The organism is Pseudotabrizicola sp. 4114 (assembly GCF_031457365.1).
GTDB lineage: Bacteria > Pseudomonadota > Alphaproteobacteria > Rhodobacterales > Rhodobacteraceae > Pseudotabrizicola.
In genome coordinates this window covers 1-55,313 of the sequence record NZ_JAVDWP010000011.1, presented here as the reverse complement: position 1 = coordinate 55,313, position 55,313 = coordinate 1, and the positions used below count along the sequence as shown (strand labels likewise).

Annotated in this window: 55 protein-coding genes, 2 tRNA genes and 1 other RNA gene (1 of these 58 running past the window's edge); 47 read left to right on the top strand and 11 right to left on the bottom strand. The window is 64.4% G+C overall.

What is annotated here, in order from left to right:
* From J2X53_RS18725 to J2X53_RS18695, 7 genes are all read left to right on the top strand, one after another.
* Nucleotides 1-47 carry the final stretch of a cytochrome c oxidase subunit 3 gene (locus J2X53_RS18725; protein WP_349039022.1) on the top strand. It extends 754 nt beyond the left edge of the window, so the window shows 47 of its 801 coding nt (coding positions 755-801); its start codon lies beyond the left edge, outside the window; the stop codon is at nucleotides 45-47.
* A gap of 86 nt (nucleotides 48-133) precedes the next feature.
* Complete coding sequence (locus tag J2X53_RS18720; RefSeq protein WP_349039021.1) at nucleotides 134-811, top strand: SURF1 family protein; 678 nt, start codon at nucleotides 134-136, stop codon at nucleotides 809-811.
* 13 nt (nucleotides 812-824) lie between these two features.
* On the top strand, nucleotides 825-2,210 hold the full coding sequence (gene thrC, locus J2X53_RS18715; RefSeq protein WP_349039020.1) for a threonine synthase: 1,386 nt from the start codon (nucleotides 825-827) through the stop codon (nucleotides 2,208-2,210).
* On the top strand, nucleotides 2,207-3,466 hold the full coding sequence (locus J2X53_RS18710; protein ID WP_349039019.1) for a pitrilysin family protein: 1,260 nt from the start codon (nucleotides 2,207-2,209) through the stop codon (nucleotides 3,464-3,466). Before thrC ends, J2X53_RS18710 begins: the two co-directional genes overlap by 4 nt.
* The gene (locus J2X53_RS18705; protein ID WP_349039018.1) at nucleotides 3,466-4,050 is read left to right on the top strand and encodes a GNAT family protein; all 585 of its coding nucleotides are present in this window, start codon (nucleotides 3,466-3,468) and stop codon (nucleotides 4,048-4,050) included. Before J2X53_RS18710 ends, J2X53_RS18705 begins: the two co-directional genes overlap by 1 nt.
* Before the next feature lie 83 nt (nucleotides 4,051-4,133).
* Nucleotides 4,134-4,964 carry an MBL fold metallo-hydrolase gene (locus tag J2X53_RS18700; RefSeq protein ID WP_349039017.1) on the top strand — a complete coding sequence of 277 codons (831 nt, stop codon included), beginning with the start codon at nucleotides 4,134-4,136 and terminating at the stop codon, nucleotides 4,962-4,964.
* A 111-nt stretch (nucleotides 4,965-5,075) separates the two neighbouring features.
* A complete protein-coding gene (locus J2X53_RS18695) occupies nucleotides 5,076-6,485 on the top strand; it encodes an FAD-binding oxidoreductase (protein WP_349039016.1) in 1,410 nt (469 codons plus the stop codon).
* Nucleotides 6,486-6,552: 67 nt separating this feature from the next.
* Here J2X53_RS18695 and J2X53_RS18690 read toward each other — a convergent pair whose 3' ends face one another.
* The 3 genes from J2X53_RS18690 to J2X53_RS18680 all read right to left on the bottom strand — a co-directional run bounded on the left by J2X53_RS18690 (nucleotide 6,553) and on the right by J2X53_RS18680 (nucleotide 8,833).
* Nucleotides 6,553-7,203: a DUF1194 domain-containing protein gene (locus J2X53_RS18690; protein ID WP_349039015.1), complete on the bottom strand. Its 651-nt coding sequence runs from the start codon at nucleotides 7,201-7,203 to the stop codon at nucleotides 6,553-6,555.
* A 71-nt stretch (nucleotides 7,204-7,274) separates the two neighbouring features.
* Nucleotides 7,275-7,629: a transfer-messenger RNA gene (ssrA, locus tag J2X53_RS18685) on the bottom strand.
* 151 nt (nucleotides 7,630-7,780) lie between these two features.
* Nucleotides 7,781-8,833 (bottom strand): extracellular solute-binding protein, encoded by a 1,053-nt coding sequence (locus J2X53_RS18680; protein WP_349039014.1) that lies wholly within the window; start codon nucleotides 8,831-8,833, stop codon nucleotides 7,781-7,783.
* A gap of 244 nt (nucleotides 8,834-9,077) precedes the next feature.
* Between J2X53_RS18680 and J2X53_RS18675 the strand changes: the two genes are divergently transcribed.
* The 6 genes from J2X53_RS18675 to J2X53_RS18650 all read left to right on the top strand — a co-directional run bounded on the left by J2X53_RS18675 (nucleotide 9,078) and on the right by J2X53_RS18650 (nucleotide 15,889).
* Nucleotides 9,078-10,067, top strand: coding sequence for an MDR family oxidoreductase (locus J2X53_RS18675; RefSeq protein WP_349039013.1), 990 nt, complete (start codon nucleotides 9,078-9,080; stop codon nucleotides 10,065-10,067).
* A 167-nt stretch (nucleotides 10,068-10,234) separates the two neighbouring features.
* The gene (locus J2X53_RS18670) at nucleotides 10,235-11,461 is read left to right on the top strand and encodes an aminotransferase class V-fold PLP-dependent enzyme (RefSeq protein WP_349039046.1); all 1,227 of its coding nucleotides are present in this window, start codon (nucleotides 10,235-10,237) and stop codon (nucleotides 11,459-11,461) included.
* Between the two features lie 141 nt (nucleotides 11,462-11,602).
* Nucleotides 11,603-13,015, top strand: coding sequence for a deoxyribodipyrimidine photo-lyase (locus J2X53_RS18665; protein ID WP_349039012.1), 1,413 nt, complete (start codon nucleotides 11,603-11,605; stop codon nucleotides 13,013-13,015).
* A 57-nt stretch (nucleotides 13,016-13,072) separates the two neighbouring features.
* On the top strand, nucleotides 13,073-14,287 hold the full coding sequence (locus J2X53_RS18660; RefSeq protein WP_349039011.1) for a cyclopropane-fatty-acyl-phospholipid synthase family protein: 1,215 nt from the start codon (nucleotides 13,073-13,075) through the stop codon (nucleotides 14,285-14,287).
* Between the two features lie 26 nt (nucleotides 14,288-14,313).
* Entirely contained in the window at nucleotides 14,314-14,760 is a 447-nt protein-coding gene (locus J2X53_RS18655) for a TrgA family protein (RefSeq protein ID WP_349039010.1), read from the top strand.
* Between the two features lie 22 nt (nucleotides 14,761-14,782).
* Nucleotides 14,783-15,889, top strand: coding sequence for an NUDIX domain-containing protein (locus J2X53_RS18650; protein WP_349039009.1), 1,107 nt, complete (start codon nucleotides 14,783-14,785; stop codon nucleotides 15,887-15,889).
* Nucleotides 15,890-15,954: 65 nt separating this feature from the next.
* Here the strand turns inward: J2X53_RS18650 and J2X53_RS18645 are convergent, their stop codons facing one another.
* The 3 genes from J2X53_RS18645 to J2X53_RS18635 form a co-directional block, all read right to left on the bottom strand.
* Complete coding sequence (locus J2X53_RS18645) at nucleotides 15,955-17,124, bottom strand: Gfo/Idh/MocA family oxidoreductase (RefSeq protein WP_349039008.1); 1,170 nt, start codon at nucleotides 17,122-17,124, stop codon at nucleotides 15,955-15,957.
* A gap of 77 nt (nucleotides 17,125-17,201) precedes the next feature.
* Nucleotides 17,202-18,257, bottom strand: a complete 1,056-nt coding sequence (locus J2X53_RS18640) for a sugar phosphate isomerase/epimerase (RefSeq protein ID WP_349039007.1) — start codon at nucleotides 18,255-18,257, stop codon at nucleotides 17,202-17,204.
* Nucleotides 18,254-19,327, bottom strand: a complete 1,074-nt coding sequence (locus tag J2X53_RS18635; protein ID WP_349039006.1) for a LacI family transcriptional regulator — start codon at nucleotides 19,325-19,327, stop codon at nucleotides 18,254-18,256. Before J2X53_RS18635 ends, J2X53_RS18640 begins: the two co-directional genes overlap by 4 nt.
* A gap of 310 nt (nucleotides 19,328-19,637) precedes the next feature.
* On the opposite strand from J2X53_RS18635, the gene J2X53_RS18630 reads away from it, so the two are divergent.
* From J2X53_RS18630 to J2X53_RS18575, 12 genes are all read left to right on the top strand, one after another.
* A complete protein-coding gene (locus J2X53_RS18630; protein ID WP_349039005.1) occupies nucleotides 19,638-20,867 on the top strand; it encodes an ABC transporter substrate-binding protein in 1,230 nt (409 codons plus the stop codon).
* A 73-nt stretch (nucleotides 20,868-20,940) separates the two neighbouring features.
* Complete coding sequence (locus J2X53_RS18625; protein ID WP_349039004.1) at nucleotides 20,941-21,834, top strand: sugar ABC transporter permease; 894 nt, start codon at nucleotides 20,941-20,943, stop codon at nucleotides 21,832-21,834.
* On the top strand, nucleotides 21,827-22,744 hold the full coding sequence (locus J2X53_RS18620) for a carbohydrate ABC transporter permease (protein ID WP_349039003.1): 918 nt from the start codon (nucleotides 21,827-21,829) through the stop codon (nucleotides 22,742-22,744). Before J2X53_RS18625 ends, J2X53_RS18620 begins: the two co-directional genes overlap by 8 nt.
* A gap of 3 nt (nucleotides 22,745-22,747) precedes the next feature.
* Nucleotides 22,748-23,857, top strand: coding sequence for an ABC transporter ATP-binding protein (locus tag J2X53_RS18615; protein WP_349039002.1), 1,110 nt, complete (start codon nucleotides 22,748-22,750; stop codon nucleotides 23,855-23,857).
* Between the two features lie 124 nt (nucleotides 23,858-23,981).
* Nucleotides 23,982-24,731, top strand: coding sequence for a sugar phosphate isomerase/epimerase (locus tag J2X53_RS18610; RefSeq protein WP_349039001.1), 750 nt, complete (start codon nucleotides 23,982-23,984; stop codon nucleotides 24,729-24,731).
* A gap of 3 nt (nucleotides 24,732-24,734) precedes the next feature.
* Nucleotides 24,735-25,868, top strand: a complete 1,134-nt coding sequence (locus J2X53_RS18605; RefSeq protein WP_349039000.1) for a Gfo/Idh/MocA family oxidoreductase — start codon at nucleotides 24,735-24,737, stop codon at nucleotides 25,866-25,868.
* Nucleotides 25,869-26,022: 154 nt separating this feature from the next.
* Nucleotides 26,023-27,597: a glycoside hydrolase family 43 protein gene (locus J2X53_RS18600; protein ID WP_349038999.1), complete on the top strand. Its 1,575-nt coding sequence runs from the start codon at nucleotides 26,023-26,025 to the stop codon at nucleotides 27,595-27,597.
* Nucleotides 27,598-27,685: 88 nt separating this feature from the next.
* Complete coding sequence (locus tag J2X53_RS18595) at nucleotides 27,686-28,345, top strand: GntR family transcriptional regulator (protein ID WP_349038998.1); 660 nt, start codon at nucleotides 27,686-27,688, stop codon at nucleotides 28,343-28,345.
* Nucleotides 28,346-28,530: 185 nt separating this feature from the next.
* The gene (locus J2X53_RS18590) at nucleotides 28,531-29,916 is read left to right on the top strand and encodes an aspartate aminotransferase family protein (RefSeq protein ID WP_349038997.1); all 1,386 of its coding nucleotides are present in this window, start codon (nucleotides 28,531-28,533) and stop codon (nucleotides 29,914-29,916) included.
* A 198-nt stretch (nucleotides 29,917-30,114) separates the two neighbouring features.
* Nucleotides 30,115-31,149: a cysteine synthase A gene (locus J2X53_RS18585; RefSeq protein WP_349038996.1), complete on the top strand. Its 1,035-nt coding sequence runs from the start codon at nucleotides 30,115-30,117 to the stop codon at nucleotides 31,147-31,149.
* Entirely contained in the window at nucleotides 31,146-33,680 is a 2,535-nt protein-coding gene (locus tag J2X53_RS18580) for a DUF3772 domain-containing protein (protein WP_349038995.1), read from the top strand. Before J2X53_RS18585 ends, J2X53_RS18580 begins: the two co-directional genes overlap by 4 nt.
* A gap of 3 nt (nucleotides 33,681-33,683) precedes the next feature.
* On the top strand, nucleotides 33,684-34,403 hold the full coding sequence (locus J2X53_RS18575; RefSeq protein ID WP_349038994.1) for an alanyl-tRNA editing protein: 720 nt from the start codon (nucleotides 33,684-33,686) through the stop codon (nucleotides 34,401-34,403).
* 48 nt (nucleotides 34,404-34,451) lie between these two features.
* On the opposite strand, the gene J2X53_RS18570 is transcribed toward J2X53_RS18575, so the two are convergent.
* Nucleotides 34,452-35,204 (bottom strand): helix-turn-helix transcriptional regulator, encoded by a 753-nt coding sequence (locus tag J2X53_RS18570; RefSeq protein WP_349038993.1) that lies wholly within the window; start codon nucleotides 35,202-35,204, stop codon nucleotides 34,452-34,454.
* Nucleotides 35,205-35,450: 246 nt separating this feature from the next.
* Here J2X53_RS18570 and J2X53_RS18565 point away from each other — a divergent pair, with 246 nt between their 5' ends.
* From J2X53_RS18565 to J2X53_RS18555, 3 genes are all read left to right on the top strand, one after another.
* Nucleotides 35,451-35,759 (top strand): hypothetical protein, encoded by a 309-nt coding sequence (locus J2X53_RS18565; RefSeq protein ID WP_349038992.1) that lies wholly within the window; start codon nucleotides 35,451-35,453, stop codon nucleotides 35,757-35,759.
* A gap of 11 nt (nucleotides 35,760-35,770) precedes the next feature.
* Nucleotides 35,771-35,860 (top strand) — tRNA-Ser (locus tag J2X53_RS18560).
* 388 nt (nucleotides 35,861-36,248) lie between these two features.
* A complete protein-coding gene (locus tag J2X53_RS18555) occupies nucleotides 36,249-36,635 on the top strand; it encodes a Rap1a/Tai family immunity protein (protein ID WP_349038991.1) in 387 nt (128 codons plus the stop codon).
* Between the two features lie 161 nt (nucleotides 36,636-36,796).
* Here the strand turns inward: J2X53_RS18555 and J2X53_RS18550 are convergent.
* Nucleotides 36,797-36,886, bottom strand: a tRNA-Ser gene (locus J2X53_RS18550).
* Between the two features lie 184 nt (nucleotides 36,887-37,070).
* Here J2X53_RS18550 and J2X53_RS18545 point away from each other — a divergent pair.
* From J2X53_RS18545 to J2X53_RS18505, 9 genes are all read left to right on the top strand, one after another.
* Nucleotides 37,071-37,973 carry a hypothetical protein gene (locus J2X53_RS18545; protein ID WP_349038990.1) on the top strand — a complete coding sequence of 301 codons (903 nt, stop codon included), beginning with the start codon at nucleotides 37,071-37,073 and terminating at the stop codon, nucleotides 37,971-37,973.
* Nucleotides 37,970-38,302 carry a hypothetical protein gene (locus J2X53_RS18540; protein WP_349038989.1) on the top strand — a complete coding sequence of 111 codons (333 nt, stop codon included), beginning with the start codon at nucleotides 37,970-37,972 and terminating at the stop codon, nucleotides 38,300-38,302. Before J2X53_RS18545 ends, J2X53_RS18540 begins: the two co-directional genes overlap by 4 nt.
* Nucleotides 38,303-38,510: 208 nt before the next feature.
* Entirely contained in the window at nucleotides 38,511-38,966 is a 456-nt protein-coding gene (rplU, locus tag J2X53_RS18535; protein ID WP_118149965.1) for a 50S ribosomal protein L21, read from the top strand.
* A gap of 12 nt (nucleotides 38,967-38,978) precedes the next feature.
* Nucleotides 38,979-39,248 (top strand): 50S ribosomal protein L27, encoded by a 270-nt coding sequence (gene rpmA, locus J2X53_RS18530; protein ID WP_118149966.1) that lies wholly within the window; start codon nucleotides 38,979-38,981, stop codon nucleotides 39,246-39,248.
* Between the two features lie 228 nt (nucleotides 39,249-39,476).
* The gene (locus J2X53_RS18525; protein WP_349038988.1) at nucleotides 39,477-40,040 is read left to right on the top strand and encodes a GNAT family N-acetyltransferase; all 564 of its coding nucleotides are present in this window, start codon (nucleotides 39,477-39,479) and stop codon (nucleotides 40,038-40,040) included.
* A gap of 4 nt (nucleotides 40,041-40,044) precedes the next feature.
* The gene (locus J2X53_RS18520; RefSeq protein ID WP_349038987.1) at nucleotides 40,045-40,578 is read left to right on the top strand and encodes a GNAT family N-acetyltransferase; all 534 of its coding nucleotides are present in this window, start codon (nucleotides 40,045-40,047) and stop codon (nucleotides 40,576-40,578) included.
* A 122-nt stretch (nucleotides 40,579-40,700) separates the two neighbouring features.
* Nucleotides 40,701-41,723, top strand: a complete 1,023-nt coding sequence (obgE, locus tag J2X53_RS18515) for a GTPase ObgE (protein WP_349038986.1) — start codon at nucleotides 40,701-40,703, stop codon at nucleotides 41,721-41,723.
* Nucleotides 41,711-42,838: a glutamate 5-kinase gene (gene proB / locus J2X53_RS18510; RefSeq protein WP_349038985.1), complete on the top strand. Its 1,128-nt coding sequence runs from the start codon at nucleotides 41,711-41,713 to the stop codon at nucleotides 42,836-42,838. The genes obgE and proB overlap by 13 nt, the downstream gene beginning before the upstream one ends.
* Nucleotides 42,839-42,908: 70 nt before the next feature.
* Nucleotides 42,909-44,168, top strand: coding sequence for a glutamate-5-semialdehyde dehydrogenase (locus J2X53_RS18505; RefSeq protein WP_349038984.1), 1,260 nt, complete (start codon nucleotides 42,909-42,911; stop codon nucleotides 44,166-44,168).
* Between the two features lie 7 nt (nucleotides 44,169-44,175).
* Here the strand turns inward: J2X53_RS18505 and J2X53_RS18500 are convergent, their stop codons facing one another.
* Entirely contained in the window at nucleotides 44,176-44,775 is a 600-nt protein-coding gene (locus tag J2X53_RS18500) for a histidine phosphotransferase family protein (RefSeq protein ID WP_349038983.1), read from the bottom strand.
* 33 nt (nucleotides 44,776-44,808) lie between these two features.
* Between J2X53_RS18500 and J2X53_RS18495 the strand changes: the two genes are divergently transcribed.
* From J2X53_RS18495 to J2X53_RS18485, 3 genes are all read left to right on the top strand, one after another.
* On the top strand, nucleotides 44,809-44,982 hold the full coding sequence (locus J2X53_RS18495; RefSeq protein WP_349038982.1) for a DUF3553 domain-containing protein: 174 nt from the start codon (nucleotides 44,809-44,811) through the stop codon (nucleotides 44,980-44,982).
* Between the two features lie 169 nt (nucleotides 44,983-45,151).
* Nucleotides 45,152-45,931 carry a GNAT family N-acyltransferase gene (locus J2X53_RS18490; RefSeq protein ID WP_349039045.1) on the top strand — a complete coding sequence of 260 codons (780 nt, stop codon included), beginning with the start codon at nucleotides 45,152-45,154 and terminating at the stop codon, nucleotides 45,929-45,931.
* Nucleotides 45,928-46,758 (top strand): lysophospholipid acyltransferase family protein, encoded by an 831-nt coding sequence (locus tag J2X53_RS18485; protein ID WP_349038981.1) that lies wholly within the window; start codon nucleotides 45,928-45,930, stop codon nucleotides 46,756-46,758. Before J2X53_RS18490 ends, J2X53_RS18485 begins: the two co-directional genes overlap by 4 nt.
* 9 nt (nucleotides 46,759-46,767) lie before the next feature.
* Here the strand turns inward: J2X53_RS18485 and J2X53_RS18480 are convergent, their stop codons facing one another.
* Entirely contained in the window at nucleotides 46,768-47,388 is a 621-nt protein-coding gene (locus J2X53_RS18480; RefSeq protein ID WP_349038980.1) for a thiamine phosphate synthase, read from the bottom strand.
* 114 nt (nucleotides 47,389-47,502) lie between these two features.
* Here J2X53_RS18480 and J2X53_RS18475 point away from each other — a divergent pair, with 114 nt between their 5' ends.
* The 6 genes from J2X53_RS18475 to J2X53_RS18450 all read left to right on the top strand — a co-directional run bounded on the left by J2X53_RS18475 (nucleotide 47,503) and on the right by J2X53_RS18450 (nucleotide 53,450).
* Entirely contained in the window at nucleotides 47,503-48,240 is a 738-nt protein-coding gene (locus tag J2X53_RS18475; protein ID WP_349038979.1) for an RNA methyltransferase, read from the top strand.
* Nucleotides 48,241-48,353: 113 nt separating this feature from the next.
* Nucleotides 48,354-48,827, top strand: a complete 474-nt coding sequence (locus J2X53_RS18470; RefSeq protein WP_349038978.1) for a hypothetical protein — start codon at nucleotides 48,354-48,356, stop codon at nucleotides 48,825-48,827.
* A 198-nt stretch (nucleotides 48,828-49,025) separates the two neighbouring features.
* The gene (locus J2X53_RS18465) at nucleotides 49,026-49,571 is read left to right on the top strand and encodes a GNAT family protein (RefSeq protein WP_349038977.1); all 546 of its coding nucleotides are present in this window, start codon (nucleotides 49,026-49,028) and stop codon (nucleotides 49,569-49,571) included.
* A gap of 419 nt (nucleotides 49,572-49,990) precedes the next feature.
* Complete coding sequence (ctaA, locus tag J2X53_RS18460) at nucleotides 49,991-51,157, top strand: heme A synthase (protein ID WP_349038976.1); 1,167 nt, start codon at nucleotides 49,991-49,993, stop codon at nucleotides 51,155-51,157.
* Nucleotides 51,154-52,650, top strand: coding sequence for a carboxypeptidase M32 (locus J2X53_RS18455; protein ID WP_349038975.1), 1,497 nt, complete (start codon nucleotides 51,154-51,156; stop codon nucleotides 52,648-52,650). Before ctaA ends, J2X53_RS18455 begins: the two co-directional genes overlap by 4 nt.
* A gap of 380 nt (nucleotides 52,651-53,030) precedes the next feature.
* Nucleotides 53,031-53,450 carry a PaaI family thioesterase gene (locus J2X53_RS18450; RefSeq protein ID WP_349038974.1) on the top strand — a complete coding sequence of 140 codons (420 nt, stop codon included), beginning with the start codon at nucleotides 53,031-53,033 and terminating at the stop codon, nucleotides 53,448-53,450.
* Nucleotides 53,451-53,520: 70 nt separating this feature from the next.
* Here the strand turns inward: J2X53_RS18450 and J2X53_RS18445 are convergent, their stop codons facing one another.
* On the bottom strand, nucleotides 53,521-53,895 hold the full coding sequence (locus J2X53_RS18445) for a polymer-forming cytoskeletal protein (protein ID WP_118149980.1): 375 nt from the start codon (nucleotides 53,893-53,895) through the stop codon (nucleotides 53,521-53,523).
* Between the two features lie 181 nt (nucleotides 53,896-54,076).
* Between J2X53_RS18445 and J2X53_RS18440 the strand changes: the two genes are divergently transcribed.
* Nucleotides 54,077-55,063 (top strand): agmatinase, encoded by a 987-nt coding sequence (locus J2X53_RS18440; RefSeq protein ID WP_349038973.1) that lies wholly within the window; start codon nucleotides 54,077-54,079, stop codon nucleotides 55,061-55,063.
* Nucleotides 55,064-55,313: the final 250 nt, after the last annotated feature.

Genomic DNA, 55,313 nt, shown 5'->3' with positions numbered 1-55,313 from the left:
TGGTCTGGCTGTTCCTGTTCGCCGCGATCTACGTCTGGGGTCAGTAACCGCCTTTTGGGGCCATCCGCCCCCTTGACGGCACCATCAGGCGCGGGCCAAAGGGTCCGCGCCTTTCGTTTGGAGACTGCCCCCGATGAACGCCACCACCCGCCGCATGATCATTCCCCTGCTGTTCGGCCTGATCGGGGCGGCGGTGTTGGCGGGTCTTGGCCTGTGGCAGCTGGACCGGCTGGCGTGGAAAGAGGCGGCGCTGGCCGATATCGCGGCGCGGATCGTGGCCGATCCGGTGGCGCTGCCGGTGTCGCCCGATCCGGTGGCGGACCGCTATCTGCCGGTGACTGTCGACGGCCGCTTTACCGGCGACTGGCTGGATGTGCTGGTCAGCCGCCGCGAGATCGGGGCGGGCGTGCGGGTGATCGAGGTGTTTGAAACCGAGGGGCGGCGGGTTCTGGTGGATCGGGGCTTTGTCGCCGAAGCAGATCGCGCCCTGCTGCGCGGCGCGGATGCGACCACAGTGATCGGCAACCTGCACTGGCCGGATGAGGTGGACAGCTTCACCCCGCCACCCGATCCGAAAACCGGGCTGTGGTTTGCCCGCGACGTGCCAGCGATGGCCGAGCAGTTGAACGCCGAGCCGCTGCTGATCGTCGCCCGCAGCCCGACTGACGCGAGAATCGAGCCGATGCCGGTCGACACCGCCGGCATTCCGAACAACCATCTGGGCTATGCGGTGCAATGGTTTGGCCTCGCGGCGGTGTGGTTGGGGATGACAGCGTATCTTCTGTGGCGTATCAGGCGCAGAACGGTCTGAAAGCGAGACTCCGATGAAATACATATCTACCCGTGGTGCCGCCCCGATCCTGAGCTTTGGCGAGGCGATGATGACCGGCCTTGCCCGCGACGGCGGGCTCTATGTGCCCGAAACCATCCCCACGATGACGCATGAAGAGATCGCGGCCCTTGCGGGGCTGAGCTATGAAGAGATCGCCTATCGGGTGATGCGGCCCTATCTGGGCGATACCTTTGGTGACGATGAGTTCCGTGGCTTGCTGACGGCGGCCTACAAACCCTTTGGCCACCTCGCCCGCGCGCCCTTGGTGCAGCTTGCCCCCAACCATTTCCTGCTGGAGCTGTTCCACGGCCCGACGCTTGCGTTCAAGGATTTCGCCATGCAGCTCATCGGTCAGATGATGCAGGCGGCGCTGGCCAAGACCGGTGAGCGGATCACCATTGTCGGCGCGACCAGTGGCGATACCGGATCGGCGGCGATGGAGGCGTTCCGGGGGCTGGCCAATGTGGACCTGTTCATCCTGTACCCGCATGGCCGGGTGTCCGATGTGCAGCGCCGCCAGATGACCACGGCGACCGAAGCCAATGTGCATGCCCTCGCCATGGACGGCGATTTTGATGACTGTCAGGCGCGCGTCAAGGATATGTTCAACGATTTCGCCTTCCGCGATGGCGTGCGGCTGGCGGGCGTGAACAGCATCAACTGGGCGCGGGTTCTGGCGCAGGTGGTGTATTACTTCTCCTCCGCCGTGTCCTTGGGCGCGCCGCACCGCGCGGTCAGCTTTACCGTGCCCACCGGCAATTTTGGCGACATTTTCGCGGGCTACATCGCGCGCAAGATGGGGCTGCCGATCGAGCAACTGGTGATCGCCACCAACCACAACGACATTCTGCACCGCGCGCTGACCTCGGGCGATTACACCAAGGATGGGGTGAAACCGTCGATGAGCCCGTCGATGGATATTCAGGTCAGTTCAAACTTTGAACGCGCCCTGTTTGATGCCTATGGCCGTGATGGCAGGGCCGTGGCGCAGCTGATGGACGAGCTGAAGGCTGGCGGGTTCCACATTTCCCAAGGCGCGCTGGAAAGCCTGCGCGCGACCTTTGCCTCGGGCCGCTGTTCCGAGGAAGAGACCACCGCCACCATCAACCGCGAATATGTGCGCACCGGCGAAGTGCTTTGCCCGCATTCTGCCGTTGGCGTAAAGGTTGCGAATGACTATCTGGGCAGCACGCCCATGATCACATTGGCCACCGCGCATCCGGCAAAGTTCCCCGACGCCGTGCTCGATGCCATCGGCCAGCGTCCCGAACTGCCCGCCCGCATGGCCGATCTGTTCGACCGGCGTGAACGGCTGACCCGTGTGCCCAATGATCTTGGCCGCCTTCAATCCCTGATCCGCGAAAGGATCGCATCTTGAGCCTGCAAATCTCGACCTTGCCCAACGGTCTGCGGATCGTCACCGAACATATGCCGGGGCTGCAATCGGCCTCGGTCGGGGTCTGGGTCATGGCGGGGGGGCGGCATGAGGCTGCCGCCCAGAACGGCATCGCGCATTTTCTGGAGCATATGGCGTTCAAGGGCACGGCCAAGCGTACGTCCCTGCAGATCGCCGAAGAGATCGAAGATGTCGGCGGCTATATCAACGCCTATACGTCGAAGGAAATGACGGCCTACTACGCCCGCTGCCTCGTGGCCGATGTGCCGCTGGCGCTCGATGTGATTTCCGACATCGTGCTGAACCCGGTGTTCGATCCGAAAGAGATCGAGACCGAACGTCATGTGATCCTGCAGGAAATCGGGCAGGCGCTGGACACGCCCGATGACATCATCTTCGACTGGTTGCAGGAGGTGAGCTACCCCGATCAGCCGTTTGGCCGCACGATTCTGGGCCCGACTGAACGCGTCAGCAGCTTTTCCGCCGATGACCTGCGCGGCTTTGTCGGCCAGCATTATGCGCCCGATCAGATGATCCTGTCGGCCTCGGGCGGGGTGGATCACGAATCCATCGTGCGTCAGGCGCGCGAGATCTTCGGCGATCTGCCCGCGCGGGGCCTGTCGGTGGTGGAGCCCGCTTCGTTTATCGGCGGCGAGCGGCGCGAGGTGAAAAAGCTCGAACAGGTGCATTTCGCCCTGTCGCTGGAAGCCCCCGGCTATCGCCACCCCGATGTCTACATCGCGCAGGTCTATGCGATGACGATGGGCGGCGGCATGTCCTCGCGCCTGTTCCAGAAAATCCGTGAGGAACGGGGCCTGTGCTATTCGATCTTTGCCCAATCCGGGGCCTATGAAGATACCGGCTCGATCACGATCTATGCCGGCACCTCGAAAGAGGAAATCGCCGCGCTGACCCAGCTGACCGTGGATGAGATGAAACGCGCCGCCGAGGACATGACCGAAGCCGAGGTTGCCCGCGCCCGCGCGCAGCTGAAGGCCGGCCTGCTGATGGGGCTGGAAAGCCCGTCGAACCGGGCCGAGCGCAACGCGCGGCTGCTGGCGGTCTGGGGCCGGGTGCCAACGCCCGAGGAAGCGGTGGCCAAGATTGACGGCGTGTCCATGCAGGATGTGCGCCGCTTTGCCGGGGATCTGGCGGGGGCCAAGACCGCACTGGCAATGTATGGCCCGGTGGCAAAAGCCCCCGGTCTGGGGGCGATCCGTGACAGGCTCGCCGCCTGATGCTGCCCTTTCGCCGCCGCCCCAAGCTGGAGACAGAGCGCATGACCCTGCGCCTGCCGGTGCATGGCGACTGGCGGGCCTGGGCCGAGCTGCGTGAGGGCAGCGCCGGGTTTTTGACTCCATGGGAGCCGGTCTGGTCCGCCGACCATCTGTCGCGCCGGTCGTTCACCAACCGTGTGTACTGGGCGCAGCGCGCCGAGGCGCAGGGCACGGCGGTGCCGTTCCTGCTGATCCGGCGGCAGGATCAGCAGCTGTTGGGCGCGATCACGCTGGACAACATCCGGCGCGGCCCGGCGCAATGCGGCACCATCGGCTATTGGGTGGGCGAACAGTTCAGCCGCCGGGGCTATATGCGCGAGGCGATCCTGTCGGTGGTGCATCACGCCTTTAACACACTGGACCTGAGCCGGGTGGAAGCAGCCTGTCTGCCGGAAAACGCCGCGAGTCGCGGGGTGCTGGAAAAGACCGGCTTCAAATACGAAGGCGTCGCGCAAAGCTATCTGCAGATCAACGGGCGCTGGCGCAATCATGTGCTGTATGCCTCTTTGCGCGCCGACCGGCGCGGCCGCACCGATGTGGGCTAAGGGCTGACGCAAGCGTGATCATCCGGGACGGCTGACGCGGGGGCAAGCCGTGCTACCTTTCGGGTTCAACCCGGAGGTGCCCGATGCGTTTCACGATCCTGCCCGCCCTGTTGCTGTCCCTGCTCGCCGCGCCTGTACTGGCGCAAGAGCGCATTCCGAATGCGCAAGAGCGCATTCCTTCGCATTGCTTTGCGGTAGCACAAGGCATCGCGCGGGTGATGCCCGCCAGTTTCGGCACCGATGTGGCGCAGGATCAGGTCCGCATCCACTACATCGACCATGCCAGCTTTGCCATCGCCACCGGCGGCAAGACGGCGGTGACCGATTTCACCGGCTATACCGGGATGGCAGACTGGGTGCCCGATGTGGTGACCATGAACAACGCCCATTCCACGCATTGGACCGCCAACCCCGACCCGCGCATCCCCAATGTGTTGCAGGGCTGGGCAACCGAGGCAGGCCCCGCGCAGCATGAGCTGGATCTGGGTGCGATGCTGGTGCGCAATGTGCCCACCGATGTGCGCTCACGTTGGGGCGATGGGGCGCGCGAAAATGGCAATTCGATCTTTGTGTTCGAGGCGGGAGGCCTCTGCATCGGCCATCTGGGCCATCTGCACCACGCCCCGGATGAGGCGCAATATGCCAGCATCGGGCGGCTGGATGTGGTGATGGTGCCGGTGGACGGCGGCTATACCATGGCGGTTTCAGAAATGTCCGAAGTGGTCAGGCGATTCCGGTCGTCGATCGTGATTCCGATGCACTGGTTTTCGGGGTCATCGCTGCGGGTGTTTCTGGACACCATGAGCGCCGAGTTCGAGGTGGTGGGAACCGGCATGCCCTCGCTCGACGTGTCGCTGCGCAATCTGCCGGGGCGACCGACGATCATGGTGCTGATGCCGGAGGGGATCAACTGACGGGGCGCTCGTCGGCCCTGACGGGCCTCATCGCTGATGACGGCGGAAACGCCGCAACAGCGGTTTTCTTGGGCCGTGCCTTGGCGTAAAGCGGGGGCAAAGGAGCCGCCCATGCTGAATGCCTGCACCCCCGATTTTCTGTCTACGCTGGAGGCCGCCCATCCCGGCCTGCTGCGCGCGGTGGCACCAGCGGATGTCGAAGAGCCGCGCGGGCGCTGGCACGGGCAGGCGGCGGCGGTGGCCTGCCCCCGCGCGACCGCCGATGTGGCGGCCCTGGTGGCGGCCTGTGCGCAGGCGGGCGTCGGGATCGTGCCGCTGGGCGGGGGCACCGGGCTGGTGGGTGGGCAGGTGATGCCCGAGGGGCCGGTGCCGCTTTTGCTGTCGCTGGAGCGGATGACCGCCTTGCGCGGTGGCTATCCATCGGAAAATGTGCTGGTGGTCGAGGCCGGGATGGTGCTGGCCGATGTGCAGGCCGAGGCCGACCGGCTGGACCGGCTGTTCCCGCTGTCGCTGGCCTCGCAAGGCTCGGCCCGGATCGGTGGCACGCTGGCGACCAATGCCGGCGGGGTGAATGTGCTGCGCTACGGCAACACCCGCGATCTGTGTCTGGGGCTGGAGGCGGTGCTGCCCGATGGCAGCATTTTCAACGGCTTGAAGCGGCTGCGCAAGGACAACACCGGCTATGACCTGCGTCATCTGCTGATCGGGGCCGAGGGCAGCCTGGGCATCATCACCGCCGCCAGCCTGCGGCTGTTTCCCAAACCCGCCGCCACGGTGGTGGCGCTGCTGGCGGTGCCCTCACCGCTGGCCGCGCTGGAGCTGCTGGCCCTGGCAGAGGGGCAGTTGGCCGGGCTGATCTCGGCCTTCGAGCTGATCCACCGGATGGGCTATGACTTTCTGGCCGAAACCATGCCCGAGGTGACGGTGCCGCTGTCGCCCATTCCCGACTGGTCGGTGCTGATCGAGCTGGGCCTGCCGCAGGGCGTGGCCCCCGAAGAGGCGATGGCGGGACTGTATGCGCAGGCCGATGAGGCCGGGCTGGTGCTGGACGGGGTGATTGCCACGTCAGAGGCGCAGGCCGCCAGCCTGTGGCGCATCCGCGAAAGCATTCCCGAAGGCAACCGCCGCATTGGCGCTGTGTCGAGCCATGACATCAGCCTGCCGCTGTCGGAGATCCCCGGCTTCATCCCGCGGGCGGGCGCTGCTTTGGCGCGTCTGGGCGACTGGCGGATCAACTGTTTCGGCCATCTGGGCGATGGCAACCTGCATTACAACGTGTTTCCGGTGCGGGGCCGCAGCCGCAAGGATCACGACCATCAGCGTGACGCGGTCAAGGCCTGCGTGCATGATATTGTTCATGAATTGGGCGGATCGGTCAGTGCCGAACATGGCATCGGGCGGCTGAAGGTCGGGGATCTGGAACGCTATGGCGATCCGGCCAAGCTGGCAGCGATGCGGGCGATCAAGGCGGCGCTGGACCCGAAGGGGATCATGAACCCCGGTGCTGTGCTGCGCGGCTGAGGGCGGAGGGGGGCGCTGCCCCCCGCGCTTCGCGCCCCCCGGAGTATTTTTGCCAAGATGAATGGCCTCAGGAGGCGGGTTTTTCCAGCTCGCGCAGAAGTTTTGCGCGGATGGCTTGCGGATAGGCGGCGAGGCCGCGCGAGGGGATCACGAAGCCGCCGGGGGTGATGACCCAGGTCTGGTAAAAGCGTGTGATTGCGGTGGACTGGCCGACATCTTCGATGGCGATGGCGTTGATGGCCACACCCGCAGCTGTGGCGCGGCTGCGGGCGGCGCGGGCGGTGTTGCCGCTGTTTTCCGGGCCGTCGCCGGAGATGTCGATGATGTTCCGGGTGCAGGCGGGGGCGGTGGCGAAGAGGGTGAGGCTGGCGTCGATGGCCTGACCGACTGCGGTGTCGGAGCCGGAAAAGGCGCGGGGGACTGTGCGGATATGCTGGGCGGCGCGGGTAATTGCGGCGGTGTTGTCCATTTGGGTCCAGGGCAGGACCACGGCCTGCTGGCCGGAGCCGGACCAGTGCAGCACGGTCAGGGCGACCTGACCTGCAATCAGCGCCTCGGTGACGGCGGGGTCTTGCAGCGCGTTGGCGGTGCCGGTGGACTGGATGCGGTATTCGCCGGCGTCGATGGAGCCGGAGACATCAATCGCCAGCACCAGCGCCACCTCGCAGGCGGGGGCGGGGCCGGGCAGCAGGGACAGGCAGAGGGCCAATGTGCGCATCGGCAAAGCGTGGCGCGGGCGGCACTTTTGCGCAAGTCACGAAGCGGCGACGGGGCCCAAGGGGATGAAAAGGTGCAGGTTTCTGTTGCCAGGTACCTGCGAACCCCGCCTTACGCGGCTAAGCGCAAGGACTTAAGTTTCGATGTTCGAACTGCTTACGCAGCCAGAGCCATCGGAGCACGGTTGTCGTTTGCAACTGTACTTTTGGACCGATAACGGTGGTACCTCACCGAGTAAAAGCTGGCCTCTTTGAACGTTCGTCGATCCTATTTCGACCCCGAACCCCCGAAACGAACGGGTGTAATGGTGGAGTCGCCGGGTACCGCCCCCGGGTCCGAGCCGTCTATTACAGGTGCGTTTATCACCATAGTCCGGGTTGCCCCGAACACATCCAATATAGGGGGGCGGATCGCGGCTCACAAGACGGTATCGGCAGCGTTTTGGGTATGACCTGCGTATGGCTTAGGTATGGCAAGCGTAGGGCCGCTTGTGCGCAGCTTGTCCGACGGTCCGGGGCCCACGCGCAAAGATGCGCCCGGCCGGAGGGTCCGGCCGGGCGCGGGTCAGATGGGCCGGATCAGAAGCCCGATTTGATCAGTTCGAATTCGTTGATCATCCGCTCACGAAACTCGGCAGTGGTCGGGGTCTGCGCCAGCAAAGTGGTTGTGACCGGATCGACAAAAGCGGCTTTCAGATCGTCTGCCGAAATGGTGGCCATGGCGGCGTCACTTGAATGGGCATAGCCCAGCTCGGCCAGCAGCGGCGCTGCAGAGGTCGGTGCCAGCAGCGAATTGATGAAATCATAGGCCTTGTCTTCTGACCCCGGCTGGTCCTTGAGGTTCACATAGCCGCAGAACCAGGTGGCGACGCCTTCGGCCGGGCTGCGCTGAAAGCCGATCGGAAAGCCTTCGGCTGCCAGCAGCGCCACGCCATCATTCCACGACCAGGCGACCTGCACCTCTCCGGTGGCCATCAGTTGCGACATTTCCGACGGGTCGGACCAGTAGGCGCGCACATTCTTGTGGGCCTCACGCAGCCAGTTGGCGGCCTCGGTGAATTTTTCGTCGCTTACATTGTCCCAGTCGGTGGTGCCGGTCGCGAGAAAGGCCAGGGACCAGACATCATCGGAACTGTCGGGCAGCGAGATGCGCCCGGCATATTTCGGATCGGTGAACACCGAAAGCGAGGCCACATCTTCGGCCGGAACGCTGTCTGTGTTGTAGGCGATGGCGGTATAGGCGTAATCGGTCGGAATGAACCAGAGGCCCTGATCATCCCGGATCAGCTCGGAATCGAGCAGGCGTGGCGAAATATTGGCAAATTCCGGGATCCTGGACACATCCCACGGCTCGATCAGACCGGCGTCGCGGTAGCGCGGCAGCGAGGCGACGCAGGGGTGAGCCACATCGGCGCGAAAGCCGGAGGATACTTTCTGAAACGCCTCGTCATCGTCGCCAAAAAAGCTGTAGGTCGGCTTTTCCCCATGTTTGGCAACGTAATCGGTCAGAACCCCATCAATTTCCCAACCGGCCCAGTCGAACACCAGAAGTTCGGCATCGGCGGCGCGGGCGGCGGAAGACAGGGCGATCACGGAAGCGGCACAGGCGAGCAGAAGTCTGGTCTGGTTCATTATGGTTCCTCTGTGTTGGACATGGCCGGACCTTTCCCCGGGTCGCAGGCCTTGGTGAAAGCGTAATAAAGGATTCCGGTGCTCACAAGCAAAGATCGAAGGATCAGCCGAATGTGGCGGCGGTGCGGGCCAATTCAAGGGCTTGAAAGCGGGGTTGACCTTGGGCGGCGGCTGTTGCCTCGTGGCGGGCAGACGGGCGGCGTTTCGGCGCGGCCTTGGGCAAATCAGGGATGGAGGAACGGTCATGCGGGCAGTGCTGATGGAAAAGGGCGAAGACGGGCAGGCGGTGGCACGGCTGGCGGATTTGCCGGACGATGCGCTGCCAGCGGGCGATGTCACGGTGCGGGTGGAGTTTTCCACGCTGAACTACAAGGACGGGCTGTGTCTGTCGGCCACGGGCGGCGGGCTGGTGCGGAGCTGGCCGCATGTGCCGGGCATCGACTTTGCCGGGGTGGTGGAGGCGTCTGATGACGCGCGCTATGCCCCCGGTGACAGGGTGGTGCTGACCGGCTGGCGGGTGGGTGAGGCGCATTGGGGCGGCTATGCCACAAAGGCCCGCGTCAAGGCCGACTGGCTGGTGCCGCTGCCCGAGGGGTTGAGCGCGCGGCAGGCGATGGCGGTGGGCACGGCGGGGTTTACCGCGATGCTGGCGGTGATGGCGCTGGAGGAACACGGGCTGACGCCCTCGGGCGGTGAGGTGCTGGTGACCGGGGCGGCGGGCGGTGTCGGCTCGGTCGCGGTGGCTGTGCTGGCGCGGCTGGGCTACGCTGTGGCGGCGGTGACGGGGCGGCCCGAGACCGAGGCCTATCTGCGCGACCTTGGCGCGGCGCGGCTGGTGCCGCGCGGTGATCTGGCCGAGGCGGTCAAGCGGCCGATGGAGTCGGAAACCTGGGCCGGGTGCGTTGATGCGGTCGGCGGGCAGATGCTGGCCCGGGTGCTGGGGCAGATGAAATCGGGGGCCAGTGTGGCGGCGGTGGGCAATGCCGGCGGGCTGGCGGTGCCGGCCAATATCATCCCCTTCCTGCTGCGCGGCATCAACCTGTTGGGCATCAACTCGGTGACCGTGCCCTATGCCCGTCGGGTGCAGGCATGGGACCGGATCACCACCGATCTGCCGATGGACAAGCTGGAGGCGATGATCCGCCCCGCCACGCTGGCCGAGGTGCCCGCTTTAGGCGCTGCGATCCTGCGCGGCGAGGTGCAGGGCCGGGTGGTGGTGGATGTGCAGCGCTAGGGCGTCGGGCAGGCCACAGGCGGCGCCGTCGCAGGGGGGGCAGCCCCCCCGTCGCTTTGCGCCTCCCGCCGGGATATTCAGGAAGAAATCAGAGGGGGCGGGTGGGGGCGGCTTGTCTTTCCGCCTTTGCCCCGTCAACCATGACGGCAGCACAGCGGAGGGGTGGCATGGCGCTTGATCTGGAGTTTGTTCGGTCGCAGTTTCCGGGTTTTGACAGCCCGGTGCTGTCAACCCATGCGTTTTTCGAGAATGCAGGCGGCAGCTATCCCTGTCGTCAGGTGATCGACCGGCTGACGCGGTTTTATACGGATCGCAAGGTGCAGCCCTATGCGCCCTATCCGGCCTCGGAGCTGGGCGGGGCCGAGATGGACGAGGCGCGCAGCCGGCTGGCCGCGATGATGAATGTGGCGCGGGCGGAGGTGTCGTTCGGGCCGTCGACCAGTGCCAACACCTATGTGCTGGCGCAGGCGGTGCGGGGGTGGCTGAAGGGGCAGAACGCGGCGATCGTGGTGACCAATCAGGATCATGAGGCCAATTCCGGCGTCTGGCGGCGGCTGGCGGAGGAGGGGGTCGAGGTGCGGGAGTGGCAGATCGACCCGCAGACCGGCAGTCTTGATCCCACGGATCTGGCGGGGCTGCTGGCGGATGGCCGGGTGCGGCTGGTGGCGTTTCCGCATTGCTCGAACGTGGTGGCAGAGATCAACGATGTGGCGGCGATTTCTGCCATGGCGCGGGCGGCGGGGGCGCGGACGGTGGTGGATGGCGTGAGCTATGCGCCGCATGGCTTTCCCGATGTGGCGGGCTTAGGTTGCGATGCCTATCTGTTTTCGGCCTACAAGACCTATGGCCCGCATCAGGGGATCATGGTGCTGCGGGAGGCCTTTGGCATGGAACTGCCGGGGCAGGCGCATTTCTTCAACCAGTCGGTGCTTTACAAGCGGCACACTCCGGCGGGCCCTGATCATGCGCAGGTCGCGGCCTGTGCCGGGATGGCGGACTACGTCGATGCCTTGGCCATGCAGCATGGCATCAGCGGCGATGCGGCGGCGCGGGGGCGGGGGGTGCATGATCTGATGCGCAGCGCCGAGGTGGCGGTGATCGCGCCGTTGCTGGACTATCTGGCCGGGCGCAATGACCTGCGCCTGATCGGGCCGCGCCGCGCCGAAGACCGTGCGCCGACCGTGGCGGTGGCGCTGGACCGGGCCGCCCTGCCGGTGGCCGAGGCGCTGGGGCGCGATGGCATCGCCTGCGGTGGCGGCGATTTTTACGCGGTGCGGCCACTGGCGGCGATGGGGGTGGATGCGGAAAAGGGCGTGCTGCGGATGAGTGCGACGCATTACACCAGCCCGGACGAGATTGCCCGGCTGATCGCGGCACTGGACCGGGCGCTGTAGCGGGGCGGCACGTCTTTGCCGGGGGGGCCATTGCCGGACGCGGTTTGGCCGCTAAATGTTAACAAAGACTATACGGTCGGGTGATCCGAAACGGGTGTCCCGCCGTATCTTTGTGACGGAACCAGAAAGCGCGCCCGACTTATGACCGATGCCCCCCTGATCCTTTGGCTGCGCCGGGATTTGCGACTGCTGGATGCGCCGATGCTGGCCGAGGCGGCGGGCACGGGGCGTCCGCTGATCCCGCTGTTCATTCTGGACCCCGAGACTGAGGCGCTGGGCGCTGCGCCGAAATGGCGGCTGGGGCTGGGGATTGCGGAATTCGCCAAGGCGCTGGAGGCGGCGGGGTCGCGTCTGACCCTGCGGCGTGGCCCGGCGCTGGCGGTGTTGCAGCAGATGCTGGCGGAGACCGGGGCCGATGCGGTCTGGTGGCAGCGCCTTTATGATCCGGCGGCGGTTGCCCGCGATACGGGCGTGAAAGCTGCGCTGAAGGCGCAGGGCGTGGGTGCGCGCAGCTTTGCCGGGCATCTGCTGTTCGAACCGTGGGAGGTCGAGACCGGCACCGGTGGGTTTTACCGTGTCTTCACCCCGTTCTGGAAAGCGGTGCGTGACCGGCCCATAGCCGCGCCGCTGCCAGCGCCAAAGGCACTCGCCGCCCCTGCCACATGGCCCGAAAGCGACACGCTGACCGACTGGCAACTGGGCGCTGCCATGCGGCGCGGGGCCGATGTGGTGGCCCGGCATGTGCAGGTTGGCGCAGCGGCAGCGCTGGACCGGCTGGACCATTTCATCGCCACCGCCATCGACGCCTATGCGCAAGACAGGGATCTGCCCGATGTCGATGGCACATCCGGCCTGTCGGAAAACCTGACCTATGGCGAGATCAGCCCACGGGTGATCTGGTCTGCGGGCTGGCGGGCGCTGCATGCGGGCGCAAAGGGGGCCGAGACCTTTCTGAAAGAACTGGTCTGGCGCGAGTTTGCCTATCACCTGATGCATCACACGCCCCATATCACCCATGCCAACTGGAAGCCGGAGTGGGATGATTTTGCCTGGCGCGCCGATAACAAGGATGCCGAGCTCTGGCGGCGCGGCCTGACCGGCGAGCCGTTTGTCGATGCCGCCATGCGCGAGATGTATGTGACCGGGCGCATGCACAACCGCGCCCGGATGATCGTGGCCAGCTACCTGACCAAGCATCTGATGACGCATTGGAAAGTCGGCCTTGACTGGTTTGCCGACTGTCTGGTGGACTGGGACCCGGCGTCGAATGCGATGGGTTGGCAATGGGCGTCTGGTTCCGGCCCCGATTCCGCGCCGTTTTTCCGCATCTTCAACCCGGCGACGCAGGTGGAGAAATTCGACCCGAAGGCCGGATACCGCCACCGCTTCATCGCCGAACTCAGCCGCAGCCCCGGACCGGAGGCGCTGTCGTATTTCGACGCGGTGCCCAGATCTTGGGCACTTGACCCGACCCGGCCCTACCCGAAACCACTGGTCGATCTGGCCGAAGGGCGCAAACGTGCGCTTGCGGCCTATGCGGACCGAAACTCTTGAGCGCTTGGCGCGTATCTGAAACTGTAAACCAAAGACGACATTCCCCGGGGAGGGAAGATGGAAGTTCTGACAACGACCAAGGGCCAGACCGGCCTGCCGCGCTATTTCTCTACCGCGTTTGCGGTGGCCAGCAGGCTGGGCGAGGGGCGGCTGGATTTCGTGATGCCCGACGGGCGGCGATTCCGGCTGGAGGGCGCAAAGCCCGGCCCGGTGGCGGAAATCGCGATCCATAACAATGATCTGTTTGCCCGCATGATCCGCGAGGGTGATCTGGGGTTCTGCGACAGCTACCTTGATGGCTGGTGGTCCAGCCCGGATCTGCAGGCGTTTCTGGATCTGGTGCAGATGCCAAACAACAACCCGGTGCAGGATGGCTTTCCCGGCATGAGGCTGGTGCGCAGCTTTGAGCGGTTCCGGTTCTGGTTGCAGTCGAATTCGAAACGGCAGGCGAAAAAGAACATCCACGCCCATTACGATCTGGGCAATGACTTTTACCGGCTGTGGCTGGATGACAGCATGACCTATTCCAGCGCGCTGTTTCACACCGGTCAGGAGAGTCTGGAAAAGGCGCAAGAGCAGAAATACGCCTCGATGGTCGATCAGATGGGCGCGGAACCCGGCGATCATGTGCTGGAAATCGGCTGCGGCTGGGGCGGCTTTGCCGAATATGCCGCCGCCAAGCGGGGCTTGCGGGTGACCGCGCTGACCATTTCTCAGGCACAGTATGACTTTGCGGTGGACCGCATGTCGCGCGCGGGCCTGTCGGACCGGGTGGAAATCAAGCTCTTGGACTACCGCGACGAGCGCGGGCTCTATGACGGCATCGCCAGCATCGAGATGTTCGAGGCGGTGGGGGAGCGTTATTGGCCGACCTATTTCAACACCCTGCGCGCCCGGCTGAAACCGGGGCGGCATGCGACGTTGCAGATTATCACCGTGCCCGATCACCGCTGGCCGGTCTATAAGCGGGGCGTTGATTTCATTCAGAAATACATCTTTCCCGGCGGCATGCTGCCCGCGCCCTTCCGCCTGCAGGAAGAGGTGGAGCGGGCGGGGCTGCGGCTGAAAACCTCGATCGAGTTCGGCGAAAGCTACAGCCAGACCCTGCGCCGCTGGCACGAGGTGTTCAACGAGCGCTGGGACGAGGTGGCGCGGCAGGGCTTTGACGAGCGCTTTCGCCGGATGTGGAACTTTTACCTTGCCTCTTGCGCCGGAGCGTTTCGCGGCGGAAACTGTGATGTGACGCAGATCACGGTGACGCGCCCCGCCTGAACCGGTGGGGCAACAAGGGGAGCAGGATGCCAACCGCCGCCAAGCTTTTTGCCGCGATTATCTTTGCCCTTGTTGCCGCCCTTGCCGCCCATCTTTACGCCCTTGCCCTGCCACCCGGCCGCCCGCCCGGGGTGCTGCGCGAGGTGAGTGCCGGGGTCGGCGTGATCTGCGGCTGGTGGATCATGGGGCCCGCAGCGACCCGGGCACGGGGCCGGGTCGAGGCGATGGGCGGCGGCATCCGCACCGCGCTGACCATCGTGGTTCTGGTGGTGCTCATCTTCGCCTGCGCCGAGATGATGGACCGGGCGATCAAGGGCCGGTACAAAACCCCGCTTGACGCGGTTCTGGGAATCTTTGAACAAGCGCTGGCGCTGATCCCGCCTCTGGCGCAGCCCGATGTGTTGGGGGTGCTGCTGCTGGGCGGGCTGATGGGCGGTGCCGTGGCGCATTGGGCGGGCCAGCGGTGGAATTGAACCGCCCGGAAAGTTCTTGCTGATGTCTGTCGTGTTTCTTTGTGGCCCGCTGTGCCATCGCCCGCTGCTGGATGTCATCCTTGGCGACAGCGTGGCGCTGTCCCCGGCCTTTGTTGCTGAACGTGAGGGCTGGTTGGTGGACCGGCCCGGCCATTTCGCGCTTGGGCCGCGCCGGGGCGGCATGGTCGAAGGGGTGGTGCCTGACGCGCTGCTGCCGCAGGCTGCGGCCCGGCTGGCGTTTTACGCCAAAGTCCTCGGGCTGGCTGCGCGCAAGGTGAGGGTGACCACGGCGCAGGGCACCGGGCAGGGCGTTACCTATGCGCTGAAATCCACCTCCGGTGAGGGCGAGTTCTGGGATGCCGCGCTCTGGCTGGCCGATCACGCAGCGCTGGCGGTGGAAACCGCCGTCGAGGTGATGGCGTGCTATGGTCAGACCCCGTCCGCGCGCCTGCACGCCCGGCTTGGCCCGGTCATGGTGCGCGCCGCCAGCCGGTTGCGGGCGCAGGCCGGGCAGGGCCCGGCGGCGCTGCGCCGTGCGCCGGGCGAGATTGCGGTGCAGCAAACCCGCCAGCCCTATGCCTATTTCTTCTCGGTCGAGGAGTATGATCTGTCGTTCCGCCGCTTTGACGGCACGATGAGCCCGGTGATCACCCGCGCGGTGTTCATTTCCGGCGATGCCGTCACCGTGCTGCCCTATGATCCGGTGCGCGACCGGGTGCTCCTGGTCGAACAGGTCCGCGCCGGTCCCTTTGGCCGGGGCGACGGCAACCCCTGGCAGCTGGAGGCCATCGCCGGGCGGATCGACCCCGGCGAGACGCCTGAAGACTGCGCCCGCCGTGAAGCGGTCGAAGAGGCCGCGCTGACGCTAGGCGACTTGCTGCCGGTGGCAAACTATTACCCCTCGCCGGGGGCCAAGACCGAATTTCTGTATTCCTATGTCGCGCTCACCGACCTGCCCGATGGCGCGGCGGGGGTGTTCGGCGTCGAGGACGAGGCCGAAGACATCCGCGGCCATCTGTTGAGCTTTGATCAGGCGATGGCGCTGGTGGAGACGGGCGAGATCCAGAACGCGCCCTTGCTGCTGACGCTGTTCTGGCTGCAGCGCGAGCGGGGGCGGTTGCGGGCCTGACCCGGGATCGCCGGGGGCATGGGTGGGACGCCTCCGGCGGGAGTATTTGGCAAAGGTGCAAAGCCTCAGAGGTTCAGTTTGACCCATGCCGCGTTGCGGGCGGATGAGCGCACGCAGGCATCGACAAAGGCCACGCCCTCCAGCCCCTCTTTCAGGCCGGGGAAGGTAACTGCCGGGTCAAGGGCGCTGCCGTCGCGCCGGGCGATGATGGCGCGGGCGGCTTCCGCGTAGATATTGGCGAACCCCTCCAGATAGCCCTCCGGGTGGCCTGAGGGGATGCGGCTGACGCGGGCCGCCTCGGGGCCTGCCCCCGCGCCGTTGCGGGTCAGCCGGTATTTCGGCTGGCCCAGCGGCCCGACCCAGAGGGTATTCGGGTTCTCCTGCTCCCATTCGAGTCCTGCCTTGGTGCCGTAGATCCGCAGCCGCAGCCCGTTTTCCTGCCCCGCCGCGACTTGGGAACACCACAGCATCCCGCGCGCACCGCCCTGATAGCGCAGAAGCACGTGGGCATTGTCATCCACGCGGCGCCCCGGCACAAAGGCCTGCAGATCGGCGGCCAGTTCCTCGACGCTCAGCCCGCTCACGAAATTGGCCAGGTTGAACGCATGGGTGCCGATGTCGCCGGTGCTGCCCCCCGCGCCGGAGCGCGCCGGGTCGGTGCGCCAGCCTGCCTGCTTCTGGCCCGAGTGCTCGATCGGCTCCGCCAGCCAGTCCTGCGCATATTCCACCTGTACCAGCCGGATCTCGCCCAGCTCGCCCGCTGCCACCATCGCGGCGGCCTGCCGGATCATCGGATAGCCGGTGTAATTGTGCGTCAGCGCAAACACCACGCCCGACGCCTCTGCCGCGCGTGCCAGCTTTTTCGCCTCGGGCAGGGTATGGGTCAGCGGCTTGTCGCAGATCACATGGATGCCGCGTTTGAGAAACTGCAGCGCCACCGGCGCGTGCATGTGGTTTGGCGTCACGATGGCGACGGCCTCGATCCCGTCTTTGCGCCGCGCCTCTTTGGCCGCCATTTCGGCAAAGCTGGCATAGGCCCGCGCCACGCCCAGATCGGCGGCCGAGGCCAGCGACTTTTCGGCATCGGAGGAAAAACACCCCGCCACAAGTTCGTACTGATCATCAATCCGCGCCGCGATCCGGTGGACTGCGCCGATGAATGCATCGCGCCCGCCGCCCACCATGCCCAACCGGATGCGCGGTGCCCGCGCCACATGTGCCGCTGTGATGGCCATATCAAAGCCCTCCTGATTTCATCTTGGCAAAAATACTCCACGGGGGTCCGGGGGTGTGAAACCCCCGGTCCGCCCTCTCAGTCAAGCCCCAGCATCCGCCGGTTCGCGGCGTGGTCCGTCCCGGCCCCTGCAAAATCGTCGAACGCCTTTTCCGTCACCCGGATCATATGCGCACGCACGAACTCCGCCCCTTCGCGGGCGCCGTCTTCGGGGTGCTTCAGGCAGCATTCCCATTCCACCACCGCCCAGCCGTCAAAGCCGTATTGGGTGAGCTTGGAGAAGATGCCGCCGAAATCGACCTGACCATCGCCAAGCGACCGGAACCGCCCGGCGCGGTTGATCCAGGACTGGAAGCCGCCATACACGCCTTGCCGCCCGGTGGGGTTCAGCTCGGCATCCTTGACGTGGAACATACGGATGCGGTCGTGGTAGATGTCGATATGGTCCAGATAATCAAGGTGTTGCAGCACGTAATGGCTGGGATCATACAGCATGTTGGCGCGGGGGTGGTTGTTTACCCGTTCCAGAAACATCTCATAGCTTACGCCGTCATGCAGGTCTTCGCCGGGGTGGATTTCATAGCAGATGTCGACGCCACAGTCTTCGGCGTGGTCCAGAATGGGCCGCCAGCGGCGGGCCAGTTCGTCAAACGCCTCTTCGACCAGACCTGCCGGACGCTGGGGCCACGGGTAGATATAGGGCCAGGCGAGCGCGCCGGAAAAGCTGGCATGTGCGGTCAGGCCAAGGTTTTTCGAGGCGGTCAGCGCCTTGCGGACCTGATCCACCGCCCATGCCTGCCGCGCCTTGGGGTTGCCGCGCACCTGTTCCGCCGCAAATCCGTCAAAGGCGGTGTCATAGGCGGGATGCACGGCGACCAGCTGGCCCTGCAGGTGGGTCGAAAGTTCGGTAACGGTGATGCCGTTCGCCGCTGCCACGCCCTTGAATTCATCGCAGTAATCTTTTGAGGCAGCGGCTTGTTCCAGATCGAACAGCCGCCCGTCCCAGCTGGGCACCTGCACGCCCGCATAGCCGCAGTCGGCGGCCCATTTCGTGATACTGTCCCATGAGTTGAACGGCGCATCATCGCCCGCAAACTGCGCCAGAAACAGCGCTGGTCCCTTGATCGCTTTCATTGTCGTCCTCCCTTGTCATCATTGCAGCGTTCTACCCGGCTGGGCCGCTCCAATCCTTGTTGGGCCGGGCTGTCCCGGCGTTCGACGGCGGCGACAACGGCGCGCGCCAGAAAGTCACCGGCCTCGCGTACATCTTCATGCACGACCAGAATCTCCCGGCGGAAGCGGTGCAGAAACCGCAGCGCCTCTTTCGCCACCAGATCAAAGTCACGGCCCAGCACCAGCCCCAGGTGTTCCGCCGCATTCACCGATGCCATCGCGGCGGTGGTCGATCCGCAGACCAGACCATCGGGGCGGGTGGCGCTTTGGGTCAGATGGGCCTGTACGGCTGCCTCGATCACCGCGCTGCCGGAATCGGAGTTTGCTGTCGTCAGCACCTCGAACGACAGACCGTGCTGACCTGCCGCCTGCACAAAGCCGGTGGTCATGTGGCGGGCATAGTTCTGGGTGCGCGGCGGTGGCACCAGCAGCAGGTGCTTGCGCCCGGCCTCGGCCAGAGCCTGAACTGCGATGGCGGCAAAGGTCTCGTTGTCGAAATCGTAATAGCTGTGGTCAATCTCCATGGTGGTGCGGCCATGGGTGGCAAAGGGAAAGTGACGCTCGGACATGTAGCGCACGCGCGGATCGTCGGGCTTGGTCTGGTTCAGGATGACCGCATCGGCGCTTTCGGTTTCCACCAGATAGCGGATCGGATCCATCGGGTCCTGATCGGCGAAATACGGCGTGACGATCAGGTGATAGGCGGTGCCGCGCAGGGCATTGGCGATGGAATAGATCAACTGTGACGTGTGGGTCATGCCATCGGACTCGGTGGAGAGGACCAGCGCGATCACATTGGTCTTTCCGGTGCGCAGGCGCACACCAGCCCGGTTCGGGCGGTAGCCCAGCCGGGCCGCTGCCTCCCGCACCCGGCGCTTGGTCGCCTCGCCGATGTCGGGGGCATCTTTCAGCGCGCGGCTGACCGTGGCCACTGCCAGCCCGGTTTCGGCGGCGATGGTTTTCAGCGTCGGGCGTTCATGGTCCGAATCAGGCAGGGTGGGGGGGATGGGGGCTTGGATGCCTGACGTCATTGTGTGGCCCTGCGATTGCGAATCAGTTTTCCGCCAAAGACCGGCGATCCGGCGGCTGCTGCCCGTGCTGCACCTGCAACATGGCCCCCGCCGTCGCAGGGCGTTAGCCCCTTGCAATGCGGGCGATAAATCGGGGTGCGGCGCTGCGGCATTCTGCTCTCATATCAGGATAATCCTTACGGGTCAGGCCCGGAAGTATCCCCCATTCAACGCCATGCAGGAAGCGGTTCACAAGTGAAAAGATGACTTGATCCAAAAAACTATAACGTTATAGAAATGACTATAACGATTTAGAAACCGGGAGGACTGCATGAAAACCTTTAAACTGGCGACGGCGCTTGTGGCGTCGGTGGCGCTGCCTGCGGCAGCTTTTGCGACCGATCTGGAGGTCACGCACTGGTGGACCAGCGGCGGGGAGGCCGCTGCGGTTGCCGAGCTGGCCAACGCGTTCAACGCAGCGGGTGACAACTGGGTGGATGGCGCCATCGCGGGTGGCGGCAGCACCGCGCGCCCGATCATGATTTCGCGCATCACCGGCGGTGACCCGATGGGGGCGACCCAGTTCAACCACGGCCAGCAGGCGCTGGAACTGGTCGAGGCCGGGCTGATGCTGGATCTGACCGATGTGGCCGAGGCCGAAGGCTGGAAAGACAAGGTGTTCCCGCCGTCCTTGCTGGATGCCTGCACGGTCGATGGCCGGATCTATTGTGCGCCAGTGAACATTCACTCGCCCGAATGGCTGTGGCTGTCGAACAAGGCTTATGAGGACGCGGGCCTGCCGGTGCCGACCAACTGGACCGAATTCGTGGCCAGCGGCCCACAACTGGAAGCTGCGGGCAAGATCCCGCTGGCCTTGGGCAATCAGGCCTGGCAGTCCAACCTTGCCTTCAACGCGATCACCGTTGCGGTGGCCGGGCTTGATGTCTGGAAGCAGGTCAACGTTGACAAGAACATGGAGGTGGCTGCCGGCCCCGAGATGGCTGCGGTGTTTGCCGCCGTGGGTGATGCCCGCAAACTGGCCGCAAATTCCACCGTGCAGGACTGGAATCAGGCCACCAATCTGGTGATCGCCGATCAGGCGGGTGGTCAGATCATGGGCGACTGGGCGCAGGGCGAATTTCAGCTGGCGAACGAAGTGGCGGGCACCGATTACACCTGTCTGCCGGGTCTTGGCCTGAACGCTTACCTCTCGACCGGCGGCGATGCCTTCTACTTCCCCAAGAACAGCGATGCCGATGTCGAGGCCGCACAGAAGCGTCTGGCCGCGCTGCTGGTCAGCCCCGAAGTGCAGGTCGCCTTCAACCTGAAGAAGGGCTCGTTGCCCATTCGTGGCGATATTGATCTGCAGGCCGCCAATGACTGCATGAAAAAGGGCCTCGAAGTGCTGGCCAGTGGCAATCTGGTGCCATCGGGTGACATGGCATGGTCGCCGGATGTGGTGAAGCAGAACGAAGACCTGATGGTCGAGTTCTTCAAATCCGCCATGACTCCCGAGGCGGCCCAGGAACAGTGGGTGTCAAACCTCGAATCCGGTCTCTGATCCGGCAGGCTGACGGCGGGCCGCCCGGCAGCGGGCGGCCCGATCTGACAATGACAAGGGGGAGGGCAGGCCGATGGCCGAAGCACGGCGGGTGAACCGCATGTGGCGGAATCTGAACGCGAAAATCGCGGCGATTCCGATGGTACTGACAACTTTGGTGGTGTTTGTCGGGGGCACGGCATGGACGGTGCTGTATTCCTTTACCGACTCCAAACTGCTGCCGCGCGAGCGCTTTGTCGGCCTGGATCAATACGAGCGGCTGTGGTCGAATTCGCGCTGGCTGACCTCGATTGAAAATCTGATGATTTACGGGGTGTTGTCGCTGGTCTTTACCATTGTCATCGGCTTTCTGCTGGCGGTGGCGATGGATCAGAAGATCCGGTTTGAAGACACCTTCCGCACCATCATGCTGTACCCGTTCGCGCTGTCGTTCATTGTGACGGGGCTGGTCTGGCAGTGGATTCTGAACCCGGAATTCGGCATCCAGCACATTGTGCGCTCGCTGGGGTGGGAGAGTTTTACCTTCAACCCGCTGAACAACCCCGATCTGGTGCTTTACGGCCTGCTGATCGCCGGGCTGTGGCAGGGCACCGGATTTGTGATGTGCCTGATGCTGGCGGGTCTGCGCGGGATTGATGAGGATATATGGAAAGCCGCTCGCGTCGACGGCATTCCGACCTGGAAAACCTATCTTCAGATCATCCTGCCGATGATGCGCCCGGTGTTCATCACCACGCTGGTCATCGTCGCCGCCGGGATCATCAAGCTTTACGATCTGGTCGTTGCCCAAACCTCGGGCGGGCCCGGCACCTCGTCACAGGTGCCTGCCATGTATGTCTATGACTACATGTTTCAGGCGCAGAATCTGGGGCAGGGCTTTGCCGCCTCGACCATGATGCTGCTGACCGTGCTGATCGTGCTGATCCCATGGGCTTACCTTGAATTCGGAGGCAAGAAACATGGCTGACGCCACCCTGAATATTCCCGCCCGCACGATGGTTGAGGCGCGGGGGACCAAGCCCAAACGTGCGCTGTCGGGCCGCAACATCATGATCTACGGCACGCTTCTGGTGTTCAGCCTGTATTACCTGCTGCCGCTGTGGGTCATGGTGATGACCAGCCTCAAGGGCATGCCGGAAATCCGCATGGGCAATATCTTTGCCCCGCCGGTCGAGATCACCTTTGAGCCCTGGGTCAAGGCTTGGTCGCAAGCCTGCACCGGGCTGAACTGTGACGGGTTGTCGCGCGGGTTCTGGAATTCGGTCCAGATCCTGATCCCGTCGGTCATCCTGTCCATCGTGGTGGCGAGCGTGAACGGCTATGCGCTGACCTTCTGGAAGTTCAAGGGCTCGGACATTTTCTTCACCATCCTGATATTCGGGGCCTTCATCCCCTATCAGGTGATGCTGTACCCGATCGTGATCCTGCTGCGCGAAATGGGGCTTTATGGCTCGCTCTGGGGTCTGGTGCTGGTGCACACCATCTTTGGCATGCCGATCCTGACGCTGCTGTTCCGCAACTACTTTTCCACCATCCCCGAAGAGCTGTTCAAGGCCGCCCGCGTTGATGGTGCCGGGTTCTGGGCGATCTATGCGAAAATCCTGATGCCGATGAGCCTGCCGATATTCGTGGTGGCGATCATCCTGCAAGTCACTGGAATCTGGAACGATTTCCTGTTCGGCGTGGTCTATACCAAGCCTGATCTTTACCCGATGACGGTGCAGCTCAACAACATCGTCAACTCGGTGCAGGGGGTCAAGGAATACAACGTCAACATGGCCGCCACTCTGCTGACCGGGCTGGTGCCGCTGTTCATCTACTTTGTCTCCGGCAAACTCTTCGTGCGCGGCATCGCCGCCGGTGCTGTGAAAGGCTGATCCATGACATACCATAACGTGAGCCATTCCGGCGTGAAAAACTCGATTGAAGTCAAAGACCTGACGCTGAATTTCGGGGCCGTTTCGGTTCTGAAGAACATGAACCTTGACGTGGCGGAAGGTGAATTCGTGGTGCTTCTGGGGCCTTCGGGCTGTGGCAAATCCACGTTGCTGAACTGCCTTGCAGGGCTGTTGGAGATCACCGACGGGCAGATCTTCATCAAGGGCAAGAACGTGACCTGGGCCGAACCGAATGAGCGCGGCATCGGCATGGTGTTCCAGTCTTATGCGCTGTACCCGCAGATGACGGTGCGCGGAAACCTGTCCTTCGGGTTGAAAAACGCCAAGGTGCCGCGGGCCGAGATCGAGAAAAAGGTCGCCCGCGCTGCTGAAATCCTGCAGATTGGCCCACTGCTGGACCGCAAGCCTGCCGCTCTGTCGGGCGGGCAGCGCCAGCGGGTGGCGATTGGCCGCGCGCTGGTGCGCGATGTCGATGTGTTTCTGTTTGACGAGCCTTTGTCGAACCTTGACGCCAAGCTGCGCTCGGAACTGCGGGTCGAGATCAAGCGCCTGCATGCCCAGCTGAAAAACACCATGGTCTATGTGACGCATGACCAGATCGAGGCGCTGACCCTGGCCGACCGCATCGCCGTCATGCGCGGCGGCATCATCCAGCAACTCGCCGCCCCGCAAGAGATCTACAACCGCCCGGCCAATCTGTTCGTGGCCGGCTTCATCGGCAGCCCGTCGATGAATTTCCTGCACGGGGCCACGGTCGATGGCGGGCAGGCGTTCCGTCTGGGTGACCTCACCCTGTCGCTGGCGGGGTATGAGGGCGGCCTGATCGGCACGCGCGACAAGGTGATCCTGGGCCTGCGCCCTGAACATCTGCTGGTGCAAGAGACGGCCGAGCCGGGGGTCACGATCCCGGCCACGCTCGAACTCGATGAGCCGATGGGGGCTGACTCCCTCGTCTGGCTACAGGCGGCGGGCACGCAGATGTCGGTGCGGGTGCCGGTCGAACGGCGGATGGCGCCGGGCACGCCGGTGCATCTGAAAGTGGATATGGCCAAAGCCAGCCTGTTTGATGCGACCAGTGAAGTAAGGATCTGACACCACTCTCTGACAGCCGCTCTTGTGCCCGGCTGATCCGCTTTCCCCCATCCCCATCAGGTCCGCCGCAGCGCACGCGGCCCACCTGCATGCGGCAACTGATGACACCTGAAAGGATATGGAAATGTTCTCGTATCAACTCTACTCCTCACGCAACTTCCCGCCGATGTCGGCCACGTTCGAGATGCTGGCAAAGGCTGGCTATACGGCGGTTGAGGGGTACGGTGCGCTTTACGCCGATGATGCGGCGGTCGAGGCGACCAAAGCCGGGCTTGCCGCCACCGGCCTGACCATGCCGACCGGGCATTTCAGTCTGCACATGCTGGAGAATGAGGTGCCAAAGGTGCTGGAGATCGCCAGATCCCTGAAAATGCAGCGGATTTACTGCCCCTACCTGATGCCCGATGACCGGCCCACAGATGGCAAAGGCTGGCACGACTTTGGCGCGCGGCTGGAAAAGGCGGGCCACACCTTCCGCGCCGAAGGCTTTGGTTTTGGCTGGCATAACCATGATTTCGAATTCCGACCCACCGCCGATGGCGCGGTTCCGCAAGAAGAAATCTTTGACGGCGGCCCGCATCTGGAATGGGAAATGGATGTGGCCTGGGTCATCCGGGGCGGGGCTGATCCGCTGGCCTGGATCGAGCGCTACAAAGAGCGCATCACCTCGGCCCATGTCAAAGACATCGCACCTCAGGGCGAAAATGCCGATGAGGATGGCTGGGCCGATGTCGGCCATGGCACGGTTGACTGGCCCGGCATCATGGCTGCGCTGCGCGCGATCGGGGTCAAACATATCATCATGGAGCATGACAACCCGTCGGATCACAGCCGTTTTGCCACCCGGTCCATTGCTGCGGTCAAGGGGTTCTGAGCGATGACAACCTTGGGTCTTGGCATCATCGGATGCGGCAATATCTCGGCGGCCTATCTGCGGCTGGCGCCCTTGTTCAAGGGGCTGGAGGTCCGCGCCGTGGCCGATATGAACATGGACACGGCCCGCGCCCGCGCGGCCGAGTTCAACGTGGTGGCGCAATCGGTTGATGATCTGCTGGCCAATCCCGCGGTTGATGTGGTGATCAACCTCACCATCCCCGACGCGCATTACGCGGTCACCAAACGGATTTTGCAGGCGGGCAAACACGCCTATTCCGAAAAGCCGTTGGTGCTGACTTTGGCAGAGGGGGAGGATCTGCGCGCGCTCGCCGCCACCAAAGGGCTGGCGGTGGGCTGCGCCCCCGACACCTTTCTGGGCGGCGCGCATCAGCAGGCCCGCGCCTTGCTGGATGAAGGGAAAATCGGCACGATTACAGCCGGTTCTGCGGCGGTGTTGAACTACGGCATGGAGCACTGGCACCCGAACCCGGATTTCTTTTTCCTGCCGGGGGCGGGGCCGATGCTGGACCTTGGCCCCTATTACATCGCCAATCTGATCAACCTGCTGGGCCCGGTCAAACGGGTCGCCGCGCTGACCAGCTCGGCGCAAGAGGTGCGCACCATTGCCAACGGGCCGCGTCTTGGTGAAACCGTGCCGGTGAAGACGCCGACCAACATCCACGCGCTCTTGCACTTTCACAATGGTGCGACCATCAATCTGTCGACCAGCTGGGATGTTTTCCACCACAAACGCAACCATTTCGAACTTTACGGCACGGAAGGCACCTTGTACGTGCCCGACCCGAATTTCTTTGGCGGCACGGTCGAGATCGGCCACAAGGACGGCAGCCTCGAAACGGTCAGCCCGTGGGATCACCCTTTCGGCGTCGCCAATCAGGAGCATCCAAAGCACGGTGCGCTGGCCAATTACCGCACCGCTGGTCTGGCCGATATGGTGCAGGCGTTGCTGACGGGCCGCGATGCCCGCTGCTCGCTCGAACGCACCCTGCACGGGGTTGAGGTGATGACGGCCTGCCTGACCTCGGGCGAAAGCGGCGCGTTTGTGACACTCACCACCACCTGCACCCGCCCCGAGGCGCTGGGCATCGAGGAAGCGCGGGCCTTGTTGGTGTAATACCTTGCAACCGGGGGGCTTCGCGCCCCCCGGACCCCCCGCGGAGTATTTTTGCCAAGATGAATGGGGGAGGCAGAGATTAAAAGTCTCTTAAAGCTATACAGTCAAGATTTTGAAATCATTGAAAATAGCCTCTTGTAACACAGTGGAACACATGGCCCGGAATCCCATCCTGCGCGGCTTCAACCCTGACCCCAGCTTTTGCCGGGTGGGGGAAGATTATTACATCGCCACCTCCACGTTTGAATGGTATCCGGGGGTGCAGATCCATCACAGCCGCGACCTTGTGAACTGGCGGCTGGTGGCCCGCCCGCTGAACCGCGCCGCCCTGCTCGATATGCGCGGCAATCCCGACAGCGGCGGTGTCTGGGCCCCGTGTCTGAGCCATGAGGGTGGCCGGTTCTGGCTGGTCTATACCGATGTCAAACGGCTGGACGGCAATTTCAAGGACGCCCACAACTATATCACCACCTGCGAGACCATCGACGGCGACTGGTCCGACCCGTGGTACGTGAATGCCTCCGGCTTCGACCCGTCGCTGTTCCATGACGCGGACGGGCGGAAATGGTTCGTCAACATGCGCTGGAACCACCGCTGGGCCGGCACTGGCATGAACCCCGCCAACGACCGGTTCGACGGGATCGAGTTGCAGGAATGGTCACCCGAGCGGGGTCTGTTCGGGCCAAAGCACGACATCTATGCCGGCACCGATCTGGGCCTGACCGAAGCGCCGCATCTGTTCCGCCGCGAGGGCTGGTACTACCTGACCACCGCCGAGGGTGGCACCGGCTATGATCATGCGGTGACGATGGCGCGGTCGCGGAGGATTGAGGGGCCGTATGAGACGCATCCCGAAAAGCATGTGATCACCGCGCGTTTTGCCCCGGAAAACCCGGTGCAGCGGATGGGGCATGGGCAATATGTCGAGGGGCATGACGGGCGGCACTGGCACAGCTTTCTGTGCGGCCGCCCGGTGGCGGGGCCGCGCGGGCCGTTCTGTGCGACAGGCCGCGAGACCGGGCTGGCCGAGGTCGAATGGCGCGACGGCTGGTTGTGGCTCAAGGCGGGGGGGCAGGTGGCCCCGACCGACCTGCCGCTGGCGGCGGCGCAGGCCCCCCGCGTTGCCATCAGCCGCGATTTCACCGGCCCGGATCTGCCGCCCGAGTTTCAATGGCTGCGCACCCCGTACCCGGAGCGGCTGTTCACCCTGACCGGCTCCTGCCTGCGGCTGACCGGGCGGGAGAGTCTGGGGTCATGGGTTGAGCAATGCCTGATCGCGCGGCGGCAGGAGGAAAGCACCTATACCGCCAGTGCCGTTTTCCGCGCCGATCCGCCGACCTGGCAGCAGGCGGTCGGGCTGACCACATATTACAACCGCCACAAGTTCCACGCCGCGCTGATCACGCGTGAGGCGGGGGCGCGCTTGGTCAGTCTGGTGTCCTGTCTGGGTGACTGGCAGGGCGAGCGGCTGACGTTTCACGGGCTGGTCCCGTGTCCCGAGGGCGACGTGACCCTCGGGGTGCGGGTGGCGGGCGCGTCGCAGCGCTTTACCCTGAACGGGCAGCAGATCGGGCCGGAGCTGGATGGATCATTGATCTCGGATGAGGGCGGCAAGGGGGAGCACGCCAGCTTTACCGGCGCTTTCGTCGGGGTGGTGGCGCATGATCTGACCGGGCAGGGCTGGCAGGCCGATGTGCTGCGCTTTGACTATGACGACCGCGAATTGTGAGGCAGGGGATTATCAACGCCCGGATTTGATCACATCTTGATTGCTGCGCCGAACCCGTCATAAGGGACAAAACACGAGCGGAGGCCTGATGGACGCGGACAGCCGGAAGATACCGACCCACGAGATCACCTATGCGCGGCTGCGCGACATGATCCTGTTCGGGCATCTGGAGCCGGGGGCTGCGGTGACCATCCAAGGCCTGATCGCTGATCTGGGCGCGGGCATGACCCCGGTGCGGGAAGCGATCCGCCGTCTGACCGCCGAGGGCGCGCTGGAGCCGCAGGGCAACCGCCGGGTGGCGGTGCCCGGCATGACCGTGGCCGTGCTGGAGCAGGTGGCCTTTGCCCGGCTGACCATCGAGCCGAAGCTGGCCGAAATGGCGGCGGCGCATCTGACGCCCGCGCTGATTGCGCAGCTGCAGGCGCTGGACAACCCGGTGGATCTGGCGATCCGCGCGGGGGATATTCCGGGCTACCTGCAGGCGAACCATGCGTTTCATTTCTGCCTGTATGAGGCCTCGGGCGCGCCGGTGCTGGTCGATATGGCGCGGTCGATGTGGCTGCGCTTTGGTCCGTCGCTGCGGGTGGTCTGCGCGCGCTTTGGCTCTGATGCCTTGCCCGACCGCCATTCCGAAGCGCTGGCGGCAATGCGGGCGGGCGATGCGATCGGGTTGCGCGACGCGATTGAGCGCGACATCGCGCAAGGGGTAGAGCAGGTGGAGCTTGCGCTGGCCCAGGGCGGGATCTGAGCGGGAGCCCGGATGACCATCGGCCCTCGCGCGGGTCGCGTTGCGCAGTGAGTATTTGGGCCAAGATGAACCCCGCAGGGACGGTTCAAGAAATTTGATCAAATTTCTTGAACCGCGCCGCGTTTGACCCTATCCTGTGGTCAAGCCGGGGCCGTCTGCCCTGCCGCAACTGAAAGGGCATGGCCATGAACATGATCACCAATCACCTGCCGACCGCCGAGCTTCAGGCTCTGGATGCGGCGCATCACATGCATCCGTTCACCGATGCCAACGGGCTGGCCGCCAAGGGCGCGCGGATCATCACGCGCGGCAAAGGCGTCTGGCTGACGGACAGCAACGGCAACCGGATCATCGACGGCATGGCCGGGCTGTGGTGCGTGAACATCGGCTATGGCCGCAAGGAACTGGCCGAGGTGGCCGCGCGGCAGATGGAAGAGCTGGCCTATTACAACACGTTCTTCCAGACCACCCATGTCCCGGCCATCGCTCTGGCCGCCAAGATTGCCGAACTGGCGCCGGGCGATCTGAACCACGTGTTCTTTGCCGGGTCGGGGTCCGAGGCGAATGACACCAACATCCGGCTGGTCCGGCGCTATTGGGATGTGAAGGGCCAACCGGAGCGGCGGATCATCATCGGCCGCAAGAACGGCTACCATGGCTCGACCATGGGCGGCGGGTCGTTGGGCGGTATGGCCCCGATCCATTCCCACGGCGGCATGATTGACGGGATCGTGCACATCGACCAGCCCTACTGGTGGGGCGAGGGCGGCGACATGGACGAAGACGCCTTCGGGCTGGAGCGTGCGCAGCAGCTGGAAGCCAAGATCCTGGAACTAGGGGCCGACAAGGTTGCCGCCTTTATCGGCGAGCCGGTGCAGGGCGCGGGCGGCGTGATCATTCCGCCTGCGACCTATTGGCCGGAAATTCAGCGGATCTGCGACAAATACGGCATCCTGCTGATCGCGGATGAGGTCATCACCGGCTTTGGCCGCACCGGCAACTGGTTCGGGTCGCAGACTTTCGGCATCAAGCCGCATATCATGACCATCGCCAAGGGCCTGTCCTCGGGCTATCAGCCGATCGGCGGCTCGATCGTCTGTGACGAGGTGGCGGCGACCATTGCCGAGGGCGGCGAGTTCTTCCACGGCTACACCTACAGCGGCCATCCGGTCGCGGCGGCGGTGGCGCTCGAAAACCTGCGCATTCTGCAGGAAGAGCATGTGGTCGACCATGTGCGCGACGTGGCGCACCCCTACCTCAAGCAGCGCTGGGATGCGTTGGCCGGTCACCCGCTGGTGGGCGAGGCGAAACTGGTGGGCCTGATGGGGTCGATCGCACTGACGCCGGACAAGGCCAAACGCGCCAAATTCCCCGGCGAGCAGGGCACGGTGGGCTTCCGCTGCCGCGAGCGGTGCTTTGCCAACAACCTGATCATGCGCCATGTCGGCGACCGGATGATCATTTCTCCGCCGCTGGTCATCACCCCAGAGGAGATCGACATCCTGATCGACCGGGCGACGACCAGTCTGGATGAATGCTATGCGGGCCTGAAGGCTGACGGTCTCGTCTAGGCCTGACCCTGCCAGCCGCAGCACGCCCCCTGGCATTGCTGCTTGCCAAATACTCCCGCCGGAGGCTCCCCCGGCCTGCACAGCGCGCGTCCCTCACAGGCTGCGCGCTGTTCTCTTTCGCGTCAGCCGGTGCGCGGCGCTGCTTGAGGTTGGCGCGTGACTTGCCTACACATGATGCAAAGGACAAGAGGGCCGATCATGCGCATTCATTCCGATCTTGCCGATACCATCGGCAACACCCCGCTGCTCAAGCTGAAGCGCGCGTCCGAAATGACGGGCTGCACCATCCTTGGCAAATGCGAGTTTCTCAATCCCGGCCAGTCGGTCAAGGACCGGGCCGCGCTGTATATCATCTGCGATGCGGTGGCGCGCGGGGCGTTGAAGCCGGGCGGCACGATTGTCGAGGGCACGGCGGGGAATACCGGCATTGGCCTTGCGCTGGTCGGCGCGTCGATGGGGTTCAAGACGGTGATCGTCATTCCTGAAACGCAATCGCAGGAAAAGAAGGACATGTTGCGGCTGGCGGGGGCTGAACTGGTGCAGGTGCCGGCGGCCCCTTACAAGAACCCCAACAACTATGTCCGCTATTCCGGGCGTCTGGCCGAGGCTCTGGCGCGGACCGAACCCAATGGCGCGATCTGGGCCAATCAGTTTGACAATGTGGCCAACCGTCTGGCCCATATCGAAACCACCGGGCCCGAGATCTGGGACCAGACCGGCGGCAAGGTTGATGGCTTTATCTGCGCCGTCGGCTCGGGCGGCACGCTGGCGGGGGTCGGCATGGCCTTGCAGCCGAAAGGCGTCAAGATCGGGCTGGCCGACCCGGAGGGGGCGGCGTTGCACGCGTTCTACACCACCGGCAAGCTGGAAAGCCCCGGCACCTCGATCACCGAAGGCATCGGGCAGGGCCGGATCACCGCCAACCTCGAAGGCTTCACGCCAGATTTCAGCTATCGCATCCCGGATGCCGAGGCTTTGCCGCTGGTGTTCGAGATGCTGGAGGATGAGGGGATCTGTCTGGGCGGATCATCCGGCATCAACATCGCGGGCGCGATCCGCATGGCGCAGGAAATGGGGCCGGGGCATACCATCGTCACCATCCTGTGCGATTACGGCAACCGCTATCAGTCCAAGCTCTACAACCCGGCGTTCCTGAAGGAAAAGGGCTTGCCGGTTCCGGCCTGGCTCGACTCGGCGCCGAAAGCCTTGCCCAGCGTGTTCGAAGACGCATGACCCTGTTTCACGGTCGGACCCTGGCGCGGGCGGTTTTCGTCGCGCTCTTGCTGGGGGTAATGCCCGCTCTGGCCCTGGCCCAACAGGGGGGGCAACCGCCGGCGGCGCAGGCGGGCACGAACGGTCAGTCTGCCCAAGGCGCGTCTGAGCTGGACTATGCCGCCTGGGAGGCTGTGGCCGAGCAGGCGGAAGCCGCTTTGGGGGATGCAAATTCGACCGCTGCCGGGCTGGATGGGCTGCGCGCCCAGCTGGTGGGATGGCGTGAGACGCTGCTGCTGGCGCAAAGCACCAATTCCTCACGCATTGACACGCTGCGCCAGCAGATTGCGGCGCTTGGTCCTGCGCCCGAAGAGGGCCAGACCGAAGCGGACGAGATTGCCGCGCGGCGGGCTGCGCTGAACGATCAGCTGGCACGGTTGCAGGCACCGGGCATTGCGGCGGTAGAAGCGTACCGGCGGGCAGACGGGCTGATTGCCGAGATCGACCGCACCCTGCGCGAGCGGCAGGCCGATGCATTGTTGCAGCTTTACCCTTCACCGCTCAATCCGGGCAACTGGCCGGGGGCTGTGCGGGCGGTCAGCGATGTTGTGGCGGGCATGTGGGCCGAGACGCGGCAGCGCTGGTCAACGCCAGCCGCGCATGAAACGCTGGTGAACAACGTCCCGGCCATGCTGTTGTTTCTGGCCTTTGCGCTTGGCCTGATCTGGCGCGGCCGGCCGCTGGTCGAGCGGCTGGTGGCCGGTATCAACAAGCGCTGGTCGGCGCGGGGTGTCCGGGTTGCGACGCTGGTGCTGTCGCTGGGGCAGATCGTGGTGCCGACCATCGGCGTGATTGCCCTGTCGCATGCGCTGAGCCTGTCGGGCATGTTCGGGATTGTCGGCACGGTGTTGCTGGACACACTGCCCGTGGCGGGACTGTTGCTGTTCAACTCGATCTGGCTGGGCGTGCAGCTGTTTCCGCGCGATCACGACTTTCTGCCGTTCCGGCTGAGCAATGAACGCCGGGCCGAGGGCCGGTTTCTGACAGCGCTGTACGGGGCCGTGCTCGCGGTTGATGCGCTGCGGCTGGCCGTGATGGACACTCCGGCGCTGTCAGAGGCGGCGCGCGCCGTGCTGGCGTTTCCGACGATTGTTCTTGCCGCCTTTCTGCTGGTGCGGGTCGGGCGGCTGATGCAGCGGACGGTGGCTGCGGACAGTGGCGAGGATGACGAGGTGGGGTTTCGCAACCGCATCGTGTCTTTGCTGGGGCGCGGGGCCATTCTGATTGGCATCGTGGCACCGGTTCTGGCGGCCATCGGCTATGTTCCTGCCGCCGACGCGCTGGTGTTTCCGGCGGCCACGTCGCTGGGTCTGATGGGGCTGCTGTACATCCTGCAGATTGTCGTGACCGACATCTATGCCGTGATCACCCGCAACGAGGACGGTGCGCGCAACGCACTGGTGCCGGTGCTGGTCGGGTTCGCGCTGGTGCTGGCGGCGCTGCCAGTGTTTGCGTTGATCTGGGGCGCGCGGAGCGCCGATCTGACCGAGCTCTGGGCGCGGATGCGTGAAGGCTTTTCGGTGGGCGAGACGCGGATTTCGCCGGCCAACTTTCTGTTCTTTGCCGTGCTGTTCGGTGTGGGCATCACGGTCACCCGGCTGTTTCAGGGCGCGTTGCGCGGCACTGTTCTGCCGCGCACCAGTCTGGATCAGGGCGCGCGCAATGCGCTGGTGTCGGGCGTGGGCTATGTCGGGATCTTTCTGGCCGGGCTGATCGCGATCAACTCTGCCGGGATCGACCTGTCGGGGCTGGCCATCGTGGCCGGGGCACTGTCGGTCGGTATCGGTTTTGGCTTGCAGAACATCGTGTCGAACTTTGTCTCGGGGATCATCCTGCTGATCGAGCGCCCGGTGAGCGAGGGCGACTGGATCGAGGTGGGCGGCATTCAGGGCAAGGTCAAGGCGATTTCGGTGCGCTCGACCCGGATCGAGACCTTTGACAGGACCGATGTGATCGTGCCGAACACCGATCTGGTGGCGGGTCGGGTGACGAACTGGACCCGGTTCAACTTGTCGGGACGGTTGATTGTGCCGGTGGGGGTCGCCTATGGGTCAGATACCCGCAAGGTCACGCGGATCTTGCAGGAAATTGCCGAAGCGCAGCCGCTGGCGATTCTGAACCCGCCGCCGATGGTGGTGTTCATGGCGTTCGGCGCGGATTCGATGGATTTCGAGATCCGGGTGATCCTGCGCGATGTGAATTTCTCGCTGTCGGTCCGTAGCGAGATCAACCACCAGATCGCCCAGCGGTTCGCCGACGAGGGAATCGAGATTCCGTTCGCGCAATCGGATGTCACCGTGCGCAACGCCGCCGAAATAGCCGAGCTGTTGCGTCTGGTGCCCGGTGCCGTGGCTGCGGCGGCACCGCCCCCGGCTGCTGCGGCCGATGCGCCCGCGCGGGAAGCAAAGCCAGCCGGACCCCTGCCGCGCGATCACTTTCCGGGCGAGGGCATCAGTGATCCGGACACGGACCCGGGCAAGGGAGGGGACTAACCCATGACAGAGCTGGTGTTCCGCGATGACGCCTATCTTCAGCAAATCGACTCTGTGGTCACGGGCCACACCCCCGAGGGCGGCATTCTGATCGACCGTTCGGTGTTTTATCCGACCGGTGGCGGGCAACCCGGTGATAACGGCTGGGTCGAGTGGTCCGGTGGCCGGCTGACCATCGCCACCGCCGTCAAGGTCGAGGGCGGGCAGGTGGCGCTGGTGCCAGCCGAGCCGCTGGCGATGCCGCCGGTTGGCACCGCCCTGACCCAGCGGCTGGACTGGGGGCGCAGGCACCGGCACATGCGGATGCACACCGCGCTGCATCTGCTGTCGGTCGTGATCCCCTTGCCGGTGACCGGCGGGCAGATCGGGTCTGACCGGGGCCGTCTGGATTTTGACATGCCCGACCCTCCCGCTGATCTGGACCTGCTCGACCGGGCACTGAATGCCCTGATCGGTCGCGACCTGCCGGTTACCGATGAGTGGATCACGGATGAGGCGCTGATGGCCAATCCGGGACTGGTCAAGACCATGTCAGTGATGCCGCCGATGGGGCAGGGCAGGGTGCGGCTGGTGCGGATCGGGCAGGGGGCGGATCAGGTGGATCTGCAACCTTGCGGCGGAACCCATGTCGCCCGCACCGGCGAGGTCGGGCGGGTTGCGATCGCCAAGGTCGAAAAGAAGGGGCGCCAAAACCGGCGCGTCACCCTGACGCTCGGCAGCTGACCGCCCCGGGTCACAGCCGCAACAGGTCTGTATTACAGCCGGTCCTTATTACAGCCGGTTTGGCACCCGCTCCAGCGCGGTGCGGACATGGGGGAGCAGCGTGTCCAGCGCTTGCGTGCCGCAGCCCCGCGCTGCCGCCAGCCGGACGCTGCAAGTGTCGGCCAGCCGTTGCATCACAATCGCCGTCAGGCGGTTGGCTTCGGACAGGCGGCGGCGGGTGATGAAAGAAATCCCGCTGAAGTAATCGGGCAGCGCATCGAGACCGTATTCAAAATAGGTCACATTCATCTGGTCGTTATGGGGCGTGCGCGACATCAGCGCAAAACCGTCAAACTGCTGGATCAACTGCCCGTCATAGCTGCTGGAGCGGGCGTAGCGCTTTGTGCCGGTGCGGATGGCAACATCGTGGATGTCATACCCCTTCCACAGCTTTTCCCCGGCCTTGCTGTAGATCAGCGCCATGCCGCAATAGGCCAGCTCTGGCTGCCGAAAGGATCTGCGCCAATAGCGATAGATGCCATCTGGCAACAGGTAGTGATCAAAAGGGCGTTGTGTGTCGATCACCAGACGCCCGGCCGGGGCCGCCGGTTTCGGTGCCGGGGAGTCGGAAAGCCGGCGGAGCAGGATATTCGCATCCACGCCAAAATGACTGCAAATGCGGAACAGCACATCCGGCCGGGGAAAGGCCGTGCCGGTGAGGTAACGGTTGAACTGGGTGCGGTTTACCCCGATTGTGCGGCACAATTCGCTCACAGATGGCGCATCACTGCACAGCTCGCGCAGGTTATCGCCCAGAATCATCCGCAGATCCGCAGGATTCGGTGAAGAGGATTTTGTCATTGTCTTGTTCGGACCCGCATCTGTTCCTGCGCATTTTGCAAATGCGGTGGTACATCTGATGCTGATAAGCGTCAATATCCGGCGGTATTGATGCTGTTCAGCGTCAGGTCTGATACAGAACACCGGCTATTTGCCTCTGGCGTAGCGGCCTAAATTTTGTCATGGGGCGCGCGCTGGGGACGTCGCCCGGCAGAAGGAGACGGCCCGATGACAATGCATGGAGTGGTGATCTGGTATTCACGTCAGGAGTTTCGGGCCATTATCTGGTGCGAGGATTCAAAGGAGCTGGGTATCGCCAGCGGGCCGACGGCATGGCGCAACCCGATGGTCAGCGTGGCCATCGGTGACATGGTGGCTTTTCGCGCGGAAATGCGGGGCAGCGACCGTCTGTGCCGGGATATTCAGGTTGTCGAGGGCCAGGCCGCCCCGACACTCCCCGCCGCGATGCGGGCCAAAACAAAAACACCCCCGGTTTCCCGAATTCCCCTCTTGCATCTTTGTTCCAGTCGCGATTAAGAGGCCGCCACGGACAGTTGGCCGAGTGGTCGAAGGCGCACGCCTGGAAAGTGTGTAGGCGGGGAACCGTCTCGAGGGTTCGAATCCCTCACTGTCCGCCATTTACCCTTGATTTTACTGCGTTTTTCCTTTCATTCGGATACTGCCCGCCATCCAGCCCGCCATTGGGGAAACGCTCGGGGGTGTTTGGTCTTGCGCGCGCGTCATGCGTGTTAAATCACGCGGTGCGGCCCCTACCCTTGTGTGCCTGTGATCTGCCCAGCCCCGAAACGTGGCATTGCCCGGTTTTTCTGGGGTCACTGCGCGAGGAAGCTTCCTGCAATCCGAACGCGACCGGGCGTCCTTTCTTGGTATGACACAATTACTCGGCGCTGGGCTCGGACCTTGGGGTAATTTGAGGGTGCTTTGAAGGGAGAAATTGCCCCCTTTTCTCTCGTGCCGATCAAGGCGACCGCCTATCCTTGCGCAAATCAGTTGGGGGAACGTGCCATGAAGGCAGGCGCACTTGTATGTTTGCTACTCGTTCTTTCGGAGTCTGTTGAAGCACAGCCTGTGACCGGGAATGAGTTGTTTGAAGCCTGTGACACAGATGGCCTAGCGCAAGCGGGATACTGTATTGGCTACATCCTCGGAGCGGTGGAAGGGATGCGTTGGGGCATAGCGGCGCCTCTGCTCCATGCTGGCGGAGTTGATGTTGCTTCAGTGAACCAAACATCCAATTCAATCTTGCAGATCTGCGAGCCTGATGGTGTCATTGCAAAGCAATACACCGATATCGTCATTGGGTATCTGCGAACCAATCCGGCAATGCGCCATCGGCCAGCGCGCGGGCTAATACAGATTGCGCTAGGAGAAGCGTTTCCATGTCAGCAATAGTAGTATCGGTAGTCCTTCTAAGTCCTTGAAGCGCAGCGCTCATGGCCAGATGTAAATATGTCTGAACCTTGGGGAGTTCGCGCCAGTAACGCGGCCAAGAATGCCGCTGCCTCTGGGGAGCCAAAGCGCGCTTCTCTTGTAAATTCAAGCACTTAGGGGATTGGCGGAGAGGGTGGGATTCGAACCCACGGTGGGCGCAAACCCACAACGGTTTTCGAGACCGCCCCGATCGACCACTCCGGCACCTCTCCGCATTTGGTGTGGTCTTCGTGGCGCGGTTCCTATCCGCCCTTGCGGACGCTTGCAAGCCCCCATTCGTGCAATTTGTTTCGGCGGTTCTGTGCCAGTCACGCGGGCGTGCGTCGGGCTGGCTTGGCAAGCGGGTGTGAAACCACTAGCTGTCTGGGCAGACACCCTTTGCCTCACAGGTCTGCCATGTCCCTGCCTTTTGCTCTTTCCTCTTTCGGACTGTCTGCCGCCTTTGGGCTGGGGCTGGTGCTTGCGCCGGTCGCAACCGGTCCTGCACGGGCAGAGGTCCGGACAGAGCAGGCGCAGGCCGCGCCGGTGGCGGATGCGGCGCGGATCGCGGCACTGGCCGATACCATGAAGATGAGCGATATCATCGGCGTGATGCGCGAAGAGGGGCTGGAATACGGCCAGACCCTGTCGGAAGAGATGTTCCCCGGCAAAGGCGGCCCGCAATGGGAGGCATCTGTCGCGCTGATCTATGATGCCGAGACCATGCGCAAACGGTTTGATACGGCACTGGCGCAGGGTCTGGCCGGGGCCGGGCCGGACCTGGATGCGATCGAGGGGTTTTTCGGATCGCCGCAAGGCCAGAGCATCCTGCAGCTGGAGATCGAGGCGCGGCGCGCGCTTCTGGACAGCGATGTTGAGGATGCGGCAAAACTGGCCTGGGCAGAGCTGAGCGCCGAAGGCGGCGCACGGGTGGACCAGCTGACCCGTTTCGCCGAGGTCAATGACCTGATCGAATCCAATGTCATGGGGGCGATGAATGCCAATCTGGCGTTCTATCGCGGCCTGTCGGAAAGCGGCGCCTTTCCGGAAGAGATGACCGAAGACCAGATGCTGAGCGATGTCTGGGGGCAGGAACCGGATGTGCGGGCCGAAACCACCGACTGGCTGTTCCCGTTCCTGTCGCTGGCCTATCAGCCGCTGTCCGACGAAGATCTCGACACCTATATCGCGTTTTCCGAGACTGCGGCGGGGCAAAAGATGAATGCGGCCCTGTTTGCCGCCTATGATGAGGTGTTCACCCGGATTTCGTATGATCTGGGCCGCGCCGCCGCCAGCCAGATGCAGGGCGAAGATATATGAGACTGATCAGGGCGCGGCTTGCAGCCGCCGCCTGCCTGATGCTGCCTGCGGTGGCGCTTGGGCAAAGCCTTGGCGGCGATCCGGCCTGGGTGGCGCGCAAGTGCAGTCTGTATACTGAAGCCTGGACGGCACTTACTGCGGGGCAGGGGGCGGCGGGCATCGGGCCTGCGTTTCTGGAGCAGCACGAGGCGTTTCTGGCCTCGGGCTGCACCGCCCGGGCCGAGGTCTGCCCGGTCAGCCCGGAGGAGTTTGCTCTGGCTGACAAGCTGTCGCTGATGGCGGTGGCCGAGGGGATGGCGGGGTCGTTCCTGCCTTTTGCCTGCCGCTGATCCCCGCCGCCCCGCGCGCTCAGGCAGCGCTTGACTTCGTACCGGATTCTTCGGATAAGCCCGCATCCCGGCAAAGATGCGAATCTTGGCCGGGTTCTATATTTGCAATGACGCCCCGGATGGGGCGCGCTGTCCGAAGGCGGGGCTTGCCCCACAAAACTCCCACAGACGGGGGCCGCAGGACGCGGGTGATGAAAAGGAAAGACCCATGTTCGCGGTCCTCAAGACCGGTGGCAAGCAATACAAAGTGCAGGCGGGTGACGTTCTGCGCATTGAAAAGCTGGCCGCCAATGCTGGTGACAAGATCCAGTTCAACGACATCCTGATGGTCGGCGGCGAGTCCGTGACCGTTGGCGTGCCCTTTGTGGCCGGTGCTGCGGTTCAGGCCGAAGTGATCGCCCAGATCAAAGGCGAAAAGACCATTCACTTTGTGAAGCGTCGTCGTAAGCACTCGTCGCAGCGCACCAAAGGCCACCGTCAGCACCTGACGCTGGTTCGCGTGACCGACGTTCTGGCCTCCGGCGCGGAGTCGTCGGGCGTTGCAGCCGCCACCGGCACTGCCGATGCGCGCCGTACCGCCCATAACGCTGCGGCCGCGCCAGCTGCCGAAGCCCCCGCCAAGCCCAAGCGCGCCGCAAAAGCCGCTGAAGCTGTTGCTGAATAAGGAGTAATATCCATGGCACACAAGAAAGCAGGCGGCTCATCCCGCAACGGCCGCGACTCTGCCGGCCGTCGTCTGGGCGTGAAACTCTTTGGCGGTCAGCACGCCATTCCGGGCAACATCATCGTCCGTCAGCGCGGCACCACCTGGTTCCCGGGTGAGGGCGTGGGCATGGGCGTGGATCACACCCTGTTTGCGACCGTCGAGGGGAAAGTGTCCTTCAAGAAGGGCATGAAGGGCCGCACCTTTATTTCGGTTCTCCCGCTCGCGGAGGCAGCCGAGTAAGCCGAACCTTTACATTTGACATGTAAACGGGGGATCGGCCGAAAGGCCGGTCCCTTTCGCATTTTCCGGGGTATTTCCGGTATTTGCGGGCAAATGTTCACGCTTTTGCCATCAAGACTTGGCAAGGTGATTGCGGCAACCCACGTTCCGGTCAGGCGCGGGTGGCCATGTTGATGCTATTCTTGCGGGGTCAGTTCGACCCTTCATGCGCTTCAAAGGAGGGAAGCCATGACACTGGACGTTATCGCCGCTACGGCGGCGCAGGCTGTGATTGACGCGGGCAGGTTCATTCTGCGCCCGGTCCGCAAATCGGATGCCGGGCTGTTTGCCCTGTATGCCGGTGACCGCCGCGTGGCCGAGGCGACCCATTCCATCCCCCATCCGCTGCCCCCGGGCGCGGCCGAGGGGTTTGTGACCCGTGCCATCAAGCGCCCCCAGGATGAGGATATCTGGGTCATGGATGGCAGCCAGTCGTCGCTGCCCGAAGTGTTGGGCGTGATCAGTCTGAAACGTATGGACGTGGCAAAATACAACCGCGACCAGTCCGAAGTCGGCTATTGGGTCGCGCCTGCGTTCTGGAATCTTGGCATTGCCTCTGCCGCCGTTCAGGCGCTGGTCGATGCCAACCCGCAAGCCAACCGCACCATGTTTGCCGAGGTGTTTCAGGACAATCCCGGCTCTGCACGGGTGCTGACCAATGCGGGCTTTCAGTATCTGGGCGACGCGGAAACCTTCAGCGTGGCGCGCAATGCCCGGGTGCCGACCTGGACCTATATCCGCAAGCTGGGATGAGGGGATGGGGCAGGCGGCCGGTATCTGGCTTCAGACGGCGCGGCTGCGGCTGCGCCCTCTGACACTCGCTGATGAGGCGGGCGTGATCGCGGGGTTGAACGACCCCGAGATTGCCAGCTGGCTTGCCACCACGCCCTTTCCCTATCCCGCTGCGCATTTCCGGTCCTATGTCGCCACGGCGCCGGAGGGGGAAACGTTTGCGATCCATGACGCGCAGGGATTTGCCGGGCTGATCGGGGGCGGGGCAGAGCTTGGGTTCTGGGTCGCCCGCCACGCGCAGGGACGCGGATACGCGGGTGAAGCGGCGGTGGGTCTGTTGCATGCCGTGTACGACTTCTACCCCGGGCCAGTCAGTTCGGGCTACTTTGTGGGCAATGCGCCGTCAGCCCGGGTTCTGCAAAAGCTGGGGTTTTCGGAAACCGGGCGCAAGCCCCGGTTTTGTCGCGCCTTGGGGCTGGAAATGGATCACATTGATCTGGTGCTGTCGCGCGAAAGCTTCCTTGCCCTGCATCCGCCGCCCGCCCGACCGTCTGCCTGAGCCGGATTTCCCCTTGCTTTGCGCCCTGATACCGCACGTGCTTGAGGTGTGGCCCCCAATCCTGTATCGCACGTTCATCTGCGCCTGACGCATTCCACCGTTTTTTCCGAAAGCCTGATCTCATGAAATTCCTCGACCTCGCCAAAGTCTATATCCGCTCGGGCGGCGGTGGGGGCGGCTGCGTGTCGTTCCGGCGTGAGAAGTTCATCGAATTCGGCGGCCCCGATGGCGGTGACGGCGGCAATGGCGGCTCGGTCTGGGTGGAGGCTGTCGATGGCCTGAACACGCTGATCGACTTTCGCTATCAGCAGCATTTCTTTGCCAAATCCGGCCAGCCCGGCATGGGCGCGCAGCGCACCGGCAAGACCGGCGAAGACATCGTGCTGCGGGTGCCGGTCGGCACCGAAATTCTGGACGAGGATGAGGAAACCATCATCGCCGACCTGACCGAGGTGGGGCAAAAGGTGATCCTCGCCCAGGGCGGCAACGGCGGCTGGGGCAACCTGCGGTTCAAATCCTCGACCAACCGTTCGCCCGCCCGCGCCAATCCGGGGCAAGAAGGGGTAGAGCGGACCATCTGGCTGCGGCTGAAGCTGATCGCCGATGCCGGGCTGGTGGGGCTGCCGAATGCCGGCAAATCCACCTTCCTCGCCGCCGTGTCGAACGCCCGGCCCAAGATTGCCGACTATCCGTTTACCACGCTGATCCCCAACCTTGGCGTTGTCGGCGTCGATGGCGCTGAATTCGTGATGGCCGATATTCCCGGTCTGATCGAGGGCGCATCCGAAGGGCGCGGTCTGGGCATCCAGTTTCTGGCCCATGTCGAGCGCTGCAAGGTGCTGCTGCATCTGGTCGATGGCACATCGAGCACCATCACCAAGGATTACAAGACCATCGTGACCGAGCTGGAGGCCTATTCCGACGTGCTTGGCGACAAGGCCCGGATCGTGGCGCTGAACAAATGCGACGCGATGGACGCAAAGCAGATTTCCGACCGCAGGCGCGCGCTGGAAAAGGCCAGCGGCGGGCCGGTGCATGTGATTTCCGGCGTGGCGGGCAAGGGCTTGCAGGACGTTCTTCGTGCGATTTATGGCACCATTCAGGGTGAGGCTCCGGAAGAGGAGGCTGGCCCGTGGCAGCCCTGAGCACGCGTCTCGCCCCCGATATCCGCAACGCAAAACGGCTGGTCGTCAAGATCGGCTCTGCCCTGCTGGTGGACCGCGCGACCGGCCTGAAACAGGGTTGGCTGTCGGCGCTTGCCATGGATGTGGCCGAGGCCAAGGTGCGCGGCACTGATGTGGTGCTGGTGTCCTCCGGCTCTATCGCGCTTGGCCGCAAGGTGCTGGGTCTGGGTGACGGCGTGCTGACGCTGGAGCAGTCTCAGGCGGCGGCAGCAGTCGGGCAGATCCGGCTGGCCCGCGCCTATGAAGAGGTGCTGGCGCCGCATGGCATCACCACCGCGCAGATTCTGGTCACGTTGGAAGACACCACAGACCGCCGCCGCTATCTGAACAGCCGCGCCACGATGGAAACCCTGCTGGGCCTGGGCGTGGTGCCGATCGTGAACGAGAATGACACGGTGGCGACGGATGAAATCCGCTTTGGCGACAATGACCGGCTGGCCGCACAGATCGCGGTGACGGTGGGGGCGGATCAGCTGCTGTTGCTGTCGGATGTCGACGGCTTTTACTCCGCCAATCCGAAAGAAGACCCGACCGCAGAGCGCTTTGATCTGGTGGAGCACATCACCCCCGAGATCGAGGCGATGGCGGGTGATCCGATTTCGGGGATGTCCAAGGGCGGGATGAAGACCAAACTGCTGGCCGCCAAGACCGCGATTGCGGGCGGCTGCGCCATGGCGATCATGGAAGGGTCGGTTCTGCGGCCCTTGACGGCCTTGGCCAACGGTGCGCAGCGCACCTGGTTCGTGGCGCAGGCCGATCCGCAACTGGCGCGCAAACGCTGGATCAACGCGATGAAACCGCGCGGCGAGCTGGTGCTGGATGCGGGCGCGGTTGCCGCGCTGCGTGCCGGAAAATCGCTGCTGCCCGCTGGCGTCACGCGGGTCACCGGGACTTTTGGCCGGGGCGAGCCGGTGTCGATCCTGTCGCCCGAAGGCGTGGTGCTGGGCAAGGGGCTGGTGCGCTATACGGCGGTGGAGGCCAAGGCGATTGCCGGGCACCGCTCGGGCGATATTGCGGGGATTTTGGGCTATCAGGGCCGCGCGGCGCTGGTGCACAGGGATGATATGGTGGTCTGAATGCCTGGCCGCCGGGGGCGCTGCCCCCGGACCCCCGGAGTACTTGGACCAAGATGAAAGGGTTTGCACGATGGACGGGCAGATGAATGATCTGATGAAACAGATCGGGCTTGCAGCGCGGGACGCGGCGGCAGAGCTGTCTTGCGCCTCGCCGGAACGCAAGCATGCAGCATTGATCGGCGCCGCCGAGGCGATCTGGACCGGGCGTCAGGCGATCCTGGATGAGAACACGCTGGATCTGGACTATGGCACGCAAAAGGGCCTGAGCTCCGCGATGCTGGATCGGCTGACACTGGATGAGCGGCGGATCCGGGGCATGGTGGATGGTCTGCGCGCAATTGCCGAGCAGCGCGATCCGGTCGGGCGGGTGCTGGCGGAATGGGACATGCCCTCTGGGCTGCACATTCAACGGGTGGCCACGCCGTTGGGCGTGGTCGGCGTGATCTACGAGTCGCGCCCGAATGTGACCGCCGATGCCGGGGCCCTGTGCCTGAAGGCCGGGAACGCGGTGATCCTGCGCGGCGGGTCCGAAAGCTTTCATTCCTCGACCGCGATCCATGCCTGCATGGTCGAGGGGTTGCGCGGGGCGGGGCTGCCCGAGGCGTCGATCCAGCTGATCCCGACCCGCGACCGCGAGATGGTCTCGGCCATGCTGCGGGCGGTCGAGCATATCGACGTGATCGTGCCGCGTGGCGGCAAGGGGCTGGTCGGGCTGGTGCAACGCGAGGCGCGGGTGCCGGTGTTTTCGCATCTGGAGGGCATCTGCCACGTCTATGCCGACCGCGACGCCGATCTTGAAAAGGCGCGGCGCGTGGTGCTGAACGCGAAAACCCGGCGGACGGGGATTTGCGGCGCGGCCGAATGTCTGCTGATCGACTGGCAGTTCTATACCAAACACGGCGCGGTGCTGATCGAGGATCTGCTGGCAGCCGGGGTGGAGGTGCGCACCGAAGGCGAATTGCTCAAGGTGCCGGGCACGGTGCGGGCGCAGCCCGATGATTTCGGGCGCGAATTTCTGGACATGATCATCGCGGCAAAGCTGGTCGATGGCGTCGATGAGGCGATTGCCCATATCCGGCGCTATGGATCGAGCCACACCGAAAGCATCCTGACCGAGAATGACGCGACCGCCGAGCGGTTCATGACCCGGCTCGACAGCGCGATTCTGATGCGCAATGCCAGTACCCAGTTTGCCGATGGCGGCGAGTTCGGGATGGGCGGCGAGATCGGCATTGCCACCGGCAAGATGCATGCGCGTGGGCCGGTCGGGGCCGAGCAGCTGTGCAGCTTCAAGTATCTGGTGCGCGGCGACGGCACCTGCCGCGCCTGAGGATGGATCAGTATGACAGGCGCACCGCCGTATCGCCGACCTCTACCGTCAGGCGGCGGTGCTGCCGGGCAATTTCGTCGCGCAGCAGGGCAAAATGCACCTGACCGGGGCCGATGTCGACAGCGGCGGCGGGGTTTGACAGCAGCTCCCACAGGTCCGCGTCAATCCGTAGCCGCCCCGCCTCACCGCGCAGGGTCCAGCGCTGATCGCCCCGGTCAATCGACAGCGTGCCGCCATGGGGCATCGCGCTTTCCAGACAGAGGATCGCGAGAAAGGCGAGCTTGACCTCGCGCCGCGACAGATCAGTGGGGGACTGCCAGTCGATCAGCTGCCGGCCGCCCCGGGTCAGATCGCTGAGGATGCTGACCACCTCGGCCCGGCCGATCCGCTGTTCGCTGGCCCCCGCCGCGCCGAACGCCACGCGGAAAAACCGGATGCGGGCGTTGGCATTGGCGACGCTGTCAACGATCAGCGCCAGTTCGGGGCTGCTGCCCATGCCGTCCATCATCAGCAGCTCTACCCCATTGCCGATGGCGCCGATCGGGCTGATAAGATCGTGGCAGATGCGTGACCCCAGCAGGGCCGTCAGATCGGGCTTGTCAGACATGGGCGACATCCTGAATGGAAAAAGGGGCGAAAGATGAATGCGCTTTTGGAACCGGGCATGATGGTGCGGCACCCTGACCGGCCCGACTGGGGCCTGGGGCAGGTGCAGTCGAACATCGGTGGGCGCATTACCGTCAATTTTGAACACGCTGGCAAGGTGGTGATTGATGGCCGCCAGATCGAACTGTTGCCGATTTTTGGCATGTGAGGGGCTGTGACGGTTCGGCGCGGGTTTCTTTCATCATAATGTTGCCCTGACCGCTCCGGTTGCCGTTGCCACAGATTGCGTCATTGCGGTTGCCTTGTCCCTCCCCTGCTTTTATCCCCATGATCATTAACCGCTGGTTAAGGCGACAGGAGACAGCTCTGTGACGGCAATACAGTCGGAAGACCGTTATGAGGCGCGCCTTGCCACCGGCGAGGCTGACATCGCGGCGGCGCTTCGGTTGCGATACCGGGTGTTTGTCAAGGAACTGGGGGCCGATGGTCCCGGCGTGGACCATACAGCGCAGACCGAGCGGGATGAGTTTGACAGCGTCTTTGATCATCTGGTGCTGGTGGACCGCAGCCTTGATCCGGGGCAGGGCGATCATGTGGTCGGTGTGTACCGCCTGTTGCCCTGTGACCGGATGCGCCGGATCGGCCGGTTTTACTCGGAAACCGAATTCGACCTGACCCTGCTGAAAGCCTCGGGGCGCAAGTTGCTGGAGCTGGGGCGGTCCTGTATCCATGCCGATCATCGGGGCGGCACCGGCATGTTTCACCTGTGGAACGCGCTGGCGCGCTATGTGATTGAACGCGATATCGAGATCCTGTTCGGTGCGGCCAGCTTTCCGGGCACCGATCTGACGGCACTGGCGGCACCCCTGTCGATGCTGCATCACGCACATCTGGCCCCGCCTGCGCTGCGGGTGCGCGCGCTTGGTGACGGGCTGAGCCAGTTGCACCTGCTGCCTGCTGCAGAGGTCAACCGCCGCGCCGCTCTGGCCGCGACCCCGGCGCTGATCAAGGCCTATCTGCGGCTGGGGGGCTTTGTCGGCGAAGGCGTGTTTGTCGATCATGCGTTCAACACCACCGATGTCTGTCTGGTGATGGATACGCATCAGATGAGCCAGAAGCACAAGGATTTCTACATCCGCAAGGGCGAAGCGGTATGACCTGGTACGGCGATCCGCCGCCCACGGCCTCGCTGACCCTGCCGGGCTGGGTCCGCGTTGCCTTGCGCGGGGCGGCTCTGGGCTGCGTGACCTATGGCGGACTGGTGCTTTTGCTGCTGCTGCGCTGCGTGGAGCGCCCATTGTTCGGGCTGAACCGGCCGTGGACCCCGCGCATCACCCAAGGTGTCTGCCGCGCGGCGCTGCGGATCATGGGGATCGGGCTGTCGGTGCGGGGCACGCCGATGCAGCATCGCGGCGCGATGGTGGCCAACCATGCCTCGTGGCTGGATATTTTTGCGCTGAACGCCTGTGCGCCGGTCTATTTCGTGGCGAAATCCGAGGTGTCGGGCTGGGCGGGCATCGGCTGGCTGGCGCGCGCGACCGGCACGCTGTTCATCACCCGCAAAGGCACCGAGGCCAGACGCCAGCAGCAGCAACTTGAAGACCGCCTGCGCGCCGGTCACCGGCTGTTGTTCTTTCCCGAAGGCACCTCGACCGACAGCCAGCGGGTTTTGCCCTTTAAATCAACGCTGTTCGCCGCGTTCTTCACCCATGGGCTGGAAACGGTGCTGCACATTCAGCCGGTCACCGTGGCCTATCGCGCCCCCGCAGGAACCGATCCGCGGTTTTATGGCTGGTGGGGCGACATGACCTTTGCCGGGCATCTGCTTGCGGTGCTGTCTTCGCCAAAGCAGGGCAGCGTCGAGGTGGTGTTTCATGCGCAGGTGCCGGTGGATGCCTATGCCAACCGCAAAGACCTTGCACAGTATTGCGAGCGGGTCATTGCGACCAGCCATCCCGGTCCGGAACGGCCCGCCCGCCCGTGACCGCAGGGCTCAGCCCAGCGGGGCCAGCAGGGCTTTCAGCGCGGCCAGCGGTTCGTCGGCACCCCAGATCTCTGGCCCGATGCCAAAGAAATCGGTGACCGGGCCAAAGCGTTCGACCAGTTCGACCGTCAGCGCGCCTTCGGCAATCACCGGCACTTCGATCATTTCCGACCACCATTCGAACAGGTCGAAATCGGCCTGCGTGCCCTGACCCAGGGCTGAGTCGCCAATCGCGCCAAAGGCCACATAATCCGCGCCGCCTTCGCCCGCGCTGATGCCCTCATGCCGGGTGGTGCCGCAATAGGCCCCGACAATCGCCTCGGCCCCCAGATCCTTGCGGGCCTTGCGCACGTTTCGCGCGCCGTCGGTCAGGTGAACCCCGTCAAGGCCCAGCCGTTCGACCAGCAGCAGATGGTTTTCGATCACCACCGCCACGTCGCGGGCATGGGCCACCTCGCGCAGCACGTCACCGGCGCGCAGCAGGTTGTCTTCTTCGCGGCTGGCCAGCGCGATGCGCAGGCAGGCCACGTCCATCGCGTCCAGCACAGAGGCCAGACGGGTGGGGAAGACATCAAGATCAAAGCTGGGCGGTGTGATCAGGGTGATTTGCGGGCGGTCTTCGGCGGCCATGGCGGGTCCTCGCAGCGGGTTTTGGCTGGCTTACCAGCCTTTTTGCGGCTTGACCATGTCTTGCCCGCGCGGGGGAGCTGGCGTAACAGGCCTGTAAAACCTGGGGTGCCACGCATGATCGAACCTGCCTTCATCCTCGTCCGCCCGCAGATGGGCGAGAATATCGGCGCGGCCGCGCGGGCGATGCTGAACTTCGGCCTGACCCGGATGCGTCTGGTGGCCCCGCGTGACGGCTGGCCCAATCCCAAGGCGGTGGCGATGGCCTCGGGCGCGGGGCGGGTGCTGGATCAGGCCGGGCTGTTCCCGGATGTGGCAGCGGCCATCGGCGATTGCGACTATGTCTTTGCCACAACCGCGCGGGGGCGCGAACTGGTCAAGCCGATTGTCACGCCGGAGCGGGCGATGGAGATGGCCCGCGCGATGGCGGCCGAGGGCAAGAAGGTGGGCGTGCTGTTCGGACCCGAGCGGGCGGGGCTGGAGAATGACGATGTGGCGCTGGCCAATGCCATCGTCACGGTGCCGGTGAACCCCGACTTCCCCAGCCTGAACCTGGGGCAATGCGCGCTCTTGATGGGCTATGAATGGCGGCGGCAGACGGCGGTGGTGGCACCGGAGGTGATGGAACTGGCCCGTACCGAGTTTGCCAGCCGGGTTGACGTTGAGAAACTGGGCGACCACTTTGAAGAGCGGCTGGAGGCGGCGGGGTTTTTCTTTCCCGAGACCAAGGCCGCCAACATGCGGCTGAATCTGCGAAACATGTGGGCCCGGCTGAACCTGACCCGGGCCGAGGTGCAGACCTTTCACGGCATGCTGCGCCAGATTGCCTACCGCCTGCGCCAGCAGGGGGAGTGAGGGCTTCCCGCTGTGTTACAGGTGCGGGTTATGTTTGATTTCAAAGACTTGACCCTGTGAGATTCACGAAGTTTTAACACTTCTCGTTGCGTTGACTGAACAAGGAGATCCCGATGGCTGGCACCGACTTCAGCAACTGGCAAAAGGAAAAGGCTGTTCAGGCGCTGGTCGATGAGGCGCAGGCGGTGGCCGACCGGCTGGCGGGCGGCAAGCCGCATGCAGTGGAACAGCACGCCGCCGCCGCGCAGTTCTGGGCGCAGGTGCATCTGGCGCAGGGGCAGGATCTGACCAAGCTGGCCACATGGAAAGCGGCGGAGGTGCAACGCTTTGTCCGCGCGAGCCAGACGAAAATCGCCGCCCTGCGCAAGACGCGCGACTATGTGAGCAGCGACGGGCTGGCCGCCTGGCTGCACACCGCGCGGGCGGTGCAGGAGCCGCGCATCACGCCCGCGGTGCGCGAGATCTGGACGCATCTGTCGGCGGCAGGGCAGAATGTGGAGGCAATGCTGGCGGATCTGCTGGAGGACGGGGGGATGGCGGTGGCGGAGGGGCGGTTGGTGCCGGAGGGGTTTGGCGAACCCTCCTGACGCTGCGCCTGCGGCCGGCCCCGGGGGCCAGCCCCCGGACCCCCGGAGTATTTGGGAAAGCTGCAATTGGGAAGGGGTTGGGGGATAGCCGGGCCTTACGGCGGGGGGCGGGTGCTGTGGGTGACAGGGGGTTGAGTGGTGGGAGGAAGCGGAGGTTCAACAGCTTGACGTGCCCTGCTCCATCGTTAGGGTTGAAAAATGAGCATGCATTACTGTCTGCCGGATGAGTTCGAGACCGCCCGCTACCACCTCCGCCGCGTGAAGGCGGATGATGCAGAGATCATTTTCGACAGCTACGCCACCGATACAGAGGTCACGCGCTTTCTTGGCTGGAAGCCCCATCGACGCCTTGCAGACACGTCCGCGTTCTTGGAAATAGCGGCGGCGGAATGGGATATCGGTAGCGGCTTTCCCGTCGTTGCTTTTGACCGCATAAGCGGCGGCTTCATCGGAATGTTTCACCCCAAACTGATCGGCCATAGGGTGAACTACGGCTATGTTTTGCAGAGATCCATGTGGGGAAGGGGCTGCGCAACAGAGGTGATGAGGTGGCTTGTGCAACATGCTCTCGCTCACCCCGAGATTCACCGGACCGAGGCTTTCTGTGATGTGGATCATCCGGCGTCGGCCCGAGTGATGGAGAAAGCGGGTATGGAGCGTGAAGGCACCCTACGGAGCTATTTCCGACACCCCAACATCTCCGAAGCGCCCCGCGATTGCGTCATCTACTCCAAGGTCCGGTAAGGGTTCTTTGCGTATATTAAGGCATCTATGCGCTTTGGAGAGGAAAACAGGGCCGCGCCCGACCTCGGGATGGCGCGGTGACGCTGGTTCTAGGCGCTTTTTGGTTCAGCATCTCCCACCGGAGGTCCAGGCGCAAACGTTGCAAAGCGCCCTCCCGGGGGAGGTTCCCTGTCGGCGATTGGGAAGAACAATCGCCTGTCGGGCTGTGGGGCTCGGCCCGGGCCGCTTCGTGGCTGTTCCGGGCCACGGGAAGAGAAGAGCGGAAAAGAATAGGGGGAGGGTGGGTCGTTCTGCGCGCTTGCGCGCAGGTTGACCCACCGGCTGCGATGCCATGGCCGTGCCCCGCCCCATCGCCGCACCCCCCTTGAAGCTACTGAGGCCGCAGCCTAGTCTCTCGGCCAGCAAGGTATGAGGCGGGTATGGCGGGCAAGCGCAGCATTTTCGAAGAGGTGGGCAGCGCGGGGGCGGCCCCGAAGGCGCAGGGCGGGTTGATCGACACCCGGCCCATGGGCGCGCGGGGCGCGATCCGGGGTTGGCTGATCGTGCTGTTCCTGATGGTGATGGCGATGATCGTGGTGGGGGGCCTCACGCGGCTGACCGACTCGGGGCTGTCGATCACCGAATGGCGGCCTGTGACCGGGGCCTTGCCGCCGATGACTGAGGCCGACTGGCTGGTGGAATTCGACAAGTACCGCGCCAGCCCGCAGTATCAGCTGATGAATGCCGGCATGGAGCTGTCGGCGTTCAAGGTGATTTACTGGTGGGAATGGGGCCATCGGCAGCTTGGCCGGGCCGTGGGTCTGGTCTGGGGGATCGGGTTTCTGTTTTTCTGGGCGACCTCGCGCATTCCGCCGGGCTGGACCGGGCGGCTGGTGCTCATCGGCGCTTTGGGCGGGCTGCAGGGGGCGATTGGCTGGTGGATGGTGGCCTCGGGCCTGACCGGGGCGATGACCTCGGTGGCGTCGTACCGGCTGGCCACCCATCTGGGGCTGGCCTTTGTGATCCTTGGCTTCATTGGCTGGTATATATTCTTGCTGGGCCGCTCGGAGGCGGCGCTGTTGCAGGCGCGCCGCGCGCGGGAGGGCAAGCTGTTCGGGCTGTCGACCGGGCTGATGCATTTTGCGTTTCTGCAGATATTGCTCGGGGCCCTGGTGGCCGGGATTGATGCGGGCCGCGCGTTTCCGACCTGGCCGGACATGAACGGCGCGTTCTTTCCGGCGGATGCGTTTTATGTCTCCGACGGGCAGGGCGGGGCCTTGCCCATCTGGCATGCGTTTTTCGAGAACCCGGGGCTGGTGCAGTTCATGCACCGGATGGCGGGGTATGGGCTCTTTGCCTTTGGCGTGGTGGTCTGTCTGCGCGGGCGCAAGTCGGCGCACGGGGCCACGCGCTTTGCCTTTCATATGGTGATGCTGATGATGCTGGCGCAGGTCGGGCTGGGCATCATGGCGGTGCTGACATCGGCGCAGTTGCATGTGGCGATCACCCATCAGCTGGGTGCGGTTCTTTTGTGGGTGCTGATCCTGCGCGCCCGTTATCTGTCACAATACCCGCTGGCCGGGTCAATCCGGAGGGGCACGGCATGAGTGCGAACAACATGGCCTATGCCGATCTGATGGCGTTTCAGCGCGAGACCGAGGCTTTGGGTCAGGTCGCGGGGCGGCTGGGCTGGGATCAGGAGACGATGATGCCGCGCGGCGCGGCCGAGCAGCGGTCCGAGGAGATGTCGGCGCTGGAGGGGGTGCTGCATGCGCGGCGCACCGATCCGCGGATCGCGGAGTGGCTGGCGCAGGCGGAGGCGGCGGATGCGGTGGCCGATCCAGTTGCTGCGGCCAATCTGCGCCACATCCGGCGGTCCTATGCGCGGCAGGTCAAGGTGCCGGGGCCGCTGGCGCAGGCCTTGGCGCGGGTGACCAGCCGGGCGCAGGGGATCTGGGCGGAGGCGCGGTCGCGCGATGATGTGGCGGCGTTTCTGCCGATCCTGGCCGAGGTGATCCAGCTGCGGCGCGAAGAGGCGGCCTGCCTCGCGCAGGGCGGTGATCTGTATGACGCGTTGATCGACGATTACGAGCCGGGCGCGACGGCGGCCAGCTTGGGCGCGATGTTTGATGCGATGCGGCCCCGGCTGGTCGCGTTGCGGTCGGCGGTGCTGGGGGCGGCGTATCAGCCGGCAAAGCTGGAGGGGTCGTTCGGGCAGGACGCGCAGATGCGCATGGCGCGCGATCTGGCCACCGCCTTCGGCTATGACTGGGAGCGCGGGCGGCTGGATCTGGCTGTGCATCCGTTCAGCTCCGGTTCCGGCGATGATGCGCGGATCACCACGCGGGTGGTGGAAAGTGATCCGTTCAATTGCTTTTACTCGACCATCCATGAGGTGGGCCATGCCTGCTATGAGCTGGGGATTGACCCCGATTACCGGCTGACCCCGCTGGGGGCGGGGGTGAGCATGGGTGTGCATGAAAGCCAGAGCCGGATCTATGAAAACCAGCTCGGGCGCGGGCGGGCCTTTACCGGCTGGATGTTCGGCCAGATGCAGACCCGGTTTGACGGCTTTGGCCTGACCGATGCCGATGCATTCTACGGCGCGGTCAACCGGGTGCAGTCGGGGTTCATAAGGACCGAGGCCGACGAGGTGCATTACAACCTGCATGTGATGATGCGCTTTGATCTGGAACGCGCGCTGATCCGGGGCGATCTGGCGGTGGGCGATCTGGAGGCAACGTGGAATGACCGCTTTGCCGCCGATTTCGGCGTGGCGGTGCCGCGCGCCTCGCAGGGGATGCTGCAGGATGTGCATTGGTCCTGCGGTCTGTTCGGCTATTTCCCAACCTATACGCTGGGCAATGTCTATGCCGGCTGCCTGAATGTCGCTTTGCGTCAGGCGGTGCCGGATATTGATGACCATCTGGCGCGCGGAGATGCGCGGGCGGCGACCGCATGGCTGCGCGAGAACGTGCAGCGGCATGGCGGGCTCTATGAGCCGCGCGAGGTGGTGCGGCTGGCTTGCGGGTTCGAGCCCAGCGAGGGGCCGCTGCTTGACTATCTGGAGGCCAAGTTCAAAGCCCTGTACCGGCTGTAACCTGACCGGGGCGTTGAACGCCGCGCGCGCCCCGCGTACGACCCAGGCGGTTGCAGGTCCTGTTGCCGCCGCTTTCATCTTGGCAAAAATACTCCCGCCGGAGGCGTCCGCCGGTGCCACAGCGGCCTTCGCCGCAGGTCGGTGACTCCCTGCGGCGCCCCCCCCACCCCATCCCTCCCCCACAAGGGGGGAGGGGGCCGCCTTGCGCCTCGGGGCCGGGCAAAGCGGAGAGGGCGGCGGGGCGCAACCGGTGTGCCAGGCGCGCCCCTCCCCTTGTGGGAGGGGATGGGGGAGGGGGCGGCGTTTGGCCAGCAGGCTGGTTTGCCCAGATGGTCTGCACAATGGGGGCTGCGGGGTGACAACAGACGGGGAGGGGCGACATGACACTGGTGATGGATACGGCCGCGCTGCAGGCGTTTCTGCAGCGCGATTTCGGGCAGGTGGCCGAGGACTTCACGGTGGAGCAGGCGGATGCGAGCGGCGTGACGCTGCGGCTGCGGGTGGCTGCGCGGCATTTGCGGCCCGGCGGTACGGTGTCGGGGCCGGCGATGTTTGGCCTTGCCGATGTGGCGATGTATCTGGCGATCCTGAGCCGGATCGGGCCGGTCGCGCTGGCGGTGACCACGAATTGTGCGATGGATTTCATGCGCAAGCCACAGGCCGGGGTTGACCTGCTGGGCCGTGCGCGGGTGCTGAAGCTGGGGCGCAGGCTGGCGGTAGGAGATGTGCTGCTGTTTTCCGAAGGCGGGTCAGAGCCGGTGGCGCGAGCGGGGCTGACCTATGCGATCCCGGCAGCCTGACCCGGCACCGCAGGCACCAAAGCAAAACGGCCCCCGCAAGCGGAGGCCGTTTTCAAAGCTGAGAGCGCGGTCAGGCCTTGTGTCTGGCAAAGCGCCCTTCGACCTGCGCCCCGCTTTCGATGATCAGGGTGCGGTAGGTAACATCTGCCGCCACCTTGGCGGCGGCGCGCAGGGTAAAGCTGTCGGCGCTGATCTGGCCATCGACCTTGCCGCGCACTTCGACGGTTTCGGCGGTGATGGTGCCGTTCATCCGGCCCTCTGCCCCGACGGACAGACTGCGGGCGGTGACGTTTCCGTCAATGTCGCCCAGCATCTCGATATCGCCAACCGACGAAATCTCGCCGGTGATTTTCAGGTCGCTGGCAAAGACCGATCTGGTGTTTGAGGGGCGTGCGGGGGGGGCACCACCCGGTGGGGCTGTCTGGTCTGAGGTCTTGTTGAACATGATCCGTCCGTTACTGGCTTTGCCTGATAAGGGCGTATGGCGGCGGATCGGTCAAGGGGCGGGCGGCCCAAGGGTGGCAAACGGGCGCGCATTGGCCGGTATGATGTCGCGTGCGGACCTGACAGAGGGGGGCAGGGGTGGTTTGATCGCGGAAAAGTTCAGACAGAAGGGCTGCCATATCATGACACAGGACCCGTTTTTCGTGCCGGTTTCCGGTTTCGAGTTGCCACGATTCGCCGGGGTGGCCAGTTTCATGCGGCTGCCGGTGGTGACGCCGGAGCATCCGCGCTTTGCCGATGTGCAGATCGGGCTGATCGGTGCGCCCTGGGATGGCGGCACCACCAACCGCCCCGGCCCGCGCCATGGGCCGCGTGCATTGCGGGATGCCTCGACCATGATCCGCGCCGAAAATGCCGCCACGCGCGTGCGCCCGTTCGAGGCGGTGCGCTGTGCCGATCTGGGCGATGTCGGTCCGAACCCGGCCGATCTGATGGACTCTCTGGCGCGGATGGAGGCTTTCTATAGCCAAGTGCGCGCGGCGGGGATCGTGCCCCTGACCGCCGGGGGCGATCATCTGTGCAGCCTGCCGATCCTGCGGGCGCTGGCCAAGGATCGGCCCGAAAGCCCGAAGGGTCTGGGGATGATCCATTTCGACAGCCATACCGATCTGTTCCACAGCTACTTCAACGGCACGATGTATACCCATGGCACCCCGTTCCGCCGCGCCGTGGAAGAGGGGCTGCTTGACCCGCTTCGCGTGACCATGATCGGCATCCGGGGCACGGCCTATGACCGGGAGGACCGGGACTTTGCCGATGCTGTGGGGATAAGGGTAATCGCGATTGAAGAGTTCCATGCCCGCGGCGTGTCCGATGTGATGGCCGAGGCGCGTGCGCGCGCAGGGCAGGGCGAGACCTATATCTCGTATGACATCGACTTCATCGACCCGGCCTATGCCCCCGGCACCGGCACGCCCGAAGTGGGCGGCCCCAACAGCTTTCAGGCGCTGCAGGTGGTGCGCGAGCTGGCGGGCGTGCGGATCGTGGGGGCGGATGTGGTCGAGGTCTCGCCGCCGTTCGATCTGAACGGGGCGACGGCCTATCTGGGGGCGTCGGTGATGTTCGAGCTGCTCTGTGTGATGGCGGGGGCGGTTCTGGCGGCGGAGTGAGTCGCCCCGGAGTCGGCACAGATTCGGCGCGAAGGGGCAGGAATCGGGACCCAGATTCGGGGGCGGGGCACCAAAATGCAGTCCTGTCCCGGTCTGCGGCGCGGGCAGGGTGCAGAAAGTTTGCGCGTTTGGGTCAAGGAAACAAAGGGTATCTCGGAAAAACGACGGTTGTGTGAAGATTTCCTCTTGCAGGTTTTTTGTGGTGGGCCTAAACACCGCCTTACCGAAGCGGCGGGGACGTGGAAACGCG

Bases quoted from the DNA above. Each gene is read 5' to 3' on its own strand.
- J2X53_RS18720 (WP_349039021.1), top strand. From the start codon at position 134: ATGAACGCCACCACCCGCCGCATGATCATTCCCCTGCTGTTCGGCCTG.
- thrC (WP_349039020.1), top strand. From the start codon at position 825: ATGAAATACATATCTACCCGTGGTGCCGCCCCGATCCTGAGCTTTGGC.
- J2X53_RS18705 (WP_349039018.1), top strand. From the start codon at position 3,466: ATGCTGCCCTTTCGCCGCCGCCCCAAGCTGGAGACAGAGCGCATGACC.
- J2X53_RS18700 (WP_349039017.1), top strand. From the start codon at position 4,134: ATGCGTTTCACGATCCTGCCCGCCCTGTTGCTGTCCCTGCTCGCCGCG.
- J2X53_RS18695 (WP_349039016.1), top strand. From the start codon at position 5,076: ATGCTGAATGCCTGCACCCCCGATTTTCTGTCTACGCTGGAGGCCGCC.
- J2X53_RS18690 (WP_349039015.1), bottom strand. From the start codon at position 7,203: ATGCGCACATTGGCCCTCTGCCTGTCCCTGCTGCCCGGCCCCGCCCCC.
- J2X53_RS18680 (WP_349039014.1), bottom strand. From the start codon at position 8,833: ATGAACCAGACCAGACTTCTGCTCGCCTGTGCCGCTTCCGTGATCGCC.
- J2X53_RS18675 (WP_349039013.1), top strand. From the start codon at position 9,078: ATGCGGGCAGTGCTGATGGAAAAGGGCGAAGACGGGCAGGCGGTGGCA.
- J2X53_RS18670 (WP_349039046.1), top strand. From the start codon at position 10,235: ATGGCGCTTGATCTGGAGTTTGTTCGGTCGCAGTTTCCGGGTTTTGAC.
- J2X53_RS18665 (WP_349039012.1), top strand. From the start codon at position 11,603: ATGACCGATGCCCCCCTGATCCTTTGGCTGCGCCGGGATTTGCGACTG.
- J2X53_RS18660 (WP_349039011.1), top strand. From the start codon at position 13,073: ATGGAAGTTCTGACAACGACCAAGGGCCAGACCGGCCTGCCGCGCTAT.
- J2X53_RS18655 (WP_349039010.1), top strand. From the start codon at position 14,314: ATGCCAACCGCCGCCAAGCTTTTTGCCGCGATTATCTTTGCCCTTGTT.
- J2X53_RS18650 (WP_349039009.1), top strand. From the start codon at position 14,783: ATGTCTGTCGTGTTTCTTTGTGGCCCGCTGTGCCATCGCCCGCTGCTG.
- J2X53_RS18645 (WP_349039008.1), bottom strand. From the start codon at position 17,124: ATGGCCATCACAGCGGCACATGTGGCGCGGGCACCGCGCATCCGGTTG.
- J2X53_RS18640 (WP_349039007.1), bottom strand. From the start codon at position 18,257: ATGAAAGCGATCAAGGGACCAGCGCTGTTTCTGGCGCAGTTTGCGGGC.
- J2X53_RS18635 (WP_349039006.1), bottom strand. From the start codon at position 19,327: ATGACGTCAGGCATCCAAGCCCCCATCCCCCCCACCCTGCCTGATTCG.
- J2X53_RS18630 (WP_349039005.1), top strand. From the start codon at position 19,638: ATGAAAACCTTTAAACTGGCGACGGCGCTTGTGGCGTCGGTGGCGCTG.
- J2X53_RS18625 (WP_349039004.1), top strand. From the start codon at position 20,941: ATGGCCGAAGCACGGCGGGTGAACCGCATGTGGCGGAATCTGAACGCG.
- J2X53_RS18620 (WP_349039003.1), top strand. From the start codon at position 21,827: ATGGCTGACGCCACCCTGAATATTCCCGCCCGCACGATGGTTGAGGCG.
- J2X53_RS18615 (WP_349039002.1), top strand. From the start codon at position 22,748: ATGACATACCATAACGTGAGCCATTCCGGCGTGAAAAACTCGATTGAA.
- J2X53_RS18610 (WP_349039001.1), top strand. From the start codon at position 23,982: ATGTTCTCGTATCAACTCTACTCCTCACGCAACTTCCCGCCGATGTCG.
- J2X53_RS18605 (WP_349039000.1), top strand. From the start codon at position 24,735: ATGACAACCTTGGGTCTTGGCATCATCGGATGCGGCAATATCTCGGCG.
- J2X53_RS18600 (WP_349038999.1), top strand. From the start codon at position 26,023: ATGGCCCGGAATCCCATCCTGCGCGGCTTCAACCCTGACCCCAGCTTT.
- J2X53_RS18595 (WP_349038998.1), top strand. From the start codon at position 27,686: ATGGACGCGGACAGCCGGAAGATACCGACCCACGAGATCACCTATGCG.
- J2X53_RS18590 (WP_349038997.1), top strand. From the start codon at position 28,531: ATGAACATGATCACCAATCACCTGCCGACCGCCGAGCTTCAGGCTCTG.
- J2X53_RS18585 (WP_349038996.1), top strand. From the start codon at position 30,115: ATGCGCATTCATTCCGATCTTGCCGATACCATCGGCAACACCCCGCTG.
- J2X53_RS18580 (WP_349038995.1), top strand. From the start codon at position 31,146: ATGACCCTGTTTCACGGTCGGACCCTGGCGCGGGCGGTTTTCGTCGCG.
- J2X53_RS18575 (WP_349038994.1), top strand. From the start codon at position 33,684: ATGACAGAGCTGGTGTTCCGCGATGACGCCTATCTTCAGCAAATCGAC.
- J2X53_RS18570 (WP_349038993.1), bottom strand. From the start codon at position 35,204: ATGATTCTGGGCGATAACCTGCGCGAGCTGTGCAGTGATGCGCCATCT.
- J2X53_RS18565 (WP_349038992.1), top strand. From the start codon at position 35,451: ATGACAATGCATGGAGTGGTGATCTGGTATTCACGTCAGGAGTTTCGG.
- J2X53_RS18555 (WP_349038991.1), top strand. From the start codon at position 36,249: ATGAAGGCAGGCGCACTTGTATGTTTGCTACTCGTTCTTTCGGAGTCT.
- J2X53_RS18545 (WP_349038990.1), top strand. From the start codon at position 37,071: ATGTCCCTGCCTTTTGCTCTTTCCTCTTTCGGACTGTCTGCCGCCTTT.
- J2X53_RS18540 (WP_349038989.1), top strand. From the start codon at position 37,970: ATGAGACTGATCAGGGCGCGGCTTGCAGCCGCCGCCTGCCTGATGCTG.
- rplU (WP_118149965.1), top strand. From the start codon at position 38,511: ATGTTCGCGGTCCTCAAGACCGGTGGCAAGCAATACAAAGTGCAGGCG.
- rpmA (WP_118149966.1), top strand. From the start codon at position 38,979: ATGGCACACAAGAAAGCAGGCGGCTCATCCCGCAACGGCCGCGACTCT.
- J2X53_RS18525 (WP_349038988.1), top strand. From the start codon at position 39,477: ATGACACTGGACGTTATCGCCGCTACGGCGGCGCAGGCTGTGATTGAC.
- J2X53_RS18520 (WP_349038987.1), top strand. From the start codon at position 40,045: ATGGGGCAGGCGGCCGGTATCTGGCTTCAGACGGCGCGGCTGCGGCTG.
- obgE (WP_349038986.1), top strand. From the start codon at position 40,701: ATGAAATTCCTCGACCTCGCCAAAGTCTATATCCGCTCGGGCGGCGGT.
- J2X53_RS18505 (WP_349038984.1), top strand. From the start codon at position 42,909: ATGGACGGGCAGATGAATGATCTGATGAAACAGATCGGGCTTGCAGCG.
- J2X53_RS18500 (WP_349038983.1), bottom strand. From the start codon at position 44,775: ATGTCTGACAAGCCCGATCTGACGGCCCTGCTGGGGTCACGCATCTGC.
- J2X53_RS18495 (WP_349038982.1), top strand. From the start codon at position 44,809: ATGAATGCGCTTTTGGAACCGGGCATGATGGTGCGGCACCCTGACCGG.
- J2X53_RS18485 (WP_349038981.1), top strand. From the start codon at position 45,928: ATGACCTGGTACGGCGATCCGCCGCCCACGGCCTCGCTGACCCTGCCG.
- J2X53_RS18480 (WP_349038980.1), bottom strand. From the start codon at position 47,388: ATGGCCGCCGAAGACCGCCCGCAAATCACCCTGATCACACCGCCCAGC.
- J2X53_RS18475 (WP_349038979.1), top strand. From the start codon at position 47,503: ATGATCGAACCTGCCTTCATCCTCGTCCGCCCGCAGATGGGCGAGAAT.
- J2X53_RS18470 (WP_349038978.1), top strand. From the start codon at position 48,354: ATGGCTGGCACCGACTTCAGCAACTGGCAAAAGGAAAAGGCTGTTCAG.
- J2X53_RS18465 (WP_349038977.1), top strand. From the start codon at position 49,026: ATGAGCATGCATTACTGTCTGCCGGATGAGTTCGAGACCGCCCGCTAC.
- ctaA (WP_349038976.1), top strand. From the start codon at position 49,991: ATGGCGGGCAAGCGCAGCATTTTCGAAGAGGTGGGCAGCGCGGGGGCG.
- J2X53_RS18455 (WP_349038975.1), top strand. From the start codon at position 51,154: ATGAGTGCGAACAACATGGCCTATGCCGATCTGATGGCGTTTCAGCGC.
- J2X53_RS18450 (WP_349038974.1), top strand. From the start codon at position 53,031: ATGACACTGGTGATGGATACGGCCGCGCTGCAGGCGTTTCTGCAGCGC.
- J2X53_RS18445 (WP_118149980.1), bottom strand. From the start codon at position 53,895: ATGTTCAACAAGACCTCAGACCAGACAGCCCCACCGGGTGGTGCCCCC.
- J2X53_RS18440 (WP_349038973.1), top strand. From the start codon at position 54,077: ATGACACAGGACCCGTTTTTCGTGCCGGTTTCCGGTTTCGAGTTGCCA.